General features: G+C 74.5%; 52 protein-coding genes (1 of these 52 cut by a window edge). 26 read left to right on the top strand and 26 right to left on the bottom strand.

From position 1 onward, the window contains the following. Positions 1 to 234: the 5' portion of a TetR/AcrR family transcriptional regulator gene (locus ACZ56L_RS22250; RefSeq protein ID WP_471065797.1), read on the bottom strand. The gene continues 429 nt to the left of window position 1, outside the view; the window shows 234 of its 663 coding nt (coding positions 1–234); its start codon is at positions 232 to 234; its stop codon lies beyond the left edge, outside the window. Between the two features lie 164 nt (positions 235 to 398). Between ACZ56L_RS22250 and ACZ56L_RS22245 the strand changes: the two genes are divergently transcribed. Further along, complete coding sequence (locus ACZ56L_RS22245; RefSeq protein WP_471065795.1) at positions 399 to 1019, top strand: SRPBCC family protein; 621 nt, start codon at positions 399 to 401, stop codon at positions 1017 to 1019. 110 nt (positions 1020 to 1129) lie between these two features. On the opposite strand, the gene ACZ56L_RS22240 is transcribed toward ACZ56L_RS22245, so the two are convergent. From ACZ56L_RS22240 to ACZ56L_RS22230, 3 genes are all read right to left on the bottom strand, one after another. Then, the gene (locus tag ACZ56L_RS22240) at positions 1130 to 1786 is read right to left on the bottom strand and encodes a maltokinase N-terminal cap-like domain-containing protein (protein ID WP_471065793.1); all 657 of its coding nucleotides are present in this window, start codon (positions 1784 to 1786) and stop codon (positions 1130 to 1132) included. A 91-nt stretch (positions 1787 to 1877) separates the two neighbouring features. Then, entirely contained in the window at positions 1878 to 3602 is a 1725-nt protein-coding gene (locus ACZ56L_RS22235) for an acyl-CoA dehydrogenase family protein (RefSeq protein WP_401759881.1), read from the bottom strand. 194 nt (positions 3603 to 3796) lie between these two features. Beyond that, positions 3797 to 4369, bottom strand: a complete 573-nt coding sequence (locus ACZ56L_RS22230) for a dihydrofolate reductase family protein (protein ID WP_471065791.1) — start codon at positions 4367 to 4369, stop codon at positions 3797 to 3799. 152 nt (positions 4370 to 4521) lie between these two features. On the opposite strand from ACZ56L_RS22230, the gene ACZ56L_RS22225 reads away from it, so the two are divergent. The 5 genes from ACZ56L_RS22225 to ACZ56L_RS22205 all read left to right on the top strand — a co-directional run bounded on the left by ACZ56L_RS22225 (position 4522) and on the right by ACZ56L_RS22205 (position 10239). Beyond that, positions 4522 to 5130: a GNAT family N-acetyltransferase gene (locus ACZ56L_RS22225; protein WP_471065789.1), complete on the top strand. Its 609-nt coding sequence runs from the start codon at positions 4522 to 4524 to the stop codon at positions 5128 to 5130. A gap of 148 nt (positions 5131 to 5278) precedes the next feature. Continuing rightward, positions 5279 to 6136: a CYTH domain-containing protein gene (locus ACZ56L_RS22220; RefSeq protein ID WP_345219482.1), complete on the top strand. Its 858-nt coding sequence runs from the start codon at positions 5279 to 5281 to the stop codon at positions 6134 to 6136. 304 nt (positions 6137 to 6440) lie between these two features. After that, positions 6441 to 7784 (top strand): esterase-like activity of phytase family protein, encoded by a 1344-nt coding sequence (locus ACZ56L_RS22215; protein WP_401759875.1) that lies wholly within the window; start codon positions 6441 to 6443, stop codon positions 7782 to 7784. A gap of 214 nt (positions 7785 to 7998) precedes the next feature. Continuing rightward, entirely contained in the window at positions 7999 to 9207 is a 1209-nt protein-coding gene (locus ACZ56L_RS22210; RefSeq protein WP_471065787.1) for an RNA ligase, read from the top strand. Between the two features lie 3 nt (positions 9208 to 9210). Beyond that, on the top strand, positions 9211 to 10239 hold the full coding sequence (locus tag ACZ56L_RS22205; RefSeq protein WP_471065785.1) for a phosphatase domain-containing protein: 1029 nt from the start codon (positions 9211 to 9213) through the stop codon (positions 10237 to 10239). A gap of 58 nt (positions 10240 to 10297) precedes the next feature. On the opposite strand, the gene ACZ56L_RS22200 is transcribed toward ACZ56L_RS22205, so the two are convergent. Continuing rightward, positions 10298 to 10954 (bottom strand): GOLPH3/VPS74 family protein, encoded by a 657-nt coding sequence (locus tag ACZ56L_RS22200; RefSeq protein WP_471065783.1) that lies wholly within the window; start codon positions 10952 to 10954, stop codon positions 10298 to 10300. 171 nt (positions 10955 to 11125) lie between these two features. Then, positions 11126 to 11575, bottom strand: coding sequence for an iron chaperone (locus ACZ56L_RS22195; RefSeq protein WP_401759863.1), 450 nt, complete (start codon positions 11573 to 11575; stop codon positions 11126 to 11128). A gap of 650 nt (positions 11576 to 12225) precedes the next feature. On the opposite strand from ACZ56L_RS22195, the gene ACZ56L_RS22190 reads away from it, so the two are divergent. The 5 genes from ACZ56L_RS22190 to ACZ56L_RS22170 all read left to right on the top strand — a co-directional run bounded on the left by ACZ56L_RS22190 (position 12226) and on the right by ACZ56L_RS22170 (position 17985). Next, positions 12226 to 13722, top strand: coding sequence for a histidine phosphatase family protein (locus tag ACZ56L_RS22190; protein WP_471065782.1), 1497 nt, complete (start codon positions 12226 to 12228; stop codon positions 13720 to 13722). Positions 13723 to 14048: 326 nt separating this feature from the next. Then, positions 14049 to 15527, top strand: coding sequence for an MFS transporter (locus ACZ56L_RS22185; protein WP_471065781.1), 1479 nt, complete (start codon positions 14049 to 14051; stop codon positions 15525 to 15527). A gap of 207 nt (positions 15528 to 15734) precedes the next feature. Further along, positions 15735 to 15992 carry a hypothetical protein gene (locus ACZ56L_RS22180; protein WP_471065779.1) on the top strand — a complete coding sequence of 86 codons (258 nt, stop codon included), beginning with the start codon at positions 15735 to 15737 and terminating at the stop codon, positions 15990 to 15992. A gap of 140 nt (positions 15993 to 16132) precedes the next feature. Next, positions 16133 to 17353, top strand: coding sequence for a sensor histidine kinase (locus tag ACZ56L_RS22175; RefSeq protein WP_471065777.1), 1221 nt, complete (start codon positions 16133 to 16135; stop codon positions 17351 to 17353). Continuing rightward, positions 17338 to 17985: a response regulator transcription factor gene (locus ACZ56L_RS22170; protein ID WP_345219471.1), complete on the top strand. Its 648-nt coding sequence runs from the start codon at positions 17338 to 17340 to the stop codon at positions 17983 to 17985. Before ACZ56L_RS22175 ends, ACZ56L_RS22170 begins: the two co-directional genes overlap by 16 nt. A gap of 65 nt (positions 17986 to 18050) precedes the next feature. Here ACZ56L_RS22170 and ACZ56L_RS22165 read toward each other — a convergent pair whose 3' ends face one another. Together ACZ56L_RS22165 and ACZ56L_RS22160 are read right to left on the bottom strand one after the other, a co-directional pair. Further along, positions 18051 to 18866: a phosphotransferase gene (locus ACZ56L_RS22165; RefSeq protein WP_471065775.1), complete on the bottom strand. Its 816-nt coding sequence runs from the start codon at positions 18864 to 18866 to the stop codon at positions 18051 to 18053. A 43-nt stretch (positions 18867 to 18909) separates the two neighbouring features. Next, positions 18910 to 21153 carry an MMPL family transporter gene (locus ACZ56L_RS22160; protein WP_471065773.1) on the bottom strand — a complete coding sequence of 748 codons (2244 nt, stop codon included), beginning with the start codon at positions 21151 to 21153 and terminating at the stop codon, positions 18910 to 18912. 269 nt (positions 21154 to 21422) lie between these two features. Between ACZ56L_RS22160 and ACZ56L_RS22155 the strand changes: the two genes are divergently transcribed. Then, on the top strand, positions 21423 to 22745 hold the full coding sequence (locus ACZ56L_RS22155; protein WP_471065771.1) for a sensor histidine kinase: 1323 nt from the start codon (positions 21423 to 21425) through the stop codon (positions 22743 to 22745). Further along, a complete protein-coding gene (locus tag ACZ56L_RS22150) occupies positions 22742 to 23428 on the top strand; it encodes a response regulator (RefSeq protein WP_468692433.1) in 687 nt (228 codons plus the stop codon). Before ACZ56L_RS22155 ends, ACZ56L_RS22150 begins: the two co-directional genes overlap by 4 nt. A 73-nt stretch (positions 23429 to 23501) precedes the next feature. On the opposite strand, the gene ACZ56L_RS22145 is transcribed toward ACZ56L_RS22150, so the two are convergent. After that, positions 23502 to 23858, bottom strand: coding sequence for an STAS domain-containing protein (locus ACZ56L_RS22145; RefSeq protein WP_345219466.1), 357 nt, complete (start codon positions 23856 to 23858; stop codon positions 23502 to 23504). Between the two features lie 600 nt (positions 23859 to 24458). Here ACZ56L_RS22145 and ACZ56L_RS22140 point away from each other — a divergent pair. From ACZ56L_RS22140 to ACZ56L_RS22130, 3 genes are all read left to right on the top strand, one after another. Then, positions 24459 to 28487 carry a SpoIIE family protein phosphatase gene (locus ACZ56L_RS22140; RefSeq protein ID WP_471066270.1) on the top strand — a complete coding sequence of 1343 codons (4029 nt, stop codon included), beginning with the start codon at positions 24459 to 24461 and terminating at the stop codon, positions 28485 to 28487. Then, positions 28484 to 28792 (top strand): STAS domain-containing protein, encoded by a 309-nt coding sequence (locus tag ACZ56L_RS22135; protein ID WP_468692429.1) that lies wholly within the window; start codon positions 28484 to 28486, stop codon positions 28790 to 28792. Before ACZ56L_RS22140 ends, ACZ56L_RS22135 begins: the two co-directional genes overlap by 4 nt. 174 nt (positions 28793 to 28966) lie before the next feature. Next, positions 28967 to 29242 carry a hypothetical protein gene (locus tag ACZ56L_RS22130; protein WP_345219464.1) on the top strand — a complete coding sequence of 92 codons (276 nt, stop codon included), beginning with the start codon at positions 28967 to 28969 and terminating at the stop codon, positions 29240 to 29242. Here the strand turns inward: ACZ56L_RS22130 and ACZ56L_RS22125 are convergent. From ACZ56L_RS22125 to ACZ56L_RS22105, 5 genes are all read right to left on the bottom strand, one after another. Beyond that, a complete protein-coding gene (locus ACZ56L_RS22125) occupies positions 29239 to 29967 on the bottom strand; it encodes a GAF domain-containing protein (RefSeq protein WP_468692425.1) in 729 nt (242 codons plus the stop codon). The genes ACZ56L_RS22130 and ACZ56L_RS22125 overlap by 4 nt on opposite strands. A 192-nt stretch (positions 29968 to 30159) precedes the next feature. Continuing rightward, positions 30160 to 31200 (bottom strand): NAD(P)-dependent alcohol dehydrogenase, encoded by a 1041-nt coding sequence (locus ACZ56L_RS22120; RefSeq protein ID WP_471066268.1) that lies wholly within the window; start codon positions 31198 to 31200, stop codon positions 30160 to 30162. Positions 31201 to 31261: 61 nt separating this feature from the next. Continuing rightward, positions 31262 to 32020 (bottom strand): SDR family NAD(P)-dependent oxidoreductase, encoded by a 759-nt coding sequence (locus ACZ56L_RS22115; RefSeq protein WP_468692423.1) that lies wholly within the window; start codon positions 32018 to 32020, stop codon positions 31262 to 31264. 14 nt (positions 32021 to 32034) lie between these two features. Then, complete coding sequence (locus tag ACZ56L_RS22110; protein WP_471065767.1) at positions 32035 to 32658, bottom strand: acyl-CoA-like ligand-binding transcription factor; 624 nt, start codon at positions 32656 to 32658, stop codon at positions 32035 to 32037. Positions 32659 to 32779: 121 nt separating this feature from the next. After that, a complete protein-coding gene (locus tag ACZ56L_RS22105) occupies positions 32780 to 33373 on the bottom strand; it encodes a TIGR03086 family metal-binding protein (RefSeq protein WP_401759829.1) in 594 nt (197 codons plus the stop codon). Positions 33374 to 33636: 263 nt separating this feature from the next. Between ACZ56L_RS22105 and ACZ56L_RS22100 the strand changes: the two genes are divergently transcribed. Beyond that, complete coding sequence (locus tag ACZ56L_RS22100) at positions 33637 to 34575, top strand: helix-turn-helix transcriptional regulator (protein WP_471065765.1); 939 nt, start codon at positions 33637 to 33639, stop codon at positions 34573 to 34575. Positions 34576 to 34763: 188 nt separating this feature from the next. Here ACZ56L_RS22100 and ACZ56L_RS22095 read toward each other — a convergent pair whose 3' ends face one another. Continuing rightward, positions 34764 to 35879 (bottom strand): glutamate--cysteine ligase 2, encoded by a 1116-nt coding sequence (locus ACZ56L_RS22095; protein WP_468692410.1) that lies wholly within the window; start codon positions 35877 to 35879, stop codon positions 34764 to 34766. A gap of 167 nt (positions 35880 to 36046) precedes the next feature. Between ACZ56L_RS22095 and ACZ56L_RS22090 the strand changes: the two genes are divergently transcribed. Further along, positions 36047 to 37159, top strand: coding sequence for an alpha/beta hydrolase fold domain-containing protein (locus ACZ56L_RS22090; RefSeq protein WP_471065762.1), 1113 nt, complete (start codon positions 36047 to 36049; stop codon positions 37157 to 37159). 37 nt (positions 37160 to 37196) lie between these two features. On the opposite strand, the gene ACZ56L_RS22085 is transcribed toward ACZ56L_RS22090, so the two are convergent. After that, positions 37197 to 38816 (bottom strand): DUF6297 family protein, encoded by a 1620-nt coding sequence (locus tag ACZ56L_RS22085; protein ID WP_471065760.1) that lies wholly within the window; start codon positions 38814 to 38816, stop codon positions 37197 to 37199. Then, the gene (locus tag ACZ56L_RS22080) at positions 38816 to 39478 is read right to left on the bottom strand and encodes an ABC transporter ATP-binding protein (RefSeq protein ID WP_471065758.1); all 663 of its coding nucleotides are present in this window, start codon (positions 39476 to 39478) and stop codon (positions 38816 to 38818) included. The genes ACZ56L_RS22085 and ACZ56L_RS22080 overlap by 1 nt, the downstream gene beginning before the upstream one ends. Before the next feature lie 395 nt (positions 39479 to 39873). On the opposite strand from ACZ56L_RS22080, the gene ACZ56L_RS22075 reads away from it, so the two are divergent. Then, on the top strand, positions 39874 to 41013 hold the full coding sequence (locus tag ACZ56L_RS22075; protein ID WP_471065756.1) for a PP2C family protein-serine/threonine phosphatase: 1140 nt from the start codon (positions 39874 to 39876) through the stop codon (positions 41011 to 41013). Positions 41014 to 41019: 6 nt separating this feature from the next. Here the strand turns inward: ACZ56L_RS22075 and ACZ56L_RS22070 are convergent, their stop codons facing one another. From ACZ56L_RS22070 to ACZ56L_RS22050, 5 genes are all read right to left on the bottom strand, one after another. Continuing rightward, entirely contained in the window at positions 41020 to 42495 is a 1476-nt protein-coding gene (locus ACZ56L_RS22070) for an aminotransferase class I/II-fold pyridoxal phosphate-dependent enzyme (RefSeq protein WP_471066266.1), read from the bottom strand. 101 nt (positions 42496 to 42596) lie between these two features. Next, positions 42597 to 43349 (bottom strand): glycosyltransferase family 2 protein, encoded by a 753-nt coding sequence (locus ACZ56L_RS22065; protein WP_471065754.1) that lies wholly within the window; start codon positions 43347 to 43349, stop codon positions 42597 to 42599. 107 nt (positions 43350 to 43456) lie between these two features. Beyond that, on the bottom strand, positions 43457 to 44044 hold the full coding sequence (locus ACZ56L_RS22060) for a class I SAM-dependent methyltransferase (RefSeq protein ID WP_468692492.1): 588 nt from the start codon (positions 44042 to 44044) through the stop codon (positions 43457 to 43459). A 56-nt stretch (positions 44045 to 44100) separates the two neighbouring features. After that, positions 44101 to 44931, bottom strand: coding sequence for a PIG-L deacetylase family protein (locus tag ACZ56L_RS22055; RefSeq protein WP_471065752.1), 831 nt, complete (start codon positions 44929 to 44931; stop codon positions 44101 to 44103). Beyond that, a complete protein-coding gene (locus ACZ56L_RS22050; RefSeq protein ID WP_471065750.1) occupies positions 44928 to 45998 on the bottom strand; it encodes an acyl-CoA dehydrogenase in 1071 nt (356 codons plus the stop codon). Before ACZ56L_RS22050 ends, ACZ56L_RS22055 begins: the two co-directional genes overlap by 4 nt. A 324-nt stretch (positions 45999 to 46322) precedes the next feature. On the opposite strand from ACZ56L_RS22050, the gene ACZ56L_RS22045 reads away from it, so the two are divergent. From ACZ56L_RS22045 to ACZ56L_RS22030, 4 genes are all read left to right on the top strand, one after another. Then, positions 46323 to 47288 (top strand): LLM class F420-dependent oxidoreductase, encoded by a 966-nt coding sequence (locus ACZ56L_RS22045; RefSeq protein WP_345219450.1) that lies wholly within the window; start codon positions 46323 to 46325, stop codon positions 47286 to 47288. A 14-nt stretch (positions 47289 to 47302) separates the two neighbouring features. After that, positions 47303 to 47722 carry a hypothetical protein gene (locus tag ACZ56L_RS22040; RefSeq protein ID WP_471065748.1) on the top strand — a complete coding sequence of 140 codons (420 nt, stop codon included), beginning with the start codon at positions 47303 to 47305 and terminating at the stop codon, positions 47720 to 47722. A gap of 81 nt (positions 47723 to 47803) precedes the next feature. Beyond that, positions 47804 to 48127 carry a plasmid stabilization protein gene (locus ACZ56L_RS22035; protein WP_471065746.1) on the top strand — a complete coding sequence of 108 codons (324 nt, stop codon included), beginning with the start codon at positions 47804 to 47806 and terminating at the stop codon, positions 48125 to 48127. Between the two features lie 25 nt (positions 48128 to 48152). Continuing rightward, a complete protein-coding gene (locus ACZ56L_RS22030; protein WP_345219447.1) occupies positions 48153 to 48827 on the top strand; it encodes an HAD family hydrolase in 675 nt (224 codons plus the stop codon). 67 nt (positions 48828 to 48894) lie between these two features. Here ACZ56L_RS22030 and ACZ56L_RS22025 read toward each other — a convergent pair whose 3' ends face one another. Then, positions 48895 to 49548: a TetR/AcrR family transcriptional regulator gene (locus ACZ56L_RS22025; RefSeq protein ID WP_468692390.1), complete on the bottom strand. Its 654-nt coding sequence runs from the start codon at positions 49546 to 49548 to the stop codon at positions 48895 to 48897. 129 nt (positions 49549 to 49677) lie between these two features. Here ACZ56L_RS22025 and ACZ56L_RS22020 point away from each other — a divergent pair, with 129 nt between their 5' ends. After that, entirely contained in the window at positions 49678 to 51318 is a 1641-nt protein-coding gene (locus ACZ56L_RS22020; protein WP_471065744.1) for an ABC-F family ATP-binding cassette domain-containing protein, read from the top strand. Here ACZ56L_RS22020 and ACZ56L_RS22015 read toward each other — a convergent pair. Together ACZ56L_RS22015 and ACZ56L_RS22010 are read right to left on the bottom strand one after the other, a co-directional pair. After that, positions 51292 to 52104: a hypothetical protein gene (locus ACZ56L_RS22015; RefSeq protein ID WP_471065742.1), complete on the bottom strand. Its 813-nt coding sequence runs from the start codon at positions 52102 to 52104 to the stop codon at positions 51292 to 51294. The two genes, ACZ56L_RS22020 and ACZ56L_RS22015, sit on opposite strands and share 27 nt — an antisense overlap. Further along, positions 52101 to 52676: a TetR/AcrR family transcriptional regulator gene (locus ACZ56L_RS22010; RefSeq protein WP_471065740.1), complete on the bottom strand. Its 576-nt coding sequence runs from the start codon at positions 52674 to 52676 to the stop codon at positions 52101 to 52103. Before ACZ56L_RS22010 ends, ACZ56L_RS22015 begins: the two co-directional genes overlap by 4 nt. 137 nt (positions 52677 to 52813) lie before the next feature. Between ACZ56L_RS22010 and ACZ56L_RS22005 the strand changes: the two genes are divergently transcribed. Then, complete coding sequence (locus ACZ56L_RS22005) at positions 52814 to 53374, top strand: GNAT family N-acetyltransferase (protein WP_471065738.1); 561 nt, start codon at positions 52814 to 52816, stop codon at positions 53372 to 53374. A 107-nt stretch (positions 53375 to 53481) separates the two neighbouring features. Here the strand turns inward: ACZ56L_RS22005 and ACZ56L_RS22000 are convergent, their stop codons facing one another. Continuing rightward, positions 53482 to 54159, bottom strand: coding sequence for a TetR family transcriptional regulator (locus ACZ56L_RS22000; protein WP_471066264.1), 678 nt, complete (start codon positions 54157 to 54159; stop codon positions 53482 to 53484). Between the two features lie 236 nt (positions 54160 to 54395). On the opposite strand from ACZ56L_RS22000, the gene ACZ56L_RS21995 reads away from it, so the two are divergent. Next, positions 54396 to 54865: electron transfer flavoprotein subunit beta/FixA family protein (locus ACZ56L_RS21995; RefSeq protein WP_471065736.1), on the top strand; the 470-nt coding region annotated here is incomplete at its 3' end.

Here is a 54865-nt window from a genome sequence, read left to right as displayed (position 1 = left end):
GCTCCGGTAGGCCTCTTTGACCAGTTCGGTGATCAGGTCGTCGCGGCTCGCGTAGTAGCGGTAGAGGGCGGGGCCGCTCATGCCCATCCGCTTGGCGATGGCGTTGAGGGAGAGCGCTGAGGCCCCGGCCGTGGCGACCTGCTGCCAGGCGTGTTCCTTGATCTCCGCGCGGACCTGGGCGCGGTAGCGCTCGCGCGGGGACTCCGCGGCCGCCCGCTCCTCCTTCTTCACCACGGCTCGCCGCCCTTCCCGCCGGTCACCCAATTTTCGTTAGAGCCTATCACGGAACTATTGACCCCTCACGTTCGAGGCAGTTATACCTTGTAACGAACAAAGCGGCTTGTAGCTCCAGCGCCACGATCCGCCTTTCCCGCCACCGACCTGACGAGGGGACACCCATGTCCGCGATCCGCAGCACCCGCGCCGCCCTGCTCGCCGTCTCGCTGCTCGCCACCGGCGCCCTGGGCGCAGCGGCGGCACCGGTGGCGGCGACGCCCACCGGCTCCGCCACCTCGCTCACCTGCAAGGGCAAGGGCGTCGACCCCGGCGCCCGGGTCCGCCACCGCACCGAGACCGTCGTCCACGCGCCCCTGCACACCGTCTGGAAGCTCCAGACGGACGTGGAGCGCTGGCCCTCCTGGCAGCCCGGCATCACCGACGTGCGGCGCCTGGACCACGGCCCGTTCCGGGCGGGCTCGGCGTTCCGCTGGACGACACCGATTCCGCCCAACCCCTCGACGCCCGCCACCAGTCTGGAGATCACCTCGACCGTCCGGCAGGCCGAGCGCGGCTCCTGCATCCGCTGGACCGGCCCGGCCGTCGGCGAGGGCCTGCGCATCGACGGCGTGCACGTGTGGAGGTTCACCGAGGTCAGGGGCGGGGTCCGGGTCACCACCGAGGAGACGCACACCGGCGCGGTGGTGGACGCCCACGAGGACGCCGCCCGGACGGTCCTGCGCGAGGGCCTGGAGAAGTGGCTGCGCGACCTCAAGGCCGCGGCGGAGTCCGGCGGGCGCTGAAAGCTGCTCCCCCAGCCGGGCCTCCCCCGCCGGACCTCACCGCATCGCCGGACCGCACCGGGCTGCCGGGGACCGCACCGGGCCCCCGGGCCTCCCCGCACCGCCCGGCCTCACCGGAGAGCGGCGAACGTGCCCTCGCGTGTCGTCGTGTCGGGGGCGGTCCAGGGGGCGGTGACGTACGCCCGGGACCCGTCCGCCGCCGGCGCGCCCAGGACGCGCGTCACCGCGAGGGTCAGCGCGCCGGACGCCTCCCCCGTGCCCACGACGAGGGTCGTGGCGTGCGGCTCCTCGTGGACGTCGCGTACGTCGCCGGGGACGAGTCCGGCGGGGAGCGCGGGACCCGTGGTGCGGGCGGTGACGGTGGGGTCCGGGGTGTCGCTCAGGTTCTGGTGCTGCGGCTCGGACCGGTTCTGGAGCAGGGCGAGCAACTGGGCGACGAGGACCGGGTCCCGCGGGCCGTCGTACACCCAGCGCTTCCCCAGCACCCCGTGCTCCATCGTGCCGATGAGGGCCTGCTCGGCGGCCCCTTCGAGCGGTGCGCCGCGATAGGTGACGGGGACGTGGTACGTGACCGGGCTCGCCCCGGACGTGTCCGTCACCACCATGAACTCCAGGCCCACTTCGCCCTCCGGGTCCTCCAGCCGGAAGCCGCCGGCCTTGGCCAGCTCCGGGGCCGAAGTGCCCTGGTACCAGGGGCGGGTGGGCAGCCACGCGGTGAGGAGTTCGAGTTTGGTGGGGGTCACTGTGGTGTGGTGGATGGTCGCCATGCGGGGAAGGTACACGGCTGTCGCCGGCACCTTCCCCGCGGGACGCGCCCAAGGGGCTCGGGAAGTCGTCCGTACGTCCCGCCCCTCCGCCTCAGGGAGCCATCTCGTACGTGCCCGACAGCGCCTCGACCTGCTGCCAGACGCGGGCCGAGCGCTCCTCGTCCACGGCGGGCCGGCGGACGGCCGCGAGCGCCCAGTCCTGCTGCGCCCCGGTGGCCGAGTCCTTGCCGTACAGCTCCACGGCGTGGGCCGAGAAGTCCCGTACCAGGACGGCGAAGAGCTCGTCGAGCACGTCCTCGTCGAGGCCCGTCAGCTTCGCCTGCTCCAGGATGAGCTGGCCGTGCACGACGAGCGCGAAGAGCTGGCCGACGGCGAGAAGGAGGTCCAGGTCGCGGCTCTGCTCCTCGTCCGGGGCGGCGGTCCTCACGAACTCGCACAGCGCGTCGGCCTGTTCGCGCAGCCGGGCCACGTTGGGCAGACTCGCGTACGCGTCGAACGCCGGGCGCCAGTCGTGGAAACGGACCGCGCCGAGGCCCCGGGCGGGTCCCTGACGGAAGAGGAAGTCGTCGTCGGCCGCGTCGCGGCGGGTCGGGACGCCCTCGTAGGGGGCCGGGTCCAGGAGGTGGTTCTTCATGAACTTCAGGATCAGGGCGAGGTTGACGTGGACCGTGCCCTCCAGCTTGGGCAGGCCGCGGATCTCGACCGCCGCCTGGGCGAAGTAGTTGTCCTTCTCGAAGCCCTTGGCGGCGATGACGTCCCACATGAGGTCGATGACCTTCTCGCCCTCGGTGGTCACCTTCATCTTCGTCATGGGGTTGAAGAGCAGGTAGCGGCGGTCGTCGGGGCCGGCCGTGCGGAAGTAGTCGACGGCGCGGTCGCTGAAGAGCTTCATGCCGACCAGCCGGACGTACGCGTCGGTCAGCTCGCGGCGCACGTGCGGGAACGCGGTGACGGGGCGGCCGTACAGGATGCGGTTGCTCGCGTGGGTGACGGCCTCGTACATCGCGTGCTCGCAGATGCCGATGGAGGCGGTGCACAGGTTGAACTTGCCGACGTTGACGGTGTTGAGCGCGGCGTCGAAGGCGGCGCGGCCGGTGTGCAGGACGTCGGCGGCGGTGACCGGGTAGTCCGCCAGGCGGAACTCGCTGACGTACTTCGAGGAGTCGACGACGTTCTTGACCAGGTGGTACGCCTCGTGGCGGCTGTCGGCGGCGAAGAAGACGTAACCGTCGGGGCCCTCGACGTCGGTGCGGCGGCCGAAGACGGAGACCAGGCCCGCCGCGTTGCCGTTGCCGATGTAGTACTTGGAGCCGGTGGCGCGGAAACCGCCGTCGGCGTCCGGGGTGAGCAGCATGTCGGTGTGGTAGATGTCCGCGCCGTGCGACTTCTCGGAGAGGCCGAAGGCGAAGACCTCGCCCTGGTCGAGGAGGGCGGCCGCGCGGGCGCGGGCGTCGGCGTTCTCGCTCTGCCAGACCGGGCCGAGGCCGAGGACGGTGACCTGCCAGGCGTACCAGTAGTCGAGCCCGTAGAAGCCGAAGATCTCGTTGAGGGCGGCGATGCGGGCGGTGTCCCACCGCTTGTCGGGGTTGTCCCCGGCGTCCGCGGCCGGGGTGAGGAAGGTCGCGAACAGCCCCTCCTTCGCCGAGAACGCGAGGAAGTCCGCCAGCCAGGCGCGGCTGCGGTAGTCCTCGATGAGCCGGCGCTTGCCGCGTGCCTCGAACCAGTCGACGGTGGCGCGCAGCAGCCTGCCCGTCTCGGCGTCGAAGCCCTGGGGGTCGTAGGTCTGCGGGTTGAAGAGGAGGGGGGCGGCGGCCATGGGGGGTGCCTTTCGGGGAGGGTACGGGCGGACGCGTCGAGACGCTCTTCCAGCGCGATCTTGCTATGCAACTTGTTGCACAAACAAGGCGGTGGCGCCGGTTGAGACACGGCTCACGGCGGGGGCCCGGCGCGCACCGCGTGCGGGGCCGGGCGGCCGGCCCCGCGTGTGCGGGCCGCCCGCCCGGCTCCGCGTCAGCGGACCACGTCGAAGACGTTCTTCTGGATGCCGTTGGCGTACGCCTCGTGCTCGACCAGCCGCAGCTTGCGGGCGTCCTTGTCGGCGGTGCTGAACAGCCGCTTGCCCGCGCCCAGCAGGAACGGGAAGACCAGGAGGTGGTAGCGGTCGATCAGGTCCGCGTCGGCGAGGGAGCGGGTGAGGGCGGCGCTGCCGTGGACGACGACCGGGCCGCCCTCGGTCCGCTTCAGCGCGGCGACCTCCTCCAGGGAGCGCAGGATGCTCGTCTCGCCCCAGTTCGGGACGAGGGCGTCCTCGGCGAGGGCGGTGGAGACGACGTACTTGGGCAGGGTCCTGTACCGGGCGAAGTCCTCCATGTCCGGCCACACGGCGCTGAACGCCTCGTAGCTGGTGCGGCCGAGCAGCATGGCGGCGGCCTCCCGCTGCTCCCGGTCCTTGATCTCGTAGGCCTCCGGCAGGAACTCGATGTCCTTGAAGGTCCATCCGGAGTTGCGGTAGCCCTCCTCGCCGCCCGGGGCCTCGACGACGCCGTCGAGCGAGACGAAGGCGGTGCTGATCAGAGTGCGCATGTGGTGACTCCCCTGGACGCAGGGGGCGTGAGTGCCCCTGTGTTCGTTGTTCCGGGCACATTGTCACGCGGTGGACCGTCGGTGCGGTCCGCCGGCCGGGGCCCTCCGCACCCCCCGCCTTCGCGCAGGCGGGCGGTGTGCAGAATGAGGCCATGCCGATAACGATCACCCCTCAGACGGCAACCGTCGACGACGCGGCGCAGATCAGCCGGACCCTGGCCCGCGCGTTCGCCGACGACCCGATAATGCTGTCGTTCTTCACCGACGACGCCACCCGCGAGGACTCCCTCGCGCGGTACTTCAGCACCCTGTTCACCCGGCAGTACGTCCTGCACGGGCTGTGCGAGCGCACCGCGTCGGCGGCGGCCTTCTGGGTGCCGGCGCAGGCCCAGGAGAAGGCCGTTCCGGACGCGGCGACCATCGAGGTGCTGACGGGCATCCTCGGGGAGCGGGCCGAGCAGTTCGGCGCCGCCGTGCGGACCGCCGCCCAGCACGCCCCGCAGGAGCCGCACTGGTCGCTGGCGCTCATCGGCGCGGACCCGGAGGCACGTGGCCAGGGGCACGGGTCGGCGCTACTGCGCTCGGGGCTCGCGCAGGCCGACGCGGCGGGTCAGCCGGTGTACCTGGAGTCCTCCAAGCCGTCGAACGTACCCGTCTACGAGCACTTCGGCTTCCGCGTGCGCGAGGAGTTCGAGCTGCCGGGCGGCGGCCCGACGCTGTGGGGCATGTGGCGCGAGCCGCAGGCGGACGCCGCGGAGTAGGCCCTCACAGGCGGCACGAGTCACGGGCGGACGCCGCGAAGCAGGGCTCGCAGGCGGCGGGAAGTGGGCGCGCTCCGGGGGCTGTTGGCCGCCTCCGGTTCATCCGCTCCTTGCCAGGAGGTCATGCGGCCCGGTGATCATCGGCCGCATGAACCTCCTCACCCAGGCCCCCGCCCGGCTCCTGCGCCCCGCCGCCGCCGGTCCCGCGCTCGCGCTCGCGGTCTCGGCCGCGCTGCTGTCCCCCGCCGCCCCGGCGCACGCCGCCGACGGCGCCGTTTCGTACGAGGTGAAGATCAACCTCACCGCCGCCGCACTCGACGGCTCGCACGCGCCGAGTGCCGCGGTGCGCAAGGCCTTCGGCATCACCGGTGCGGCCAAGGCCCGTTCGTACAGCTACTACGACACGGACGACCGCGCGCTCGACGCCAAGGGGTGGAGCGTGCGCCTGCGCCACAAGGACGGCTCGTCCTTCGAGGAGACGTACAAGAAGCGCTTCCCGGTGACGGACGGCGACCTCGACGCGGCCCTGAAGACGGCCCGCGCGGCGGGCTTCGACAGCGGCGACTCCGCGTACAAGACGGAGGTCGACTGGGGGTACGCCAAGCAGACCCTGAGCTTCAGCAACGAGACGAAGCGCAGCGCCAAGAACTACCCCGGCACCTCCCTCCCGTCCGGCGACACCGGCCGCGGCTGGCTGGTCGCCGACGCCCCCGGCAAGCTGAAGGACGCGACGAACGCGCTGGGCTCCTCGCGGGCGCACGGTCCGGTGACGGCGAAGGTGTACGGCGGTGCGTGGGGCGGCTCCGACGACGCGAGCATCGAGGTCCTGCCGGTCGTCGGCGCGGGCGGCACGGGCACGGAGTACGTGGTGGAGCTCTCCTTCAAGACGGACTCCCGGACGGACGCCGCCGAACTGCACCGGAAGTCCGTCGCGGCCGCCGAGGCCAACGGGTGGCTGTACCGGGGCGACATCCTGAAGACACAGCTCATCCTCGACCGCTACTGATACGGACGGCTCACGGCGTTCGCCGGTCGCACGGACGGACCCCGTCCGCGCGGCTGGCGTTCCAGCCGGCCCGGCGGGATCGTCCGCGCCGCCCCGCGGGGCGGTCGGCCCGGTGCCGGGCACGAGCGCGACCGCGGCGCCGCCCGGACCCGGCACCGGGCGCACGCGCGGGTTCACCCAGGAGTCGTCCCGGCGTCACGTCCGCGTCGCTCGTCGTTGAGCGGTGCCGCTGATCATGGCGCTGTCGCCGTGGGCTTCCACCACGGGCGAAGTGCTGTGAAGTTCCGAGGGAGTTGTCCTGCTCATGAATCCGCGTGCCCTGCGTCGCCCCGCCGCCGTCGTGCTGCCGATGTCCACCGTGCTCGCGCTGACCACCGTGGTGGGGACCGCCGACGCGACTGCTCCCACGCATCACCGGCCCGACGGGCCGCGCGTCGTGTCGACGGCGACGCTGCCGGACATACCGCTCGCGAAGTTCAGCAACCGCCTGCTGCCCGGCACCGTGCACGACGACCGCGGCGTGGACCTCGGCGGCATCGGCAGCGACCTGTATCCGGCGGGGCGGCACGGGGAGTTCTGGACCGTGACCGACCGGGGGCCCAACGGGCAGATCGAGGTCGGCAAGGAGAAGCGGCGGACGTTCCCGGTTCCCGGGTTCAATCCGGCGATCGTGAAGATCAGGGCCGTGGGCGGACGCGTCGAGGTGCTGCGGTCCATTCCGCTGACGACGGCGAAGGGCAGGCCCGTCACCGGGCTGCCGAACCAGGCCGGACGCGACGAGGCCCCGTACGACTACAAGGCCGCCAAGCCGCTGACGTACAACCCCGATGGGCTGGACACCGAGGGGATCGTCCAGGACCGGGACGGCAGCTTCTGGCTGGTCGACGAGTACGGGCCCTCGCTGGTGCACGTGTCGGCGCACGGGCGGGTGCTGGAGCGGCACGTGCCGAAGGGGCTGAACCTGAAGGGGGCCGGGTACCGGGTGGTCGAGTCGCTGCCGGCGGTGTTCCTGAAGCGGAAGATCAACCGGGGGTTCGAGGGGCTGGCGCTGCTGCCCGACGGGGATCTGGTGCTCGGGCTGCAGAGCCCGCTGCTGAATCCCGGCAAGGAGTCCGTGGAGGAGTCCCGGACGACGCGGCTGCTGCGCTTCTCGCCGCGCCGGGGGAAGGTCACGGCGGAGTACGTGTACCGGTTCGACCCGGTGGGCGTCGTGGAGCCCGGGCAGAAGAAGACCTCGGAGCTGAAGATCTCCGCGCTGGTCGCGCTCGGCGGGAACCGGCTGCTGGTGCAGGAGCGCACGGACAAGTCCACCCGGCTGCACGAGGTGCGGCTGCGCCCGGGCAACGACATCCTCCGCACCCGCTGGGAGTCCGCCGCGAAGCCCTCGGTGGAGGAGCTGCCCGAGCCGGCCGGGGCCGGGGTTCCCGTGCTGCCCAAGCGGCTCGTGGCCGACCTGAACGGGGTCAAGGGCGTGCCCGGCAAGATCGAGGGCATCGCGGTGGAGGGCGACCGGACGCTCGTCCTGCTGAACGACAACGACTTCGGCATGACGGACGGGCCGCGTGCCTTCGACGCGAAGGGGCGGCTCGTCGACAGCCGGGTCGAGACCACGCTGGTACGGGTGCGGCTGCCGCACCCGGTGCGCTGAGCGCGACGCGTCGCGGGGCCGGGCGCACGCACGACGGCCGCACCGGCGCACGGTGGTCCTCGTGCGCCGCCCGGAGCGGTGGCGGACCGGCGCGGACCGGCCGGTGAGGCGGAGGCGGAAGAGAGGCGGACGGCAGCGGTTCCCGGGTGCTTAATCGTTTCCGTTCCGGTCGGCGGGACGGGAGGATACGGGGGACCTCACCAGGAGAAATCCCATGTCTGCCACCCTTCTTCGTCTCGACCGTCTCATGCAGCCCGGCGACCTCGTCAAGGCCGTCGAGATCGGCCACGTCACGCGCCGGACCCACCCGGAACTGCCGCTGTCGATCTACGCGTACACCCGTTCCTGCCAGTACCAACAGGCCTGGACGGACGTCACCTCGCGCTGCCGCGGTCTGGTCGTCGACGACGCGACGGGCGAGGTGGCCGCGCTGCCGCTGCCGAAGTTCTTCAACGCGGCCGAGCACGCGCTGGGCCGCCCGTACGCCCCGGCGCTCCCCGACGAGCCCTTCGAGGTGTACGACAAGGTCGACGGCAGCCTCGGCATCGTCTTCCACCACTCGGGGCGCTGGCACGTCGCGTCCAAGGGCTCCTTCACGAGTGAGCAGGCCGCCTGGGCGGGCCGCCGGCTCGCGGGCCGGGACACGAGCGGGCTCGTCCCGGGCACGACGTACCTCGCGGAGATCCTCTACCCCGAGAACCGCATCGTCGTGAACTACGGCGACCGGCGCGACCTCGTCCTGCTGGCCGCGTACGGCCCGGACGGCACCGAGGTCCCCCTCGCCGAGGCCGCCGCCGGCTGGGCGCCGATCGGTTCGGTGGTACGGGTGTGGCCCGCGATGCCGCTGGCCGACCTCATGGAGCTCACCGCGTCCAGCACGCTGCCCGGTGGCGGCGCCGCCACCGGCACCGACGCCGAGGGCTTCGTGATCCGTTTCGCCTCCGGCCTGCGCGCCAAGGTCAAGATCGCGGAGTACGTCCGGCTGCACAAGGTGCTCACGGGGGTCACCGAGCGGGACGTCTGGCGGGGTCACGGCATCCAGCGCTTCCGGGACGCCGGCCGGTCGCCGAAGCAGGTCGCCCAGGCGGTCGGCTGCACGGTCGCGGAGGCCGCCACGGGGACCCCGCTGGAGGACCTGCTGGAGCAGGTGCCGGACGAGTTCGACGCCTGGGTGCGCGGGGTGACCGCGGCCCTCGAGGAGGCCCTCGCCGACCGGGAGCGGGCCATCGACGCCGCGTATGCGACGATCGCTCACCTCGGCGACGACCGGGCGGCCTTCGCCCGCGCCGCCCAGGCGCTGCCGGACCGCGCGGTGCGGGCCGCGATGTTCCAGCGGCTGGCGGGCCGACCGACCGACCTCGTGGTGTGGCGTGCGCTGAAGCCGGCGGCCGCCGACCCGTTCACGACCGATGAGGACAGCTGAACCATGCCCGACACCCCCCTTCCCGAGCCCGGGGCCGAGGCCGCGACGGCGGCCGAGGACGTGAGCGAGGACCGGGCCGGCGCCCCCGCGCGCCTGCCCGTCGTCCACGTGATGACCGGCCTTCCCGCCTCCGGCAAGACCACCGCCGCCCGCGCCCTCCAGGCCGAGTCAGACGGCGGCATGCGGCGCGTCAACCTCGACGACCTGCGCGCCATGCTGGACCTGCCGTCGAAGCGGGAGCGCGACGAGTCCCCGGAGGGCCGGGCCCGCTCCTGGGCCCGTGAACAGACCGTGCTCGCCGTCCAGGACGAGGCGGTCCGCGCGGCCGTGCACGGCGGCTTCGACGTGGTCGTCGACAACACGCACCTCACCTCGCACATCCCCAAGCGGCTGAAGGCGGCGGTGGCGGGGCGGGCTACCTTCGTGGTGCACGACTTCACCGGCGTACCGGTGGAGGAGTGCGTACGGCGGGACGCCGCGCGGGCGAACCCGGTCGGCGAGGAGATCATCCGCATTCTCGCCGACAAGCACGCCAAGGCCGCCAGGGGCGGCTGGCGGCTCACCGACGCCTGGTTCAACGACCAGGTGGAGGTGGCCCCCTACGTTCCGGACCCGGCCCTGCCCTCCGCCGTGATGTGCGACATCGACGGCACGCTCGCGCTGACCGGCGACCGTGGCCCGTACGACTTCACGCGCTGCGGGCTCGACGTCCTGAACCCCTCCGTGCGGGACGCGCTGCTGGCCTTCCGGCAGACGTACGGCGACACGCTCGTCCTGCTGTCGGGGCGGAGCGAGGAGTTCCGGGAGCAGACCGAGGAGTGGCTGAAGCGCCACCAGGTGCCGTACGACGAGCTGTGGATGCGGCCCGCCAAGGACCAGAGGCGCGACGACCTGGTCAAGGCCGAGCTGTTCGACGCACATGTGCGGGAGCGGTTCGCGGTGCGGGTGTCGCTGGACGACCGGGACCGGGTGGTCGAGCTGTGGCGGCGGATGGGCCTGCCGACCTGGCAGGTGAACTACGGCGCGTTCTGAGCGGGAACGGCGGCGGCCGGGAGGCCCCGTCCGCCGCCCGGGGCGGGGCGGCCGTCGGTCAGGCGCCCCAGCCGCCGCCCACCGCCCGGCTCGACAGGTACGCGTCGCGCAGCGCCTTGCGCAGGCCCGGGACCATGCTCTCGTCGTAGTACGCGGCCAGGGCCGTCAGGGTGTCGCGGTGTTCGCGGCGGTCCTTGGCGGTGAACACGCTCGGCACCTCGACCTCGGCCGCGAAGACCGCCGTCGTCAGCTCGTCCGCCGGCACGGCGGCCGGACCGGTGTTCCGCAACACCGCGTCACGGACGCCCCGTTGCAGGTCCAGCACCTGCCTCGGATCCTTGACGTGGACGCGGTCGAAGGGGAGCACGCCCAGCTTCTTCTGGCGCTCGACGGTGATCACGCCCGCCGCGGCGAGCTGCTCGCGGACGGGCTTCGCGGCCGTCGCCGCCTTGTGGTGCACGAACGGGAGCCAGCTCTTCGGGCTGTCCGCGGGCAGGTCGTGCCAGACCTCGGCGAGGAAGGCGTCCCCCGTCGGGCCGGTGCCGCGCCGGCGGACCTTCTCGCCCTCGACGCTCAGGTGCTCGGCGAGGGCCAGTTCGTGGAGGGCGGCGGCGCGCAGCAGTTGGCCGCGGCCCTGGACGTTGACGAGCTCGACCGTGCCCTCGTCGACGGTGTGACAGAGCAGACAGAGCCGCTGCGGCAGGGACAGTTGCATCTTCCGGCCTCCGGGAGTGAGGAGTTGCGAAGCGGTGGCCGGCGGCGGCGCTGCCTGCGCCGTGAACCGCTGGCCCGAAGGCCGCCGGCCCGTGGAGTCTTCCTCATACAGCCGTCGCCGAACGACGAACCCGGCCGGGAACACGCCGGTGAGCTCCGGGCGCGGCCGGTCTCAGCCCAGCGCCCGCCTGATCAGGTCGGTGAGACGGGACTCGGTCGCGGGGGTCAGGGCGGTCACCGCGTACGTGGTGGGCCACAGGGTGTCCTCGTCCAGGGCGGCCTGGTCGCTGAAGCCGATCGTGGCGTAGCGGGCCTTGAACTTGGCCGCGCTCTGGAAGAAGCAGACCATCCTGCCGTCCCGGCAGTACGCCGGCATGCCGTACCAGAGCCTGGCCTTCAGTTCCGGGGCGGTCCTCCGCAGGAGCTGGTGGAAGCCCTCGGCCAGGACGCGGTCGGTGCCGTCGAGTTCGGCGATCCTCGCGAGGACGTCCTGCTCCGCCTGCGCCTCCTTGTCCGCCTGCGACTGGCGGCGCGCGGCCGCCTTCAGCTCGCGGGCGTGGTCCTTCATCGCGGCCCGCTCCTCTTCGCTGAACCCGTGGAAAGACGTGGCAGAACTGGTCATGGTCACTCCCTGGTGTCAGTGGCCCGGCGGGCCGTTCGCTGTGGTCACAGCCTCCCTCGGGACGGCCCCCGCGCGCCTCCGTGGTGAGCACGGAACGCACCACGGAATGCGTCTGGGACGGAGCGGGACCCGGCTTCTCGGCATCGTTCCGGCATCCTCGCCGAAAAAAACTTCTTCACCGGTGCCCCGGACCGCACAACCCTCGCCGCGCCCCGCACGTCTCCCGGGTGTGGCGGTACGGGTGGAGCGAGGCGGGGGGCAGGCTCGAATGGTGTGGACGACGGGTGCGCAGGTGGACGTGCCGGCGCGGTACGCGGCGGTCTTCGAACCCGGCGACCCGGCCCGGACGGGCCGGCTGGGGCCGGTCACGGTCAGCCCGGGCCGCATCGCCGCGCAGGCGTACGACGGCGACGCGGCCTTCGACACGGTGGTCACCTTCGCGGAGCTGGACGAGGACGAGTGGGACCGGCTGTGGGAGGGCGTGGCCGAACGCCCCTCCGTGCTGGAGGGCGTGCTCGGCGGCGACCTGCCCCCCGGCCTGCTGGAGGCCGCCGAGGACGCCCGCGTACGGCTACGGGGACCTCGAAGGAGCCTGCGGCTGCGAGGAGTTCGAGGACCCGTGCTCCCACGCGGCGGCGCTCTGCCACCAGGTGTCCTGGCTCCTGGACGAGGACCCGTCGCTGCTCCTGCTGATCCGGGGGCGGGACCTGCGCCGGGCGCGGGAGGAGCTGACGTCCGTCGTGCTGATGCAGGCGATGGCCGGGGCGGTGGACGGCCCCGAGGAGCCCGGGGAGGACGCCGTACGGCAACCGCTTCCGGACGGCACTCCCGCCCGGGAGGCGTACGCCGCGCCCCCGGCGCCCCTCCCGCCGCTCCCCCGCCCCGCCGCCCGCCGGACCGGGCCGCCGCCGGGGGCCGGGGCCGACCCGCTCGCCCCGCTCGTCGCCGACGCGGCCGCCCGGGCGCGCGAACTCCTCGCCCATCTGCACGGGTTCCGTCCCTCGGCGCCGCTCGCGCTGGACGCGGTACGGGACGCGGTACGGATCGCCGCCACGCACCCCGACCCCCGGGCCGCCGCGCGCCTGCGGGAGGCGTCCGGCGCGCCGGAACGGTTCGACCGGGCGGTCCGGGCCTGGCGGTTCGGCGGCCCCGCCGGGCTCGACGTCCTGGAGACCTCCTGGACACCGCCGCGACAGGACCTCGCGCGGGCCCGCACCACCCTCGCCGCGGACTGGGCGCAGGACGAACTGCCCGCACTGGAGGTGACCGACAACCGGGTGACGCTCGGCGGCCGGGGCCTCCAGCTCCGGTACGGGCGCGACGGCCGCTGGTACCCCTACCGGCAGGAGGGCGGGACGTGGTGGCCGAGCGCCGCCCCCACCCGGACCCGGCCGACGCCCTGGCCGCCCTCCTGGAGGACTGAACCCAGCCGACGGACGGGGGCGGCGCGCCCGCACCCCTTTCCCCGAGGAGTACCCGTGCGCACCCTGTACGTCGTCACCCATCCCGAAGCCACCCACCACGTCGAGGGGCTCGTCGGCGGCTGGTACGACTCGCACCTGACTCCCGCGGGGCTCCGCGCCGCCGGGGCCGTCGCCCGTGAGCTGCGGTCCCGGGTCCCGGCGGACGCCGAAGTCGAGCTGTACTCCTCGGACCTGCACCGCACCCGTGAGACGGCGGAGGCGATCGCCGCACTGTTTCACGTGAAACCTCGTCTGGACCCCCGCCTGCGGGAGAAGTCCTACGGGGCGGCGGGCGGCCGGCCGCAGGAGTGGCTGGACCGGCGCTTCGTCCCGCCGCCGCCCGTCGGCGAACGGATGGACCACGACGAGGGCGTGCCGGGTGCCGAGACCAAGCTCGTCTGGGCCCGCCGCCTGTACGCGGCCACGGACGCGGTCCTGGCGAGCCCGTGCGCGCACCAGATCGTCGTGACGCACGGCGGTTCGCTGACCTTCGTGGTCGCGTCCTGGCTCAGGATCCCGCTCGCGTCGGCGGGTTACGCCGTCTTCCGCGCCCCGGCCGGGAGCATCACCACGCTCCACGAGGACGACTACTTCCACAACCGTCAGCTTGCCGCCCTCGGCGACACCGCTCATCCGGCCGGGCCGGACGACGCGGCCGACGGCCCGGGCCGCACCCGGGTGTGATCCCGGCGGGCCCACGGGGGTGTCGTATCCTGGGCACGTTCCTGTGCCGAGGCTTCGGTGGCAGTGACCGGACTTCCTGTTCCTTCGCGTCGATCCCGGGGTGACGTCTTATCCATCAGGCCATGTAGTCGTCCGTGTTCCCCGCGTGCTGTGGTGTCGCACGCGTCCGGGGGCGGACGTCGCGCCGGTCTGAGTCGCGTCACCCACCTCCGCAGTTCTCTTTCCCGGGTGCAGCTCTGCCGGCTGCCCCGGGCTTCGGTGTCCTCCGGCCCGGTGCGGCTGTCGGCGGCGCTCCCCGATTCCTTCGGATCAGGAGTTTTCCCGTCGTGTCCTCCTCCGCGCTCGGCAACGAGCCGCAGCACACCCCTCGGGCCCCCGCCCGCCCGGCGCCTCACCGGCCGAAGACGGCCCTGGCGGCCTGGATCGCGCTCCTGGTGCTGCTGACCGCCGAGCTGATGAACATGCTCGACCAGTCGGTCGTCCTGACCGCCCTGCCCGCCATCCAGGAGTCGACCGGTGCCGGGCCGGTCGCGGTGCAGTGGCTGACCACCGCCTACACCCTGCCCGTCGCCGTCGGGCTGATCACCGGCGGACGGCTCGGTGACATCCACGGCCGCCGCAGGATGCTGCTCATCGGCACCGTCGTGTTCACCGCCGCCTCCCTGCTGTGCGGTCTGGCCACCGGTCCGGGCGTGCTGATCGGCGCCCGGCTGCTCCAGGGCGTCGGAGTGGCCGTGATGATCCCGCAGGTCCTGGCGACCCTGCACGTCACCTTCGAGGGCCATCGCCGCAGCAAGGCGTTCGGCCTGTACGGGGCCGTCCTCGCCATCGCCAACGTCCTGGGCCCGGTCCTGGGCGGCGTGCTCACCGAGGCCGACCTGTTCGGGCTGTCCTGGCGGCCGGTCTTCCTGGTCAACGTGCCCGTCGGGCTGGCCGTACTCCTCCTCGGACGCGCCTTCGTCCCCGAATCGACCCTCCGTGGGGCCGACCGGCTCGACCTGGCCGGCATGCTGCTGTCCGGCCTGGCCGTCGTCCTGATCCTGGTCCCGCTCACCGAGGGCCACGCCCGTCGATGGCCGCTGTGGTGCTTCGCCGTGCTCGCCGCCGGCGTCCTCGTCCTCGGTGTCTTCCTGCGCCACCAGAAGCGCAAGCAGGACGACGCCCCGCTGGTGCCCCTGTCCCTCCTGCGGGTCAGGCAGTTCTCCGGAGGCATGGCCGTGGACCTGCTGCACGGCCTGCTGTGCGGCCTGTTCTTCCTGACCTGGACGCTGTACCTGCAGAACGGACTGGGCCTGAGCCCGCTCGAGGCGGCTGTGGCCTTCGTGCTGCTCTCCGTGGGAGAACTGGGCGGCGCGACGGTCGCGGCGAAGACAGCCGGGCGGTTCGCCCGCCGTCTGCCGCAGACCGGGGCCCTGATCGCGACCGCTGCGACGATCGCGTACGCCCTCCAGATCGGCAGCCACCAAGCCGGCCTGACCCTGTCGGCGATGACCGCTCCGGTGGTGCTGATCGGCTTCGGCCTGGGCATGGTCTCCGGCCCGCTCGCCGATCTGTCGCTGGCCAGGGTCCCGCACGAGGACGCCGGTTCGGCCTCGGGCCTGTTCAACACCGCCATCCACCTGGGCATCGCGCTGGGCACCGCGCTGACCGCCGTGGTGTTCTTCGGCGTCACCGGCGGCTCTCCCGACGGCGCGGTCAACCGCGACGCGTTCGTCACCGTGCTGTGGTGGGCCGGCGGCCTCCTGGCCCTGATGTGGGCGCTGATGTTCTGCCTGCCCCGACAGGCCGACAACCCGGCCGACTGAGCCCCGCCCGGTTCGCGGTCGGCGTCGAGGAGGAAGAACCGCTCCGGGTGCGTGGGCGCCGGCCGTGATCGGTCGCAACGGCACTTTCCGTACCGCGGCCGCTCCCGTCCGGTACCGAACACCCGCGGGAGAAAAGGGTCTTGGGAGACAACCCGAGCGGGAAACGGAACATCTCCTTGCCAGACCGACGCGCTGTCCGGTCCGGGGATGCACAAGACGTCGGCGGGCGCGACGGACGGGGACGACCGGATGCGGTCGGCGTGGTTCGTCGGTCACGCCCAGGACGCGACGACGGCGGTGACCATGTTCCGCACCCGGCCGGAAACGCCGCAGCTCCTGGGAATGCAGGGCGTGGGCGGCTCCGGCTCGAACCGCGGGAACGTCTTTCCGCAGCGCATCTGGACGGAGTTCGCCACCGGCCGGGAGAACCCGGGCGGCCCCGGGCGCGCCGCGGGCACGGGGTGACGCGGGCCCCCGCCGCACCGCAGCAGGTGCCCGCAGGGGGTGGGGTGCGCCGCACGCCACGGGGGGGGGGCCGTCCGGCAGGCGGCGGGGAGTCGCCCCGGCCGCCGCCCCGCCGCCCCCTGCCGGGCTACCGTGCTCCCATGCGACCCACGACGGCCTGGCAGGCCATGGCACAGCGCCCCACGGGTTTCCTGGTGTCGGCGTGGCCCTGGCGGTCCCTGGCCTACCTGGTGGGGGGCGTGCTGTTCGGGGCGGCCGTCACCGCGGTCTTCGCGGTGGTGCTCGCGGCCGGGGCCGTGCTGCTGCTGGTGCTGGTCGGCGTCGTGGTCCTCGCCGGACTCGTCCTGGCCGCCACCTCGGTGGCCTCGGTGGAGCGCCGGCGGCTCCGCCTGGTGGACCTCGACCCCGTGCCCGACCCGCACCGCGGCCCTCGGGCGCCGGGCCCGAGGGCCTGGGTCAGGCACCGGCTCACCGAGCACGTGACCTGGCGGGAGCTGGCGTTCACGCTGGTCTCGGCCACTGCCCTGTGGTGGCTCGACCTGCTGGTGCTGGGGTTCTGCTTCGGCCTGCCCGCCGTGTTCTTCGAGGCGACGGGCCCGCAGACCTGGCCCTGGACGGTCTTCGGCGTCCTCGTCCTGCTGGCCTCCCCGTACACGGTGACCTCGTGGGCGGGTGCGCGCGGGGCCATGACCCGGACGTTCCTGGCCCCCCGCGACCTGGAACTCCAGGAGGAACTGCGGGAGGTCCGCGCCTCGCAGGCACGTTTCCTGGACTCCTTCGACGCCGAGCGGACACGTATCGAACGCGATCTGCACGACGGCGCGCAGCAGCACCTGGTCTCCCTCGGGATGACCCTCGGCATGCTGCGCCTGGACACCCCCGACGGCTCCCCGCAGTCCGAGCTGCTCACCCAGGCCGAGCAGCAACTCGCCACCGCGCACCGCGAGTTGCGGTCGCTCATCCGGGGACTCAACCCGCCCGTCCTCGCCGACCACGGTCTCGTCGCCGCCGTCGAGGACTACGCGGGCCGCTTCCCGATACCCGTCGCCGTCGACCTGACGCTTCCTCAACGGCTCCCGAGGAAGCTGGAGTCGACGCTGTACTACGTGATCAACGAGGCGCTGACCAACATCGCCAGGCACAGCGGCGCCGGGTCCGCCGCCGTCCGGGGCCGTTACCATGCCGACGTGTTGATCCTCGACATCACCGACGACGGCCACGGCGGCGTCGACCCCGGGGCGGGCTCCGGCGTCACCGGGCTCGCCGACCGGGTCGCGGCGCTCCAGGGCCGGATGCGGGTGTCGAGCCCGGTCGGCGGTCCCACCCTGCTGCACGTGGAGGTCCCTTGTCGCTTCGCCTGATCGTGGCGGATGACGCCGTCCTGCTGCGCGAGGGCCTGGTCGGGCTGTTGCGGCGGGTCGGGCACGAGGTGGTGGCGTCGGTCGGCGACGCGGACGCCCTGCAGGCGGCCGTGCGTGCCGAGCGCCCCGACCTGGTGGTCACGGACGTGCGCATGCCGCCGACCCTGACGGACGACGGCCTGCGGGCGGCGGTGCGGCTGCGCGAGGAGCTGCCCGGGCTGCCCGTGCTCGTACTGAGTCAGTACGTGGAACGGTCGTACGCGCTGGGCCTGTTGGACTCCGGAGGGGGCGCGGCCGTCGGCTACCTGCTCAAGGAGCGGGTCGGCGCGGTCGCCGACTTCATGGGCGCCGTCGACCGGATCGCCGCCGGCGGCACGGTCGTGGACCCCGAGGTGATCCAGCAGCTCGTACGCCTGCGGCAGGACCCCCTGGAACGGCTCAGCCCCCGCGAGCGCGAGGTGCTCGGCCTGATCGCGGAGGGCCACTCCAACTCCACCGTCGCCGCCCGGCTGTGCGTCAGCGACGCGGCGGTGAACAAGCACATCGGCAACATCTTCAGCAAGCTGGACCTCCCGACGAACACCGAGGGCCACCGCCGGGTCCTCGCGGTCCTGGCCTTTCTCCGGTCCTGACGCGGCGACCCGCCAGGCGTGCCCCGGCGGCGGCGCCCACGGGCGGGCGCGGCCGTGGGGCCGTCTCACGCCTCGCGGGCGGCCCGGAGCCGTCCGAGCTGTTCCACGCCCAGCCGCCGCCCGTCGGGGAACCGGTCGTGCCGGTCCCAGCGCCAGGCGGTGACCATCGCCGCCACCAGGGTCCGGCACCGCCGCAGCAGCGCGGCGTCGGCGCCCGGGTAGTGCGCGCCGGTCTCCTCGTCGGCGTGGGCGAGGTCGAATTCGACGGGTCCGCGGCAGTACGTCTCCAGGTCGATGAACACCGCCCCGTCCTTCGTGCTCAGCACGTTCCCCGGGTGCGGCTCCCCGTGCAGCAGTTGGCCGGCCCCGCCCAGGCCCCGGCTCGCGCCGCGCAGGGTGCGGGCGAGGAACCTCCGGTCGTCGTCGGTCAGTTCGGGGCTGAGCTCGCGGTCCTCCACGATCCGCAGGGCCTCCGCGGCCCGCTCCGTGACGTGCGGCGCCGGGAGGTCGACGGCCCGCATCCCGGCGTGCAGTCGTACGAGCGCGTCCGCGTACCGGGCCGGGGAGAGCACCCCCACGGGCCGGTAGTACGTCCACAGGGTGACGACGAAGCCGTCCCTCCCGTACGCCCGGGGCGCCGCCCTCGGATCGAGCGCGGCCACCGGGGCCCCGGCCGCCGCGAGCCGCCGGGCGAGGTCGACCTCGTGCTCCGCGACCTGGTCGTCCACGGGGGCCACCCGGGCCAGCACGTCACACGGCAGCAGCCGCAGCGCCAGCTTGTTCGAGTCGTGGAGTACGGTCACGTCCTCGGCGTCCAGCCCCAGCGAGGCGGCGGTCTCCACGGCCGCGCGCACCGCCCGTGCTCCCTGGGCACCCCGCATGGTGTCTCCTTCGCTCCGCCGGTCGGCCCGCACACCGTAACGCTCACCGGGGGGCGGCCGCCCACTCCTTTTGTTCCTCCCGCCCCTGGCTGCCGTCGTCCCCGTCGGCCCTGCCGGCCGTACGCTGCCGGGCCCTTCCGCCCCGCTCCGGCCCCGGGCGCAGCGGCCACCACAGGGCCCGGCCGAGGAGGGCCGCCAGCGCGGGCACCACGACCAGCGCCAGGACGAGCGCCGAGAGCAGGATGCCCAGTGTCATCGCGAACGCGATCTGCGCGCTGCCCGGCGTGGCGGCGAGCGTCGCGAAGGAGCCCGCCAGGACCAGCCCGGCCGTGGCGACGGCCGGCGTGGTGTGCCGCAGCGCCCGGGCGACGGCGGCCCGTGCCCCGCCGGGCCGCCGCATCTCCTCCCGTATCCGGTCGGCGACGAGGATGTTGTAGTCGGTGCCCAGCGCCACGACGAACAGGAACAGCACCAGCGGCAGGGTGAAGTCGACGCCCGTTCCGCCGAGCACGTGCTGGAAGAGCAGGGCGGCCGCGCCCAGCGTGGCGGCGAAGCCGAGGCCGACCGCGAGCATCAGGACCACGGGGGCGAGCAGGCTGCGCAGAAGGAGCAGCAGGATCAGGGTGATCAGGGCCGCGGCGACCGGGAAGACGATGCGCAGGTCGTGGTCGACGGCGGTGGCGATGTCCGCGAAGACCGCCGCCGTGCCGCCGATGTGGGCCCTGGTCCCCTCGGGCGTGTGCCGGGCCACGGTGTCGCGCAGCGGGCCGGAGACCAGGTCGCGGGCCTTCTCGCTCTGCGGATCGGCGGTCGGGTGGAGGTCGATGCGGGCGGTGCCGCGGTCCTGGCTGAGGACGACGGGGGCGGTCTTGCCGATGCCTTCGACCCCGGCGAGCGCGCGGACCAGGCCGTCGAGCCGGGCGGGGGCCAGGGCGCCGCCGTCGTCGGCGGTGACGTACACGCTGGTCGGGTCGGACACCCCGGCGGGCAGGACGCGGGAGATCTCGGCGGCGGTGGCCGCGGCGGCGGTCCGCGAGCCGGACGCGTCCCTTCCGTACTCCATGCGGATGCCGGTCAGTCCGGCGGCGAGTGCGGCGAGCAGCGCCAGGGAGGCGGCCAGCATCAGCAGCGGCCGCCGGGTGACGAGTTCCCCGAAGCGGGCGGCCCGGCCCGCGGCGGGCGTGCGGTCCAGGGTCCTGGACGGCCAGAACATGGCGCGTCCCGCGGCGGCGAGCAGGGCGGGCATCAGGGTGAGGCTGCCGAGCAGCATCACCAGGACCGCGACGGCGATGGCGGGGCCCATGGAGCGGAACTGGCCGAAGGTCGCGAGCCCGAGCGTGGCGAACGCGGCGACGATCGTCAGCGCCGCCGAGGTGATCGCGGTGCCCACCCGGCCGGAGACCTGCGCGGCCGCTTCGCGGACCGGCTGGGCGGGCTTCTCCCGGAGCTGTTCGCGGAACCGGAAGAGCAGGAACAGCAGGTAGTCGATGCCGATGCCGAGCAGCACCACGTTGATCAGCCCGGGGGTGCCCGCGTCGAGTCGGCGTCCGGTGAGCAGCGCGGCACCGGCGACGGCGCCCGCCGCCACCGCGCCGATCAGGGCGACCGCGATCAGCGGCAGCACGGCCGCGAGGACGCTGCGGAAGGCCAGCACGTTGAGCAGGATGATCAGGACCGTGACGAGGACGCCGCCGACGGTCGTGGCGACCTCGTGGTCGTCGGTGGTGTCGACGAGTTCGGGGAGGCCGCCGGTGAAGCCGGTGCGCAGGCCCGCCGCTGCGAAGTGGGCCCGGGCGTCGTCGCGGAAGGCGCGGTAGACGCCCTGCACTCCCGTGTCGGAGGGGCTGCCGGTCAGCCGCACGCTCAGCAGGGCGAAGCTCCGGTCGGGCGCGGTCGCCGCGGGGGTGACGGCGGGCGTCTGGGAGCGGTCGGGCAGGAGGAACCTCGGCATGTCGTCCTCGACGGGCATGACCACCCGCCGCCCGCTCAGGGCCCTGGCCCCCGCCGCGATGTGCTTGCGGTCGGCGGCGGCGAGGGGTCCGCCGTCGGCGCGGGCGACGAGGACCGTCAGGGCGGTGGCGTCGGGGTCGTCCCCGAACTTCTCCTCCGCGAGGTGCTGGGCGGCCGCCGAGTCGTAGCCGCGGGGCAGGAAGTCAGCGGTGCGGTGCTGGGTGACGCGGGACATCAGGGTGGGGATCAGGGCGCTGAGCACGATGCCGAGTACGGCCCACAGGGCGATGACCTTCCAGGGGTTGCGGGTGGCGTACCCGGTCAGGGTGCGGATCACGGGGTCCTCCGGCGGACGGATCGGTGCGGATGGTCGGAAGGGGCCGGCGCTGGGGTCGCCCGGCCTGTCTCCAGACCATCAGCCGCGGCGGGCGGGGGCGTCGTGACGCCGGACGATCCGGTGCCGGGACCGGGGTCCTGCCCCGGCCCCGGACCAGGACCCTGCTCCTACTCCCGGCCCCGCTCCTGGTCAGGGCCCCGGGGCTGGCCCGCGCGGCACTGTGCGACCCTGTGCCGGGGAGCCGCGAGGCCGGACGCAAGGGGGCGGGCATGCCGAGGTACCGACACGGGGGCCCGGCCGTGCCGCCCATTGCGCCGGAGGACGAGGACGCCGATCGGCCCTGGACGCGCAACGACGCCCTGGTGACCGGCGGCGCCTGCGTCATGAACCTGCTCAGTTACGTGTTCTTCGACGGCTCCGGCACCGCCCACAGCGTGCACGCGGCGGGCTTCCTGCTGCTCGCGCTCGGGGCGCTGCCGCTGCTGGTGCGGCGGCGGCAGCCGGTCGCGGCCTTCGCCGCCGTGCTCGGCCTCGACGCGGTGGCGACCGTGACCGTGCCGCTGCCGCAGCACGTCGGGGCGGTCCTGGTGGTCGCCCTCTACACGGTCGGCCGGGCCCGTCCCGGGTGGGTGACCGGGTGCGCGGCGGCCGCGACCGCGGCGGTGACGCTGGGGAGCCAGAGCGGCGGGCGGCTTCCGCCGTGGCAGGACGCCGTGTACCCGCTCCTGACCACGCTGCTCGTCGTCGGCACGGCGCTCGTGGTGAACCGCCGGCAGCGGGAGGTCGCGGCCCATCGCAGGCTCCTCGCCGACCGCGCCGTGGCCGAGGAACGCCGCCGCATCGCACGGGAGTTGCACGACATCGTCGCCCACCACCTCACCACCATGCAGCTCATGGCGGGCGGGGCCCGCGCCAACCTCGCCCGGCCCGAGGTGGCCCGTGACGCCCTGGTCACACTGGAGTCCTCGGGGCGGCTCGCGCTGCGCGAGATGCGTCAACTCCTGGACGTCCTGCGGGCGGACGACGAACCGGACGGCGAACCGGGCGGCGGGCCGGGCGGCGGGCCGGGCGGCGCGCCTGCGGTGCCGCAGCCGGGCGTCGACGACATCGGGCACCTGGTCGACGAGGCCCGCGCGGCCGGACTGCCGACGGACCTCACCGTCGAAGGGCTGCCTCTCGCGCTGTCGCCGACGGCCGGGCTGACGCTGTTCCGGATCGTGCAGGAGGCGCTCACCAACACCCGCAAGCACGCCGGGACCGCACGCGCCGACGTGCGGCTGACGTATCGGCGGGACGCGGTCGTCGTGGAGGTGCGGGACGACGGCGCGGGCACGGCCGTGCGGAGCGGGAGCCCCGGTTACGGGCTCGTCGGGATGCGGGAGCGCGTCGCGCTGCACGGCGGCAGCCTGACGGCCGGCCCGCGCGGCGGCGGGGGGTTCGGCGTGCGCGCCGAACTGCCGGTGGCCGAGGCCGCCCTGGAAGCGCCGCGGGCGGCAGACCCGGACCCGGCAGACCCGGACCCGGCAGGTCCGGTCCCCACAGGCACGGACCCGGTGGCCCCGGTCCCGGCGGGCAGGGAGTCGCGCGGATGACCGGCACGGCCCGACCCATCACCGTCCTCATCGCCGACGACCAGCCGCTGGTCCGGCGCGGGCTGTCGCTGATCCTCGCCCCCGACCCCGGCTTCGAGGTGGTCGGCGAGGCCGAGGACGGCGCACGGGCCGTCGCGCTCGCCGGGCGCCTGCGCCCGGACGTGGTGGTGATGGACATCCGGATGCCCGTACTGGACGGCGTCGCCGCCACGCGACGGCTCGCGGCCGAGCAGCCCGGCTGCCGGGTGCTGGCCCTCAGCACCTTCGACATGGACGAGTACGTGGTGGGCGCGCTGCGCGCCGGGGCCTACGGGTTCCTGCCCAAGGACAGCTCCCCGGAAGACCTGGCCGCGGCGATCCGCACCGTGCACACGGGCGAGGCGGTGGTCGCCCCGCGCCTGCTCACCCGGCTGATCTCGACGTACGTCCGCGGACCGGGCGGCACGCCGCCGTCGGCCCCGGGGGCGGGGCACGACACGCTCACGCCCCGCGAGGTGGAGGTGTGGCGGCTGATGGCCACCGGCCTGGACAACACGGACATCTCCCGGGCCCTCGGCCTCAGCCCCTCCACGGTCAAGAACCACATCACCAGCATCTTCGACAAGCTGGCCGTACGGGACCGGGCCCAGGCGGTCGTCGCGGCCTACGAATCGGGGCTGGTCGCCCCCGGCGGAGGCGGATGACCCGGCATCCGGGGGCGGGAGCGGGCCCCCCGGGCGCGGCGGTCGTCCCGTGCGGCCGACCGCCGCGGCCGTCTCACGAGGCCAGCACCTCCAGCGCCTCGTCCACCGTCGGCCGGAACGTGAACACCTGGTCCAGGCCGACGATGCCGAAGACGTGCGCCAGGTCGGCCCGCAGACCGGTGAGCAGCAGACGCGACCCCGTCGCCTCGGCCTGGTGGTGGGCGGTGATGAGCACCGTGATGCCCGTGGAGTCGCAGTAGTCGAGCTGCGCGAGGTCGATCACCACGGGTGCTCCGGGCCCGAACGGCGTGTGCCTCAGTGTGTCGGTGAACTCGCTCGCGGTGTGGTGGTCCAGCTCTCCGGCCACGGTGAGCACGGTGGCACCGGAGGCGTGGGGGGTTCGGGTGACGGTCAGGACGGGGATCTTCACCTGTTCTCCTGGTCGGGCACGTAGGTGGCGGCGGGGCGGGCAGGGCGCTCGGCGCGGTCGTCGTTCACTCCCGTACCCGGATCGGCGCACAACGTGCAGGCGTGGCTGCGCACTCTCGGCCGACGAGTCCGGGAACAGCACTGTCCGGCCTGGTCACCGCCACCTCCCCGCCACTCTCCGGCCCTTGTCCGCAGTATCCTCACATCTTCCGGCAGCGGGTGCGGATTTCTCCTACTGTGGAGAGATCGAACTCCGTGGGGCGGCCGATTCCGCCGCGCATTTCGGAGCAATCGCCCCTTTGTCGGACGTAACACGTACGAGCGAAGCACGCCTGTGGTACCGCGCGCCCCGGGGCCCACGGACGGGAAAGAGGAGTGTCCGGTGACGTATGCCGAAGGTCACGATGCCGAAGGCAGCGACGCCGGGGGCCCCGGTGCCGGGAGCCGAGGCGTACCGGAGCCCGACGTGTTCGCGGCCGACGACGAGGTCGGGCGCGACCTCGCCGCCGTGGACTGGGCGGCGACGGCCGTCGGTCCGCCCGGCACCTGGCCGCAGAGCCTGCGCACGGCCGTCAGCATCCTGCTGTCGTCGCGGTTCTCGATGTGGATGGCCTGGGGCCCCGAGCTGACGTTCTTCTGCAACGCCGCCTACCGCCGGGACACCCTGGGCGGCAAGTACCCCTGGGCGCTCGGCCGTCCCGCCGGCGAGGTGTGGGCGGAGATCTGGGACGACATCGGGCCCCGGATCGACACCGTGACGGCCACCGGGCAGGCCACCTGGGACGAGGCGCTGCTGCTGTTCCTGGAGCGCTCGGGCTATCCGGAGGAGACGTACCACACGTTCTCCTACAGCCCGCTGCGCGATGACGAGGGCGATGTCGTCGGCATGCTGTGCGTGGTCAGCGAGGAGACCGAACGGGTCATCGGCGAACGGCAGATGGCCACCCTGCGCGACCTCGGCTCCGACCCGAGCGTGGCCCGCACCGAGCAGGAGATGCTGGCCTTCGTCGGCGGGCAGCTCGGCCGGAATCTGCTCGACCTGCCGTTCACGCTGACGTACCTGTTCGCGGAGGACGGCTCGGCGCGCCTGGCCGGGACGACCGGCATCGCGGCCGGTCATCCGGCCGCCCCACCCGTCCTGGCGGCCGACGACCCGCACCCGGTGTGGCCGGTGCGGGCGCTCGCCCGGGGGGAGTCGACGCCGGTGGCGCTGGACGGCGGGCCGTTCGCGGACCTGCCGGGCGGGGGCTGGCCGCAGCCGCCCCAACAAGCGCTGGTGGCACCCCTGTTGCAGCAGGGAGGCACACCGTACGGATTCCTGGTGGCGGCGCTGAACCGGTTCCGGCCGCTGGACGCGGGCTACCGGGCGTTCGTCGAACTGGTCGCCGGGCACGTCGCGGCGGGCGTCGCGGGAGCGCGCAGCTACCAGGCGCAGCAGCGGCGGGCCGAGGAACTGGCCGAGCTGGACCGGGCCAAGACCACCTTCTTCTCCAACATCAGCCACGAGTTCCGCACCCCGCTCACCCTGATCATGGGGCCGGTGGAGGAACTGCGCGGCCGGCTCGCGCAGGCCGGGCCGCAGGTGCGCGAGGAACTGGAGGCCGTGCACCGCAACGGACTGCGCCTGAGCAAGCTCGTCAACACCCTCCTGGACTTCTCCCGCATAGAGGCCGGACGCATGCAGGCCCGCTACGCGCCGGCCGACCTGGCGTCCGTGACGGCGGAACTGGCGAGCCTGTTCCGCTCGGCGGTGGAACGGGCGGGGCTCCGCTTCGAGGTCGACTGCCCGCCGCTGCGGGAGCCGGTGCACCTCGACCGGGACCTGTGGGAGAAGGTGGTCCTCAACCTGCTGAGCAACGCGCTGAAGTTCACCTTCGAGGGGTCCATCGCGGTGCGCGTGCGCGCGGAGTCCGGCCACGCGGTGGTCACGGTCACCGACACGGGCATCGGCGTCCCGGCCGCCGAGATGCCGAAGCTGTTCGAGCGCTTCCACCGCATCGAGAACGCCCGGGCCCGGTCCAACGAGGGCAGCGGCATCGGGCTCGCCCTGGTCAGGGAGCTGGTGGCACTGCACGGCGGCACGATCACCGCCGAGAGCACCGAGGGCGAGGGCACCTGTTTCACGCTGCGGGTGCCGTTCGGCAGCGCCCACCTGCCGGCCGAGGCCCTCGCGGCGCCTGCCGGGGCCCTCGGGCCCGCGGCGGACGCGGTCTCCGGGGAGCCGTCCGCCGCGGCCGACCCGTACCTCCAGGAGGCGCAGCGCTGGCTGCCGGCGGACGACGACGTGCAGGACCCGTCGGCCTCCCCGGCCGCCCGCACCGCGGCGTCCCCCTCCGCGGCCCCGGCCGCCTCCGCCGGCGGCCCCGCGCCGGCCCGGGTGCTGGTCGCCGACGACAACGCCGACATGCGCGACTACCTGACGCGCCTGCTGCGCGGGGCCGGTTACCGGGTGAGCGCCGTGGGCGACGGGGCGCAGGCCCTGCGGTCCGTCACCGAGACCCCGCCCGACCTGGTGGTCAGCGATGTGATGATGCCCCGCCTGGACGGGCTCTCCCTGGTCAAGGCGCTGCGCGGCGATCCTCGTACGGCCGCGGTGCCCGTGCTCCTGCTGTCCGCGCGGGCGGGCCAGGAGGCGTCCATCGAGGGCCTGGAGGCGGGGGCCGACGACTACCTCGTCAAGCCGTTCGCGGCGGCCGAACTCCTCGCGCGGGTACGGGCGAACGTGGAGCTGGCCCGGATGCGCACCCACCACGCCCGCTGGCGCACGGCGCTCGTGGACTCGCTCCAGGAGGCGTTCTTCGTCTGTGACGCGGACGGCGCCGTCATCGAGATCAACACGGCCTTCACCGACATCCTCGGCTTCGGCCCGCAGGGCCTGCCGTACGAGTCCGCCCACCCGTGGTGGCCGGACCCCGAGACGGAGCCCGACGCGCACCGCGCGGTCGCCGAGGCGTTCGCCGCCCTGCCCGGGCAGCAGCACAAGGGCGGCCGCACCCTCCCCGTCCGCCACCGGGACGGGCACCGGCTGTGGGTCAACGCGACCCTCAACCGGGCGCGGGACCCCGAGTCCGGCAGGAGCGTCACGGTCGGCACGTTCCGCGACGTCACCGCCGAGCACTACGCCGTCCAGCGCGAGAGCGCCCTCGGCGCCCTGAGCACGAGCCTGTCGCAGGCCGCTAACCTGCCGGACGCTCTCGCGGGCGCGCTGGAGGAACTGCGCGGGCTGTGGCGGGCCGAGGCCGTGCTGGCCGCGCTCTTCACGGGCGGCGACGAACCCGCCCTGACCGCCGCCGGGCAGGCCACCGCCTGGGAGCGGCTGCCGGCCGAACAGCGCCGGGCCCTCACCGGCCTGCGGGACCACCCCCTGCTGTCGCCCGTCGCCGACCGCGCCGGGGCCGGCATCCTGCTGGAGCACCCGCAGGGCCCGCTGGCCCTGTGGATCGACCTGGGCGGTCGGCGCCTGTTCACCGGCGAGGACCGGCTGCTGCTCTCCCTGCTCGCCGGACGCCTGGCCCAGGGCCTGACCCGCGCCCACCAGATCGACCAGCAGCGCGAGACGGCCATCGAGCTGCAACGGGCCATCCTCGGCCCCTCGCAGCTCCCGGACGGTTTCGCCGTGCGGTACGAACCGGCCACCCAGCCCCTGGAGGTCGGCGGCGACTGGTACGACACGGTCGCGCTGCCCGACGGGCGCATCGGCATCGTGGTCGGCGACTGCGTGGGACGCGGCCTCCAGGCGGCCGCCGTGATGGGCCAGCTCCGCAGTGCCTGCCGGGCGTTGCTGCTCCAGGACGCCCAGCCCTCCCGTGCGCTCATGGCCCTGGACCACTTCGCCGCCACCGTCCCGGGCGCCCTGTGCACGACGGTCTTCTGCGGTGTGCTCGACCCGGGCACCGGCCGGCTCACCTACTCCAGCGCCGGGCACCCGCCGGGCATCCTGGCCCGCCCGGACGGCGGCACCCAGCTCCTCGACGCGGGCCGCTCCACGCCGCTCGCGGTGCGCCCGGGGCATCCGCGCCCCGAGGCGGACTGCACGATGCCCGCCCGGGCCACCCTGCTGCTCTACACCGACGGGCTGGTCGAGCGCCGCCGCCGCCCGCTGATGGACGGCATCCACCGGGCGGGCGCGGCCGTCCAGGAGGGCCGGGACACCTCCCTCGACGACCTCGCCTCGCTGGTCATGTCACGTCTCGCCCCGGCCGGGGGGTATGACGACGACGTGGCCGTGCTGCTCTACCGCCACCCCGCCCCGCTGGACGTGGCCTTCCCCGCCGAGTCCGGCCAACTGGCCCCGGTGCGCAAGGCGTTGCGCAGTTGGCTGAGCGCCTGCGAGGTGCCTCCGCGGATGCTCCAGGGCGTCCTGGTCGCCGCCGGGGAGGCCTGCGCGAACGCCGTCGAGCACGGGCACCGGCACGCCCCCGGCGACATGGTCAGGCTCCGCGCCGAGGCGCGGGCCGACACGCTGCACCTGAGCGTCGCGGACTCGGGCCGCTGGCGGACGCCCCGCCCGGAGACGAACGCCCACCGGGGGCGCGGGGTGACGCTGATGCGCGCCATGATGCAGCAGGTCACCATCACGCCCGGCCCGTCCGGCACCACCGTCGACATGCACGCGAGGATTCCCCGATGACGACACCGCTCACGCTCACCCCCGGCCGACGCCCGGACGGCACCGCCCTCCTGACGGCCGTGGGCGAGGTGGACATGAGCAACAGCGCCGTCCTCGCCGCCGCCCTGGAGGACTCGGCGCGGCGGCCCCTCGTCCTGGACCTGACGGCCGTCGAGTACCTGGACAGCGCGGGGCTGAGCGTGCTGTTCGCGCACGCCGACCACGTCACGCTGGTCGCGGCGCCGCTGCTGACGCCGGTGCTGACCATCTCGGGACTCACCGAGCTGACGACCGTCCACGACGCACCGCCGACCCGCCACGCCTGACGGCCGCGCGCCCGGCGGAGAGCGGCGAAGCGCGGACGGGGCACGCGCCCGCCGACGGGCCCGGTGCCCGCGCTCCCCGGGTTCCCGAGACGGGCCGGACCCCGTCGTCCTCCTTCGAGTGATCCCCGGCGGGCCCGCCCCGCCCCGCGCGCCCCGGGTGCTTGGCTGCACCCCATGCCGCACTCCCCCCGCACCGCCCTGTCCCCGGCCGCCCGCATCGCCGCCGGACTGCCCCTCCTCGCCGCCTCGCTGCTGCTCACGGCGACCGCCGCGCACGCCGCACCGCTGCCTCCCGCGCGGTCCGCCGCCGACGCCGGCCCCTGCTTCGCCGTGGAGACCCCGCCGGGTCACGTCTGTGTCCCCGCGCCCAAGCAGTGCTTCGCCGCCCCGTGCCCCCAGTACGCGTTCGTACCGGCGACCGAGCCGTATCCGGTGCCGCCGATGCGCTAGCAGCTGTCCGCGCCGTCCGACGGCGAGTCGCCGCCGCAGCCCGACGCCATCACGTCGGCCGCCAGCTCGGGCAGCGGCCTGCCGCTCGCGAAGGCCCTGGCCCGCAGCCTGGCCAGGGCCTCCGCCGCGTCCACGTCCCACCGTTCCATCAGCACGCCCACGGCCCGGCGGGTGGTGCCCCAGTGGGCGTCCAGCATCTCCTCGGGCTGCCACCGGGGCAGCCGGTCCTCCGTGCTGTGCGTACGGCTTGCCTCCAGCAGCACCTCCAGCACCGCGGCGGACGCCCGCAGGGCCCGCCCGACGGCCCGCGCGGTCAGCCGCCGGGGCCGGAAGGAGAACAGGTCGACCGACCCCACGGCGGGCGACGACCCCAGCGGGAACCCGCTCAGGGACCCGATCTGCGGAAGCTCCTCCCGCAGCCGCCCGCCGAAGACGGGCCACCGCCCCGGCTCCTGCCGCACGTCCGGCCACAGCATCGGTACGCCCTCCGCGCACGCGGACACGCACGGCCCTTCCGCGCACTCGAACTGAAGCTCCTCCAGGCGCACCGCGACCGGCCCCGTCGCCGCCAGCAGTTGCCGCTCCGGTGTGTCCGTGGCCAGGGACAACGTCACCCCGTCCACCTCCAGCACCGCGCACAGCGCGGCGGCCAGCCGCTGCGGCAACAGGGTGAAGTCCCCCTCGGCCGCAGCCCGCACCCTGCGTGCCTCCCGCGATTCGGGCATGCCGCTCACCTCGACGCTCACCCCCGCACCTGACGCGCGGGGTCACCGCTTCGGGTACCCCTGATCAGGCCGGGCACCCGCGCCGCTCCCGGGCGGGGGCCGGACCGGCCCGCCTCCGAGTTCCCCCGTGGTGTCATGCGTCCGCCCCCGACGCGTAAGCGGAACGGGGGCGGACGGACGTACGGAACGGGCTCAGCCGTGGGGAAGGAGCACCGCGCGGCCGTTGACGCGGCCCGCGTGCAGGCGCTCGTACACCTCGGGCGCCCGGTCCAGCGGGTAGGTCTCCACGTGGACGTCGAGCACGCCCGCGCGCGCCAGGTCCAGGACCTCGATCAGCTCGGAGCGCGAACCCCAGTACGGGGCGCGGAAGGCCGCGTCGTACGGGACGGCCCCGAAGCCCACCGGGGCCGCGCCGCCGCCGATGCCGACGACGGTCACGTCGGCCTCCACTCCGGCGCAGGCCGACGCGGTGGCGACGGTGGGCGGGGCGCCGACGAAGTCGAACACGGCCTGCGCGCCCAGGCCGCCGGTGAGTTCGCGGACCCTGCCGGCAGCGTCGGCGTCGGAGAGCACCGTCTCGTGCGCGCCGACCTCACGGGCCAGGTCCAGCTTCTCCTCGGTGACGTCCAGGGCGATCACCCGGGCCGGGGTCAGGGCGCGCAGCAGTTGGATGGCGACGTGGCCGAGACCGCCGGTGCCGATGACGACGGCGGTGCTGCCGGGGGTCAGCTTCGGCAGCGAGGTCTTGATCGCGTGGTACGGGGTCAGGCCCGCGTCGGTGAGCGGCACGGCGGTGACCGGGTCGAGGTCGCCGAGCGGGACCAGGTGCCGGGGGTCGTCCACGACCATGTACTCGGCGAGCGCGCCCGGGGCGCCGAGTCCGGGCGGGCGGATGCCGAGTTCGGCGGCGCGCAGGCAGTAGTTCTCCTTGCCCTGCGCGCACATCAGGCAGCTTCCGCACCCCCACGGCCCGTACACCGCGACCGGGTCGCCGATCTCGAAGCCGGTGACGCCCTCGCCGAGCGCGGCGACCGTGCCCGCGCCCTCGTGGCCGAGGGTGAGCGGCAGCGGGAAGGGCAGGGACTCGGCGGGCCAGCTCATCACGGCGATGTCGGAGTGGCAGACGCCTGCGGCGGTCACCTTCAGCAGCACCTGCCCGGGGCCGGGCTCGGGCCGGTCGACGGTGACGACCTCGGGGGCCTCGCCGACGGTGCGGTACTGGACTGCCTTCATCTGGGGGGACATGGGGAGCTTCTTTCTCGCAGCCTGGGTGGGGGGACGGCCGTACGAAGGGTCAGCGGGCCGCGTAGCCGCCGTCGACCAGGTGGTAGCTGCCGTTGACGAACGAGGCGCGGTCGGAGAGCAGGAAGAGGGTGAGCTCGGCGACCTCCTCGGCGGTGCCGAGGCGGCCCTGCGGGTGCAGGGAGATCAGGTGGTCGCGCTGGGCGTCGTCGCCGCCCCGCAGGAGCGGGGTGTCGATGAAGCCGGGAGCGACGGCGTTGACGCGGACGCCCCGGGAGGCGTACTCGACGGCGGCGGTCTTGGTGAGGCCGACGACCGCGTGCTTGGCGGCGGAGTAGGCGGGGGAACCGGCGAAGCCGTTGGTGCCGAGGATGGAGGACATGTTGACCACCGCGCCGCCGCCGGAGGCGAGGATCAGGGGGAGTTCGTAGCGCAGGGAGTAGAAGACGCCGTTGAGGTTGGTGTCGATGACGCGCTGCCAGTCCTCGATGCCGTACTCGCCGGTGGGAGCGGTCGCTCCGGCGATCCCGGCGTTGTTGACGGCGAGGTGGAGGCCGCCGAACTTCTCGACGGTGGAGTCGACGGCGGCGCGCACCGACGCGGGGTCGGTGACGTCCACGCCGACGGCGGCGGCCCGGCCGCCGGCCGCGACGAGGGCGTCGGCGGTCTCCCGCGCGCCCTGTTCGTTGTGGTCGGCGACGACGACGGCCGCTCCGGCCTCGGCGAGGCGGCGGGCGACCTCGCGGCCGATGCCGGAGGCGGCGCCGGTGACGAGCGCGGTCCTGCCGTCGAATTCAAGCGTGCTGTTCATGGTGGTACCTGGTTTCACTTGCCGGGGGTGGTGCTGGGTGCGGGTTCGTCGGCCAGGGCCGCGAACGCCGTGTCGATCAGCTCGGGGAGGGGGGTGGTCGCGCCGGGGGCGGTCCAGAACCGCACGGCCGTGCCGAAGGCCCCGACGGCGAGCGCGACGGCGAGCGCGGGACGCAGGTCGCGCTCCGGGTCCTGCCCGAGGCGCTCGGCCACGATCCGTACGGACTCGCTCTGTGCCTCTTCCCGTACGTGTCCGTAGGCGGCCCGCAGCGCCGGCTCCTGGTGGAGCAGGTGCAGCAGCTCGGCGGCGCGGGACCGGCGGGGCCAGGCGGGCGGTTCGCCGTCGAGCCAGGCGTGCAGGGCGCGGTGGTAGGCGGTGAGGGGGGCCTCGTCGGCGGGGCGGGCGGCGAGGGCCGCGTTGATCCGGGCGAAGTCGGCGCGCAGGGCGTCGGCGACGGCGTCCTCCTTGCCGGAGAAGTACCGGGTGAAGGTGCGCCGGGAGACGTCGACGCGGTCGCTGATCGCTTCGACGGTGACGCCGTCGAGGCCCCTTTCGAGCACCAGGTCCACGGCGGCGGCCGCCATGGCCTCGCGGCTCTCCTGGACTTTGCGGACCCGGCGGCCCTCGGGGGTGCTCATGTCTTCGACTGTACTCCTCGAAATGTCCCACCGGGACAGTTGGCCCGGTGGGACAGGAGAGGTGTGTCACATTATGCGGTCATATCAGCCCGAGGACCTGAGGGAGAGCGCGACTCGCGGCTCACGGGGTGCGGCCCGCCCAGGCGACCAGCTTCTCGACGGCCGGGGCGTCGGCGGGGACCTCCACCACCGGGCCGAAAGGCACCGCGCCACCGCGGCGATCGGCGGGGATGGCACGCCGGGCGGTGGCGGTGCAGAGAGCCACGACCTCCGGGTCCCAGGCGGGGCGCAGGCCGGTCGCGGTGGCCAGGTCCCAAGTGTGGACGGTGAACTCCGTGGTGAAGGCCAGGGCCGCCGCCGCGCCGGGAAGGGTGCCGAACGGGAGGGTCAGCGGGCGGGCCAGCACCGCCGGGTCGGCCCAGGCGTCCCGGGCCTCGCGGACGGCCTCCTCCCAGGCCTTCGGGAGCGCGTCGTCGGTGACGTCCTCGGCGACGGTGGGCGCGCTCAGGGTGTCTCCGCCGTTGGCCGCGAGGGCGATGCGGCGGAGAACGGCGACGAGGTGGCGGGCGAGGCGGCCGACGGTGAAGTCGGGGCACGGGGTGGGGGATGCGAGCTGGTCGGGGCGGACGGCGACGAGGGTGTCGCCGGCGAGGGCGACGGCCGCCCAGAGGGCGGGGCGGGGGTCGGTGGTCGAGATGGCCTCGGGCTGATTCATGGCTTCATCCTGGGAGGTGAAGTGGCCATCTCCTGGCCGCTTTTCCGGAGGTGTCGCGGGGGAATTCGCGAGGGCCTCCAGGGGCCCGCCTCGCGCACCGGTGGCCTGTGCTCCGGGCGTCTCGGGCGTCTCGGGTTTCCCGGGTGCACCGGGCGTCCCGGGTGACCCCGTAGCCCCGCACCCCCACGCCCCCACGCCCCCACGCCCCCACGCCCCCACGTCAGAATGGCCCCCATGACTCGCCCCGCGCCCCGGTCCCGCCGATGAGAGCCGATCGGCTCGTTGCCGCGCTGCTCTTCCTCCAGACCCGCACCAGGGTCACCGTCGCCGAAGTCGCCGCCGAGTTGGAGGTGTCGGAGCGGACCGCCCGCCGGGACCTGGAGGCGCTGGCCTCCGCCGGGATTCCCGTGTACGCGCAGCGTGGGCGCGGCGGCGGGTGGTCGCTGGTCGGCGGGGCCAGGACCGACCTCACCGGGCTCACGTCGGAGGAGGTCCGGGCCTTGTTCCTGCTGGCCGGGCCCGCGGCGGCCTCGCCCGAACTCCGTACCGTGGTAAGGAAGTTGATACGGGCGCTCCCGGCGCCGCTGCGGTCCGCCGCCGAGGCCGCCGCCCAGGCGAACGTGCACGACGGCACCGACTGGGCCCATACCGCCGTCACCGCCGACCGGTCCCGGCTGGTCGTCCTCCAGAGGGCCGTGGTGGACGGCGTCCAGGTCCGGCTCGGGTACGCGGGCCCCGGAAAGCCGGAGTCGCTGCGCACCGTGCACCCGCTCGGCCTCGCCTCCAAGGCCGGCGCCGACTACCTGCTGGCCGACACGGAACGGGGCCTGCGGACCTTCCGGCTCAGCCGGGTGACCTCCGTGGAGCCGACCGGGGAGCCGGTGGTGCGGCCGACGGGGTTCGACCTCGCCACCGCATGGCGTTCGCTCACGGCACGGCTGGAGGAGCGGATGCACGCGGCGACTGTGCGCGCCCTGGCCGAACCCGCGTCGCGGGCGATCCTGGAGCGGGTCCTCGGCGGGCTGCTGCGCATCACCGGCACGCATGCCGACGGCCGGCTGGAGATCGAGGTCGACGGTCCCAGCGTGGAAGTCGTCGCTGAGCGCCTCGCCGGGCTCGGGCGGCGCGTCGAGGTCGTCGGCCCGCCCGAGGCCCGGACACGACTGGCCGCGCTGGCGGAGGAGCTGGCGGCCCTGTACTGACGCACCTGACACTTCGCCACCTGCGCGCAGCACCCGCACCGAGCAACGCCCCGACCGGGCCGGGCCTCCCGCGCGGGGCACTGGTTCCGCTCAGCCCGCGAGCCCCGCCAGGGCGTGGGCCCCGTGGTCACGGTGAGCACGGGGCCCGCCTGCTCCCCTCCCGGGACCTGCGGCGGGAGGCCGGGGCCTCACGCCGCGCTGCGGCGCACGCACTCCGACACCGTGCGGCGCAGGCTGCCCGTCTCCTTGAGGAGGGCCCGCTGCACCTCCGCGCCCGTTCCGCCCTTCAGGAGTTCGGCGGTGGCGCGGCGGACGTCGTCGGTGTCGCCGGCGTCCTCCAGGGCCGGGCCGACATGGGTGAGCAGGGCCTGGACCACGTCGGCCGCCGGTTCCGGGTGCAGGGTCTCGGGGTGCACCAGGCGGTCGGTGAGGCCCGAGCGGGCGGCGCGCCACTGGGCGAGGCGCAGCGGCCCGACGCCGTGCGGAACGGGCGGCTCACCGGCGCGGTGGGCGCGGGCGGCGGTCTCGACGAGGCCGCGGGCCAGGGTGGCGAGGAGGACGGTCGTGGAGGCCTCCAGGCAGACGTCCGCCACCCGGATCTCCACGGTGGGGTAGTTGTGGGAGAGCCGGGCGTCGAAGTAGACCATGCCCTTGTCCTTCAGGACGCCGGTCTCCAGGAGGTCGGCGACCTGCCGGTGGTAGTTCTCGGCGGAACCGAAGATCTCCACCGGGCCGGCGGACGGCCAGCGGCCCCAGACGCGGTTGCGGTAGCTGTTGTAGCCGGTGTCGGAGCCCTGCCAGAAGGGCGAGTTGGCGCTCATGGCGGTGAGGACGGGCAGCCAGGGCCGGATGCGGTCGAGGACCTGCACGCCCTCCTCGTCGGACTCCACGGAGACGTGGACGTGGCAGCCGCAGGTGAGCTGCTCCTGCACCGGCATGCCGAACTGCTTCTCGATCCAGCGGTGCCGGTCCCCGGTGTTGACGGTCGGACTGACGGTGAGCGGCGAGGTGGCCAGCGCCACGGCCGCCGCCCCCACCTCCTGCGCACGCCGTCCCGCCTCCGCGCGCCAGCGCCGGATCTCCGCGCCCAGGTCGCCCATCGAGAACTGCGGCCGGGTCGCGAACTCCAGCTGCTCTCCGTGGAGCTCCTTCTCGAAGACGTCCTCCGCGTCGGCGTCCTGCGCGGGCACCGCCAGCACGGCCGAGGACACCGCCCGCGACTCCCCGGACTCCGGGTCGACGAGGAGAAGCTCCTCCTCCACTCCCACACTGCGCACGATGCGGTCCTCCATCTCGCTGTACATCTCGCCGCACCGCACCGACCAGGGGCGGAGGCGTTCGAACCCTGCGGACCGGTCGTCCGCGGTACGGGCACGCAGACACCGGTTCCCGGACCTCCGCCCGGCATGCCTGCGGATTTCCGCACACCACACGGACGGGTGCGGCGGCCGGGTGTGGTTGGCTTCGCGCCATGGACGCGCAGAGCGCCGGCGGGGACCAGGACCGTACGCCGCCGCCACCGGACGGCAGCACGTCGCGGCGCGGAGACGCGACGGGGGGCGGCGGCACGCTGCGAGGCGGCGGCGCGCCGCCCGTGCCCGCTCTCGATCCCGAACTCGCCGCCGTACGAGCGGGCTCGGCGTCCGCCGAGCCGCTCACCGCGCACAACCTCGCGTCCCGGCAGGCGCGGGACGCCGCGTCCCGGCCCCGGCCGACGGCGGCGGATCTGCGTGCGGACGGCCGCTTCGAGGTGAGCGAGCTGCGGGTGCCGGGGCCGCCGGGCGGTCCGCGGGTCACGCTGGTGAGCGCGCGTCCGGCCGGGCTCGCCGGGCCCCGCCCCCTCCTCCTGTACCTGCACGGCGGCGCGCTGGTCATGGGCAACGCGTGGTCCGTCCTGCCGACGGTGCTGCGCGAGTGGGCCGAACCGCTCGGCCTGGCCGTCCTCTCGGTGGAGTACCGGCTCGCCCCCGGCACGCGGTACCCCGGGGCGCTGGAGGACTGCTGGGCCGCCCTGACCTGGGCGGTCGCCAACGCCGACGCGCTCGGCGTCGACCCGTCACGTCTCGTGCTGGGCGGCAAGAGCGCGGGCGGCGGGCTGGCGGCGGCCCTGGCCCTGCTGAACCGGGACCGGGGCGGGCCGTCCCCACTGGGCCAACTGCTCCTCTCCCCCATGCTGGACGACCGCAACGACACCTTCTCCGCGCATCAGCTCTCGGGCCACGACGTCTGGGACCGCGCCTCCAACTGCACCGCCTGGCAGGCGGCGTTGGGCGACCTGCACGGCTCGACGGAGCTGCCGCCGTACGCCGCCCCGGCCCGCGCGACGGACCTGTCCGGGCTGCCCCCGGCCTACGTCGAGGTCGGGTCGGCGGAACTCTTCCGGGACGAGGGCGTGGCGTACGCGAACGCGATCTGGCGGGCGGGCGGGGACGCCGAGCTCCATGTGTGGCCGGGGGCCTGCCACGGCTTCGACGGCCTGGCCCCGCGGGCGGCCCTCACCCGGGACGCTCGCGACACCCGCACCCGCTGGCTGCGCCGCCGTCTCGCGGGCCGGCCCGCGGGCCCGGACGCCCGGCCGGAGTGACGCCGGACCCGGGCGCGCCGACGGGGGGCGTACGGGGTCAGCCGAGCAGGGTCAGGAAGCGGGCCCGTGCCGTCGCGAGCACGCGGCGGCGCGGCTCGCCGTGCAGCCGCCCCGCCACCGCCCCGCCCCACCCGAGCATGACCGCCCCGGCCAGCGGAAACAGGGCCAAGTAAGTTGAATCCAGGGCGCCTTGACGTATCGCCAGGAGCAGCAGGGGCGCGGTCGAGGCCACCGCGCAGACCGCCCCCCGCCCGTACCACAGCACCGCCTGCACCGGCCCCGAATTGCCCAGCGGCGTCTCCCCGCCGAGCAGCACCTCCACCGGCACCGCTCCCCGGTACGCGCTGACCAGTGCCCCGCCCACCAGCGGCGGCACCGCCCCCAGCAGGGCGGCGTGGCCCGGCGTCCACAGCACCAGCGCGGCCCCGCCCGTCAGCACGCCCAGCAGCGCTCCCGGCAGCACCGCGTGCCACAGCGCCAGCGCGCGGAAGGAGTACGGCAGCCCCGCCGCCCGCCGGAAGTCGTCGCTCTCCAGGCGTGCGGGCTCCACGAACTGGGCCGCGGCCAGATATCCGGCGGCGAGCGCCAGCACGCCCAGCGCCACCTGCCGGCGCCCGCCCTGCGCGGCCTGCCCGCACAGCCACACCGCGGCCCCCGCCCACAGCGCGCCCCACACCAGCCGTCCCGGCTCGCGCAGCAGCCCCGTCGCGTCCCGCCACGGCACGAGCAGCCACCGGCGGCGCGGCATCGGCAGCCGCGCCCACGGCCGCGCCCGGCCGCGCCGGGGCCCGCGCACCGTGGACCGGGTCTGCCGCAGGTCCAGCGCGAAGAGCGAGGCGGTGACCTGCGAGGCGAGCGTCGCGCGGGCGCGCAGGGCCGCCGCCGGGATCAGCGGCGCCGCCCGCCACGCCACGGCTGTCGCGCCCGCCGCGCACACCGCCGCGAGCCCCGCCCCCACCGGCCAAGGGCCGCCGTGTCCCGCCGCCGCGACCAGTGGCTGCGCCGCCCACCCCCACGGCCCGGACCACAGCGGCAGGAACCCCGCGCCGCAGGCCACCGCCGCGCAGCCCGCCCCGAAGGTCCGGCCGCGGTACCCCCACCGTTCGACCAGCACCCCGGCCCCAACGCCCGTCAGCGCCGTGACCAGCCCGGCCCACGCGCCCGCCGCCGTCAGCGGTACGGGGCCGCCCGCCCCGGCGACGTGGACCACGTAACCCAGCACGGCGCCCACGGCCGTCCCGGCCGGCGCCGACCGGAGCACGGCCGCCCGCAGCCGGGGAAGCAGGAGCGGTCCGCGCGCGATCGGCAGCGGGAGGAGCCAGTGGACCGTGGGGAGGTCGACGCGCACGGGCCCCCGCCAGGCCGCGTTGCGCGCCATGAGCAGCAGGGTGAGGGCGAGCAGCGCCGGCACGATCGACGGCAGCGCGGCCGTGATCAGGCGGGCGGTCTCCCCGTGCCAGTCGCCCCGGCCGCCCGCGCGGGCGGCGGCCGCGAGGAGGGGGCCGGCCCAGAACACCGCGAACAGGGCGACGAGGTAGACCACGTACGCGCTCTTCCTGCGGCGCTCCTGCCGGGACGGCGCACGCGCCTCGCGCAGGAAGCCGAGGGCCCGTGCCGCGGGGGACGGCTCCCCGGGGGCCGGTGCCGCGGCGGGCATCAGCGGTCCGCTCCCACCGGTGTGCCGTCCTCCAGCGTCAGCACCCGGTCGGCCACCGCGTCGGCCAGTGCCTCGTGGTGCGTGGCGAGCAGGATCGCCGTGCCGCGCTCCTTGTGCGCGGCCAGGCGGCGGCCCAGTTCCTTGCGGGCGCGGCCGTCCAGGCGCTGTTCGGGTTCGTCGAGGATCAGCAGGTCGTGCGGCCGTACGAACGCCGAGGCGAGCAGCATCGCCTGGGTCTGTCCGGAGGAGAGGGCCGACGGCAGAACGCCGTCGTGCCCGGCGAGGCGGTGGTCGGCGAGGGCGCGGTCGACGGCGGCCTCGGCGCCCGTGCCGAGGCCGTGTGCCAGCGCGACCAGCATGAGGTGCTCGCGCACGGTCAGGTCGGGGTAGTGCGCGCCGGGGTCCATCACGGTGGCGACCCGGGCCCGGGTGGCGGGGGTGTCCTCGCCGACGGGGCCGCCGGCGAGGGAGATCCGCCCCTCGGTCGGTTCCTCGCGGCCCGCGGCGAGGCGCAGCAGTGTCGACTTCCCGGCCCCGTTGCCGCCCACCAGGGCCACGCACTCGGCGGGGGCGAGAGCGAGGGTGACCCCTCGGACGACCCACCTCTCGCCGTAGCGGCGGCCGACGTCGATCAGTTGCAGGAGCGGGGGCGTGTGGGTCACGTGGAGTGCTTCCGTTCGTACGGGCAGAAACGCTTGCCACGCACAAGTATCCGGACCGCACCAGCGCGCCCGGCCGAGGGGGGCCGCAGCCCTCCGGCCGAACGCGGCCTGCTCGCCCGCTTCCCGGCGCCGCTGACGGGCCGCCCGAAGAGGTGGTCGCTCGACCGCCCCAACTCCCCGTAGTGGACGACGCGTTGTGCGAACGAGCAGCTCGGGGCCGTCCTGCGCGCCCTGGCCGCGTACGCCGGCGGCGCGCTCCTCCCCGCGGCGGCGGGGCGCGGCTGTCCCGGGACCAAGTGCTCTTCCCTTGGTGACCAAGGGCCCGCATGACTGCGGCGGCGGGCGCGCAGGATGGGCAGGTTAGTCCGCGTTCCGTCACTCGGGTCAGGTACCGCATGCCCTCCTCCACTCCTCCGTTGCAGAGCGCCGTCGCCCGTGAACGCTGGCGTGCCCGGGCACAGGCATGGCTGCCCTGGGTGGTCTGGGCGGTCGCCGTGATCGCCGAGGTCCTGACAGGCAGTGACACCCAGCTCGGGCCGGTCCTGGCCGCGGTGCCGCCGCTGGTGGCGGTCGCGCACGGCTGGCGGGCCGTGCTGGTGTCGGGGCTGGCCGCGGCGCTGACCCAGCAGGCGTTCCTCTACGTGGTGGAGGCGGTGGAGACGGGGACCTGGACCACCGCGATGACCGCCATGTCGGGGGTGACGCTGGCCAGCGCCCTGTCGGCGGCCGCCCGGGTGCGCCGGGAGCGGCAGGTGCAGGAGCTGCACGACGTCGTCGGCGGGATGCAGCGCGCGCTGTTGCATCCGCTGCCGCCGGAGCTGGGCGGCTACCGGATCGCCGGATTCTACCAGGCCGCGCACTCCGACGCCCGGGTCGGCGGCGACTTCTACGAGGCGCTGGAGACCCCGTACGGGCTGCGCGTGGTGCTCGGGGACGTCTCCGGCAAGGGGCTTCCGGCGGTCGACGCGACGGTGACGCTGCTCGGGGCGTTCCGCGAGGCGGCGTACGAGGAGGCGGATCTCGGCCGGGTGGCACTGGTGATGGACCGGGCGCTGCGGCGCAGGCAGCGCATCTCGGAGGACCACCGGTTCGCGACGGCGCTGATCGTCGAGGCGGGAGCGGACGGGCGGCTGCGCATGGTCAACTGCGGGCACGTCCGCCCCCACCTCGTCGACGCGCGCGGGGCCCGCGAGGTCGCGCTGCCCACGTACGGACTGCTGGGCCTGTTCCACCTCGTGCCGAAGGGGCTGCCGGAGTCGGTCGCGCACACGCTCGCGCCCGGCGAGTCGCTCCTCGTGGTCACCGACGGCGTGACCGAGGCCCGGGGCGAGCGGCGTGACTTCTTCGACCTGGCGGCCTTCCTCACCGGCCCCGCCCCGAGGCAGAGCCCGGTCGCACTGAAGGAGGCGCTGCTCGACGCCCTCGCCCGGCACACCCGCGGCCACCTCTCCGACGACGCGGCGGCGCTGGTGCTGACGCCCGGGGAGGGCGGGGTGACGCGCGCCGGAGGTACGGACGCGCGCCAGGAGGGGTGACGACGGTCAGGCGTCCTCGTGCATCACCCTGACGGTGTCCAGTCCCGAATCCGTGGCGTCCGGCACGTTCATGCCCGCCTCGACGCCCGTGCGCAGGTACGTCAGGACCGGCTCGGTGAGGCGTTCGCCGGGCAGGACGACGGGGATGCCGGGCGGGTACGGGGTCATCATCTCGGCGGCGATCCGGCCCCGCGCTTCGGCGAGCGGCACGTCGTCGGTGCGGGCGAAGAAGGCGTCGCGGGGCAGCACCGCCTGCTCCATCCGCAGGTCGGCGGGCGCGGGCACCTGGACCCGTTTGCCGCCGGCCGGCTCCTCGCGGTGGTCGGCGAGCGAGCGCAGGGCGTCCAGGAGGCGGGCGACGGTGGTGGCGTCGTCGGCGTGCGTGATCTGGGCGCTGATCCTGCGGTGGTCGAAGAGGTGCAGGTCGATGTGGTGGTGCTCGCGCAGCCAGTCGGCGGCGCGGTAGCCGGAGATCCCGAGTCCGCTCAGGTCGATGACCACGGGCAGCGGGTCGAAGCCGGCGGCCGCGCCGGGGCCGCAGAAGTCGGCGGAGTCGTTGACGTGCATGCCGTCGATGGCCTCGATGGACTCCCGTGCGGTCGCCGCGACTTCGAGGGCGTGGTCCATCAGCCGTTCGCCGTGCAGGGCCATCTGACGCCGCCAGCCGTCGATGCCCGCGTAGAGGAGGACGGAAGGGCTGGTCGTGCCGAGGAGGTCGGCGCGCAGGGCGAGCGCGTCCGGGTCGACGAGGTCGCCCTGGAGGTGGAAGACCGAGCCCTGTTCCAGGCCGCTGCCCATCTTGTGGATGCTGGTGACGCAGATGTCGGCGCCCGCGTCCATCGCCCAGGACGGCAGCCCGGGGTGGAAGGGCAGGTGCGCGCCCCACGCCTCGTCGACGATCAGCGGCCGGGAGCGGCGGTGGCACACCTCCGCGAGCGCGCTCAGGTCGGCGGCGGCACCGTAGGGGGTGGGGCTCGTGACGAGGGCGCCCCGGGCGTCGGGGTGTGCGGCGAAGGCCTTGTCGTACGCCTCGGGCGACGGCGGGTGCGCGAGGTGGCGGACGGGGTCCCACTGCGGGTCGATCCACACGGGCTCGATGCCGCAGAGGATGAGGCCGGCCACCACGGACTTGTGGGCGTCCCGGCTGACCAGCAGCTTCTCGTGCGGGGCGGCGACGGTCAGCATGGCCGCCTTGACGGACAAGGAACTGCCGCAGGTGGAGAAGAAGGTGTGGTCGGCGTGGACGGCGTCGGCCATCAGCTCCTCGGCGCGCTCCAGGATCCGGTTGCGGGTCCGCCGGTCGTCCAGGCCGCCGCTGGCCAGGACGTCGCCGCAGAAGACGGCGTCGCCCAGGACCTTGCGCACCTCCGGGTCGGCCCCGCGGGCCTGCTTGTGGCCGGGAGGGGTGAACCCCAGTTCGTCGCGCTCGTGGTAGGCGGCGAGGGCTTCCAGGACGGGGGCCTCGCTGTGGTCGAGGGGCACGGTGCTCACTTCCCTTTCCGGGGTGGTACGGACGTTGCTCGAGGTCTGGTGCGGGTGTTCCTTCCGGGGGCCGTACGGACCGGACCCGGGTCGTCTACCCCTCAGCCCGCCGCTTCCTCGCCCGCGCCCGCCGCCGCCCGGGTGTCGCGGTCCAGCCCGGCGAGGTGGTCGCCGAAGCCGCCCCTGGCCCGGGGCCGGGTGCGGCCCGAGGTGGTCACGGGGCAGTCGGCGGTGCGCAGGAGGCGTGCGCCGGTGCGCTCCAGGGCGTCGACCAGGCCGTGGTCCTCGCTGAGCGCCAGGGGCGGGAAGCCTCCGGCGGCGGCGTAGGCGCGGGCGTCGACGCCGAGGTTCGCGCCGTGCACGTGCGGGTGCTGCCAGGGCTGCCCGGCGGGCGGGCGGGACACCTCGTACAGACGGCGGTGGCGGGCGGCCAGCCGGGGCCGGTGCGCGGGCCACCGGTCGACGGTGACCGTGCCGACGACGGCGTCCCAGCCCTCGGCGGCGCGGGCCAGTTGGAAGGCGAGCCAGTCGGGCGGGACGGTGCTGTCGGCGTCGGTACACGCGAGCCAGACGGAACGGGGCCCGCACGGGACGCCGCCCTCCGGGGTGCCGCCGCCCAGCGCCCTCAGGGCCGCGCTCACCCCCGCCGCCCGCGCCCGCCCCACGTTGCGGAAGCCCACCGGGACGACCAGTGCTCCCGCCGCCCGGGCGCGGGCGGGGGTGTCGTCGGTGCAGCGGTCGGCGACGACCACGGTGAGCACCCGCACCCCGTCCAGCGCCGGGTGCTCGGAGGCCACCCGCACGGCGTCCAACGCGGCCGGAAGCAGGGCCTGTTCGTCGCAGGCGGGAATCACGACGGCGACGGCCCGCCGAGGGGCGGCCCGAGGGGCCGTGCCGGGGGCCGGGCGAACGGCCGCTTCAAGGGTCGTGCGAGCGGCCGTGCCGGGGACCTCACGAGCGGTCATACGAGACCTTCGCGTGCGGCGGGCGAGGGCGCGGGGGAGCCGTCCGGCCCGGTCCTGGCGTACACCTGGAGGACGAAGTCGGCCTCCCGGTGGTCGGCCACGGGCGTCAGCCCCGGCACGGAGGCGACCGTCCCGGCGAGCGTGCTGCCGGTGCCCCGGTGGTCGGGGACGGGGTGGTTCCAGTGCACGGTGACGAGGGTGCCGCCGGGTTCCAGGGCGGCGGCGGTGCGGGTCAGGACCTCGTGGAGGCCCGGTGCGTCGAAGTAGTAGAGCAGCTCGGACAGGACGACCAGGTCGAAGGAACCGTCCGGCCACTCCTCGGGGAGGGTGAGGCGGCGCACGTCGACGTGCGGGAGGTGCGCGGTGCGTTCGCGGGCGGTGGCGACGGCGGACTCCACCCGGTCGCAGGCCACCAGCTCCTCGCAGCGCTCGGCCAGCCGGACGGTCAACTCGCCCACCGAGCAGGCGGGTTCGAAGGCGCGACGGTAGCGGGGCAGCGGGAGGCTCGCGACCGTGAGGTCGTACTTGCGCCGCTCGTAGAAGCGCTCGGCGAGGTGCCAGGGGTCGGGGGTGTCGCGGTACATCTCGTCGAAGTACGAGGCGGGGGTGGGCCCTTGGGCCCGGTCGCCGGTCGCGCGGCTCACCGGAAGACCACCTCCGTCTCCCGCAGGTGGTGGGCGAGTTCCTCCGGCGGGAGGATCGCCGCGTCGCCGGGGCCGGGGCCCAGCGGCTCGGTCTGGCTGACGAAGCGCGCGGCCGCCGCGCGCTTGCGGGTCCGGACGTCCGGCGGGAGCGCGATGCGCGCGGCCCGCTCCCACGGGACGCGCGAGTCGCCCGGAGTCGCCCAGTGCCACATCCACACCGGGTAGAGCCAGCAGGGGACGCCGGTCGCCGCCGCCGCGCGCAGGGCGGCCCGGCCGGCCGCCTCGTGGTCGCCGTGCACGTCCCCGGTCCAGGGGGCGACGAGCAGGTCCGCGCCCTCGGCGAGCTCCGCGAGGCGGGCGGCGACCCGGTCCTCGTGGGCGCCGACCCGGGTGTCGGGCACGTGCAGGGGGACGACGGCCGCCTGGGCCGCGCCCAGTTCGGCGAGGGCGTCGCGGGTCTCGGCGGCCCGGACGCGTACGAGGTCGTCGGCGGTCAGCACCGTGCTGTCGGGGTGGGAGCCCTCGCCGTCGGTGACCATCGCCACGGTGATCCGGGTGCCGGCGGCGGCGAGCAGCGCGATCGTGCCGCCGAAGCCGAGCACCTCGTCGTCGGGATGGGCGGCGACGACGACCACTCGGGTGAACGGGCCGACCGGGATTTCGGGCAGGTCCGCCCAGCCCGGCCAGGCCCGCCAGACGGCCTCGGGGGTGCCGGGCGCCTGGATGGGGTCGGACGCGGTGCCGCGGGTCCGGGCGGAGGCGGCGGGAGCGGTGGGGGCCTGGGCGGGGGCCGCCGCCACGGGGCGCACGGGTGCGGTGTCGGTCATCGGGTGTCCTCCGGTCGGGCGAGGAGAGCGCCGAGTGCGGCGAGGTCGCGTTCCGCGTGGTGCTGGCGGAGGTACACGGCCAGGTCGGCGGCGGTACGGGCGTGCCGGGCGTCGTGGCACAGCGGTCCGGCGCCGGTGGCCCGGCCGACGTGGTCGAGGACGGCGGCGCAGGCCGATGCCACGAAGGCGCGCACGCGCATGGCCCGCAGCCGGGCGGCGTCCGGGTCGAGGGGGTCCGCGTCGATCTCGGCGGCGGCCCGCTCCAGGAGGGCCCCGGCGGCCTGGAGCCGGCTGTCGACCGCGCCGAGGTGGGCGTCGGTGTGGGGCTCGGCACGACGTTCCGCCGCTTCCCTGAGCACCCTCGACGCGGCCACCGCTCCCCCGTACCAGCAGGCGGCGACGCCGATGCCGCCGTGCCAGAAGCCGGGCCGGCGCAGATACGCCTCGGGGCCGCCGACCGCACGGGCGGGCACGTCGGTGAAGCGGACGTCGGGGGTGTCGCTGCCCGCCATGCCCACGGCCTGCCAGGTGCCGCCGACGGGGCGGCAGTCGTCGCCGTCGACGCGTACGGCGAAGAGCCTGCGCTCGTCACCGGCGCGGGCGGTGACCAGGGCGTGGGTGCAGGAGTGGGCTCCGGAGCAGTACTGCTTCAGCCCGCTGATCACCCAGCCGGAGCCGTCGTCGGCCCGCCCTCCGGCGCCCCCGGGGCCGTCGCCCGCGTCCTTGCGCAGGGCGGTCAGCCCCTCGCCCGGCGGTTCGGCCGCCCAGACGCCCCACCGCTCGCCGGGCCCCGGCGGCGGCGCGCCCAGCTCGGCGAGGATGGCGGCCGCGTCGACGTGCCCCTCCACCAGACGGGCCGTGCACAGGTCGGCCCCGGCGACGGCCCGCAGGGCGGCGAACCGGTCACGGGTGCGCCCGGAGCCGGGCAGGGGGAACTCCAGCTCACCGGCGTCGACGCGCGCCAGGACCGAGCGGAAGCCCTCGGCGGCCCGCCGCCGCGCCGCGAGCGGTCCTGCGTCGGCGTCCAGGGCCTCGGGGGCCGTGGAAGGGGGCAGGTCATCACGCATGGAACAAACTCCCGGGGGCCGATACGGGGGGAAGGAGGCGGAACTCCCGGGGGCGGAGCCGCCTCGGGGCACGCCCCCTCAGGACGAGACCGCCGCATGGCGGAGCCGTCCCGGGGCGAGCCCCTTCCCACACTCTGAGGTGCCGCCGCACGGCCCGCATGCCGCGGATCTTGACGGGGGCGAATTCTCCACTGCCCCTCATCGCCGGGAGGAAACATGGGCCGCACACACATCGCCCGAGGCGGCCGGGGTACAGCGGGGCAGGCGGTTCCGCTCGGCGCCGAGCGAGGTTTGACGGCGGACAAGAGCGGCTACACGCACCCAATGGTGCAAATTGGCTACACGATGATGACCGAGCAGGCAGGCCCGCGCGCCCTCGTCGATGACGTGGTGGCCGCCGAGCGGGCCGGGTTCGACTTCTCCGTCACGTCCGACCACTACTTCCCGTGGCTGGACTCCCAGGGCCACGCCCCCTACGCGTGGAGCGTGCTGGGCGCGGCGGCGCAGGCCACCGAGCGGATTCCGCTGATGACCTACGTGACCTGCCCGACGGTCCGCTACCACCCGGCGGTGATCGCGCAGAAGGCGGCGACCCTCCAGCAGCTCTCCGAGGGGCGGTTCCGGCTGGGCCTCGGCTCGGGCGAGAACCTCAACGAGCACGTGGTGGGCGCGGGCTGGCCGTCGGCCGGGGTGCGGCTGGAGATGCTCGAAGAGGCGGTGGAGATCATCCGCGCGCTCTTCGCGGGCGGCAACGTCAACCACCGCGGCGAGCACTTCGACGTCGCGAACGCGCAGCTCTGGGACCTGCCGGACGAGCTGCCGCCGATCGGCGTGGCGGTCTCCGGCGAGCGGTCCTGTTCGCTCGCCGGGCGGCTGGCCGACCTGGTCATCGCGACCGAGCCGAAGGCCGAGCTGATCGAGTCCTTCGAGCGGCACGGCGGTACGGGCAAGCCGCGGGTGGGGCAGCTGCCCGTCTGTTTCGACCCCGACCGGGACGCGGCGATCAGCCGGGCGCACGACCAGTTCCGCTGGTTCGCGGGCGGCTGGTCGGTGAACGCGGAGCTGCCCGGACCTGCGAGCTTCGCCGGGGCGACGCAGTTCGTCACCGAGCAGGACGTGGCCGAGGCGATCCCCTGCGGCTCGAAGGTGGAGGACTTCGTCGAGGCGGTACGGCCGTACGCCGAGGCGGGGTTCACCGAGATCGCCCTCGTCCAGGTGGGCGGCGAGCACCAGAAGCCCTTCATCTCCTGGGCGGAGAAGGAGCTGCTGCCCGCCCTGCGCGAACTCTGAAGAGCACCCCACGCATGTGCACGAGCGAAAACACGAGCGGAAAGAAGGACTTCCCCATGAACGACTCCTCGCAGGCCGGCTCCCCCGACCTGGTGCAGGTGGTGCTGAGCGACTGCGCCGCCGACGACGCGAAGGCCGTCCTGTCCGCACTGGGCTCGGCGTTCTCCTCCGGCCGCCCCTCCGACACCTCCGGCGGGAGCCCGGACTCCGGTTCCGACACCTGGACGGAGTCCTTCGTGGCCGCCGACGCCCCGGGCTCCCTGTCCGGTACGGAGCTGAAGGGCGGCGTCACCGCCGAACTCCAGGGCGCCCCGGTGGCCGTGGACCGGCTGCGCAAGGCGCTCGCTTCGGCGTTCGCCGTCGAGGAGCGGGGTTCGGCCTCCGGCGACCAGGAGATCGAGGTCCAGCTCCGGCTGTCGGCGTCCGACGCCTGACGCACCGGGCCCCGCACCCCGCACGCGGACCTCCGTACGGACAGGAAACGCAGACCCTCCGCACAGACAGGACGTCGCACCATGCCCCGAGGATCGAACGCCAAGCGCGAGCGGCAGTACGAACACATCAAGGACAGCGCCCGGCAGCGCGGTGAGAGCAAGAAGCGCGCCGAGGAGATCGCGGCGCGCACGGTGAACAAGGAGCGGGCCAGGAGCGGGGAGGCCAAGGAGGCGAGCAGGACCTCCACCCAGGACGTCTCGTCCTCCCGCCGGGGCGGCCTGAACTCGCACAAGGGCTCACAGGGCCCCACCCGGGACCAGCTCTACGAGGAGGCCAGGTCCCGCAACGTCAAGGGCCGTTCCTCGATGACCAAGGACGAGCTCGCCAAGACCCTGGGCCGCTGAAACCGCACCGGAAGGAACGAATTCGATGACCCGCGCGGCGCTCTTCGACGTCGACGGCACCCTCGCCGACACCAACCACCTGCACGTGGTCACCTGGTGGGAGGCCTTCCGCCAGGCCGGCCACCAGGTGCGGACGCACGACATCCACCGGGCCATCGGCCTGGGCTCGGAGGACCTCATCGCCCACCTGCTGGGCGACGACCGCGACACGGACGAGGACGACGCCCTGAGCGCCGCGCACTCCACGCTGTACGGCACGTACTTCGACCGGCTGGCCGCCCTGCCGAAGGCGGGCGACCTGCTGCGCTCCCTGCACTCCCGGGGCTGGCGCATCGTCCTGGCCACCTCGGCGGGCGGGGCCGAACTGGAGGCGCTGCGCCGGGCGATCGACGCGGACGACGTGATCGCGGGGGTCGCGAGCGCGGACGACGTGGAGCAGGGCAAGCCCGCTCCCGACCCGGTGCACCAGGCTCTGGAGATCGCCGGATGCGAGCCGCAGGACGCGGTGTTCGTCGGCGACACGGTGTGGGACATGCAGGCGGGCGCCAAGGCGGGGGTGCGCACGGTCGCCGTGCTGGCGGGCGGCATCCCGCGCGCGGACCTGGTGGAGGCCGGGGCGGCGGAGGTCTACGCGGACCCGGCGGAGCTGCTGGCCGGGCTGGACGGAAGCGTGGTGGGGAGGATGGAACGCGGGGAGTGACCCGGCGGCACCACCCTTCCAGCGCCCAGCGCCCCGCCCTCAGCCCTCAGCCCTCAGCCCTCAGCCCTCAGCGGCTGAACGCGCCCGCCTCCGCCGCGAGTACGGCCGTCCGCGCCGCCCGGTCGGGCAGTCCGGGGTCCGGGGCGGAACGCAGCAGCACCAGGTGGTGGTAGAGCGGGGCGGTGGCGGCGACGAGCAGGGCGCGGGCATCGGTTTCCGCCGGAAGTTCGCCCCGTACGACCGCCCTCTCCACGACCGTCTCGCACTGCGCGTACCGCTCCTCCCAGAAGCCGCGCAGGGCGTCGGCGGCCGGGGCGGAGCGGAAGGAGACCGCGATCAGGGCGGCGGCGATGGAGGGCTGCTCGGTGAGGGAGGCGTGCACCTCGTGGTTGAGGGCGGCCAGGTCGCCGAGCAGGGTGCCGGTGTCGGCGGGCCGCCAGTCGTCCTCCGCGCCGAGGGTCAGGAGGTCCGCGAGGAGACCGCCGACGTCCTGCCAGCGGCGGTAGACGGTGGTGCGGTGGACACCGGCGCGGTCGGCCACCGCGTCGACGGTGAGTCCGTCGTAGCCGTGCTCGACCAACTGGGCGCGGACGGCGTCGAGCACGAGCGCCCGCGTGCGGGCGGTGCGCCCCCCGGGCCGGCGCGCGGGGGCCGCCCGCTCCGGTTCCCGCGGAGGGGCGGTGACGGACGGGGCACCTGTTGCCGTCCTCGGAGTCCTCATGTCATGATTCTAACGCAACTGTTGTCGCACTAATGGGGCCCTCCATGCTCAAGCGAAGCGTTCTCCCGACCTCGCGGTCCGTACGTCCCGTACCGACCGCTCCGTCCCCGAATGCTTCGGAGCCCCCGCATGCCCACCCAGATCGCCGCTCTCTCCGTCACTAAGTCCTTCAACGGCCGCACCGTCCTCGACGCGGTCACCTGCTCCCTCTCCCCCGGCGAGCGCACCGGAATCGTCGGTGAGAACGGTTCCGGCAAGACCACCCTGCTGCGCCTGTTCGCGGGTGCCGCACAGCCCGACGAGGGCGAGATCGTCGTCCACGCGGACGGCGGCGTCGGCTTCCTCGCCCAGGACGAGGAGCTGCCTCCCCTGGCCACCGTGCAGGACATCGTCGACCGCGCGTTGGGCGAACTCCGCACGATGGAAGCCGAGTTGCGTCGTCTGGAGGCCGCGATGGCCAACGGCGGCGACGGCGACGACCCCGCCGGGTCCGTGCTGTCCGCGTACGGGGCCCTGCTGACCGCCTTCGAACTGCGTGGCGGGTACGAGGCGGACGCCCGCCTCGAACGCGCGCTGCACGGGCTGGGCCTCGGCCTGCTCGCCCGCGACCGCACGGCCGGCACCCTCTCCGGCGGTGAACAGGTCCGCCTGCGCCTGGCCGCGCTGCTCGCGGCCTCCCCGGAGGTCCTCCTGCTCGACGAGCCCACCAACCACCTCGACGCGGACGCCCTGCACTGGCTGGAGAACCACCTGCGCGACCGGCGCGGCACGACGGTCGCCGTCTCGCACGACCGCGTCTTCCTGGAGCGCGTCTCCACCACGCTCCTGGAGGTCGACGCCGACCGCCGCACGGTCGTCCGCTACGGCAACGGCTACGCCGGTTACCTGACCGAGAAGGCGGCGGCCCGGCAGCGCTGGGTCCGGTCCCACGCCCAGTGGGTGAGCGATGTCGAGGACGCCCGTACGTCACTGGCGACGACCGCGCACCAGGTGGTGCCGGGCCGCGCCATGAAGGACCGCAACAAGATGGCGTACGGCATGGCCGGCAACCGGGTGCAGGCGTCGGAGGCCGGCCGGGTGCGCCGGGCGGAGGAGCGCCTGCGCCGCCTGCTCGCCCGTCCGGTGCCCGCCCCACCGGAGCCGCTGCGCTTCGCCCCGGTGCTGCGTACGGGGCAGCAGCACGGCACGGTCGTCGAGGCGTCCGGCATCCGGGTCGACGGCCGCCTCGCCCCCACGGACCTGAAGCTGGCCTCCGGTGAACGGCTGCTGGTGACGGGTCCCAACGGAGCGGGCAAGACGACGCTCCTGCGCGTCCTCGCCGGTGAACTCGCCCCCGCCGGCGGCGACATGACCCGGCGCGGTCGCATCGGCTACCTGCCGCAGGAACCCCGCTTCAGGGTGCCCCACCTGCCCCTGCTCACCGCCTTCGGCGACGGCCGCCCCGGCGGACCGGAGGAGCACGCCCAACGGCTGCTGGCGCTGGGCCTCTTCGGCGAGGAGATGTTCGACGTGCCGGTGGGCCGGCTGTCGACGGGCCAGCAGCAACGCCTGGCCCTGGCCCGCCTGGTCACCGCCCCGCTGGACGTGCTCCTCCTGGACGAGCCGACCAACCACCTCTCGCCGGTGCTGGTGGAGGAACTGGAGGCGGCGCTCGGCGCCTTCCCGGGGGCGCTGGTGGTCGTCAGCCACGACCGGCTGCTCCGCCGCCGCTGGAAGGGCGGCCGGCTCGCGCTGGAGCCCGCGTCACGGGGTGCGGCCGCCCGCGTCTGAACCCGTGTCCGCCTCGGGCAGCAGGTGCGCGAGGAGCAGCTTGACCAGCAGGAGGGGGGCGAACCACGCCACCGCGTCCGGCACGTCCGCCGGGCCCGTGACGAGGACCAGCACGAGCGCGGTGAGCGCGAAGGCGACCGGCCGGCGCAGCGGTGCGGGGGCGGCGGTCACCAGGACGGCGGCGGCCGCCACCGAGACGTACACGAGGAGGGCCGTCGTCCAGCCGTACCCGGGGACCGCCCAGGCCAGCAGGAAGGGCTGCCCGTGCGCCGCGACGAACAGCAGGTGGTGGCGGACCGTACGCCCCGGACGGTGATACCAGCGCTTGGCCGAGCGGGTGGAGTTGACCACCGCTCCGCCGAAGAGGTCGAAGGCGACGAGGGCGAGGACCACGCAGGCAGGCCAGGGGAGCGGGGCCCGCAGCGCGAGGACCGACGCGAGTGCCGCGCCGACCGCTGCGGCCCCGAGGCTGATCGTGATCTCGCCACGCGTCGCACCGGGCGCGACGAGCCGGTCGGTGAGCCGCGTCCAGGCGGTGCCACGGGAAGCGGAGGGCCCGACTGCGGGCGGTCCGGAGGCGCCAGTGCGCCGGTCGGAGGTCCCGGCGGCAGAAGGTTCGGGGATGCCCGGGGGCCGGTCGGGGGCCCCGGCGGCAGAAGGTTCGGGGATGCCCGGGGGCCGGTCGGAGGCCCCGACGGCAGAAGGTTCGGGGATGCCCGGGGGCCGGTCGGAGGCCCCGGCGGCAGAAGGTTCGGGGATGCCCGGGGGCCGGTCGGGGGCGGTCATGCGCGCAGACCTTCCACGCACACCTCGACGATCGGCCCGGCCAGCTCCGCGAGCGGCGTCCGGGGGTCCGCCAGCCACTGCACCAGGCAGCCTTCGACGGCCCCCACGACGACCGCCGCGTGCGCCGCGCCGACGCCCGGCCGCAGCGTGCCCTCGGCACGCGCATCCGCCAGCAGCCGGGCGACCGCCTCGCGGTGGGCCCGGTGGACGGCCGCCAGGTCCAGCGGGGCCCGGCAGGCCCACACGTCCGCCAGGACACGGGCGTGCTCGGGGTGCGCGGCCAGGAACGCGACCGTGCCGCGCACAAGTGCCGCCAGGCGGTCCAGGGCGGGGCCCCGCACCGCCGAGGCGGCGGCGAGCGCCTGCTCCGACCGCGCGGCGTAGCGCTGGAACACGGCTTCCAGAAGGGCGTCCCTGCTGTCGAAGGACAGGTAGACGCTCCCCTTGGCGATTCCGGCCTCGGCCGCCACGTCGTCGATGCGTGAGGCGGCGAAGCCCTTGCGCGCGAACACCCGCAGCGCCGCGTCGAGCAACTCCTCGCGGCGGGCGGACCGGTCCACCTTCTTCGGCATACCGTAAAGATGACTGACCGGTCAGTCACCGTCAAGGCCCGCGCAGCACCAACTGCCGGGCCGCTCACCGGCGTACGACGCCGGGACACCACGGAAATTCACTGGCGGCCGGCACCGACGGCGCAGAGGCTCAGGGCATGCAACCCTTCCTGGAGACCGACCGGCTCGTTCTGCGGGCCTTCACCGAGACCGACGCCGACCACCTGTGCGCGCTCGACGGCGACCCCGACGTCATGCGCTTCATCACCGGCGGGAAGCCGACCAGCCCGGAGACGATCCGCACGCGCACGCTGCCGCGCCTGCTGCACACCTACCCGCACTTCGGCACCCGCGGCTACTGGGCCGCGGAGGAGAAGGCCACGGGCACCTTCCTGGGCTGGTTCGAGTTCTGCCCCCTGGAGGACAGCCGCCCCTTCGTGGTCGAGCTGGGCTACCGGCTGAACCGGGCCGCCTGGGGCCGGGGTTACGCCACCGAGGGCTCGCGGGCCCTGGTCGACAAGGGCTTCGCGGAGCTCGGGGTCGAGCGGGTGACCGCGAACACGATGGCGGTCAACGCGCGGTCCCGGAGCGTGATGGAGAAGGCGGGCCTGACCTTCCTGCGGCACTTCACGGGCGACTGGCCGGAGGCGATCGAGGGCTCCGAACACGGCGAGGTGGAGTACGACCTCACGCGGGCCGTGTGGGAGAAGCGGAACTGAGCCCCGAGTCGCCCCGCGTCATCCGCGGGACCGCCCACGGCACTGAGTACCTGCCCGTACCCATCAGGCGTGGTACTCAGTGCTGAGGCCGGCTCCGTCCGTGCCCCTCACTCCTCCGTCAGCGCCGCCTCGACCTGCTGGACCACCCGCCACAACGGGGCGCCCCTGCGGGCCACCATCACGATGACCTCGTCCCCTTCCGGCTCCCGCACCGCCTCCCCCACCGGCTCACGGCCGCCCGCCCACACCTGGCGCACCGTGGCCAGCGCGTGCTCGACGGCCGCGTCCGCGTCGCCCTCGCCGCCCGTGCGCAGCCAGGTCCGCAGGGCGTTGTTGTGGGCGGCGACCACCGCGGCGGCCACCACTTCGGCGCGCAGCGCGCCGTCCGCGGCGCCCTCCCACCGGGTGCGGAGATAGGCGGCGAGGGTGCGTTCGTAACGGCGCACGACGGAGAGTTCGTACGTGCGCAGACCGGGCACCTCGCGCGTCAGCCGGTAGCGCTGCACGGAGAATTCGGGCTTCGCCGCGTACATGCACATGACCAGGTGGGCCGCGTCGCACACCGCGCCGACGGGTTCGGCCGCGCCCGCCGCCTCCAGAAAGGCCGTCATGTCGGCGAGGCAGCGGTCGTGGTCGGGGAAGACCGCGTCCTCCTTGGACGGGAAGTACCGGAAGAAGGAACGGCGGCCCACCCCGGCCCGCGCCACGATGTCGTCCACCGTGGTCCGCTCGAAACCGCGCTCCAGGAACAGCGCGAACGCGGATTCCGCCAGGACCTCCCGCATGGGCGTCTTCGTCACGTCCCCCGCTGAGGCCGCACTTTCGGGGGCCTCTCCCGTCGGCTTGCGCCGCCTCCGCACCTCGGTCATGCGGGGAACGTAACACCGGAACCCACAAATGTGGCACCCAATGCATTTACAGAGGGTACTCAGTACCCTATGTTCGAGGTATTCATCGTGCGCGTTCCGCATCCGCTTCGTGCGCGCAGCCCGTGTGTGCCCCGTCTGTAAGGAGACTCGGCGTGAGCTTGAGGATCGTTGTCTGTGTGAAGTACGTGCCCGATGCCACTGGCGACCGGCACTTCGCCGATGACCTGACGGTCGACCGGGACGATGTGGACGGTCTGCTGTCGGAGCTGGACGAGTACGCGGTCGAGCAGGCGCTGCAGATCGCGGAGGCGGCCGACGATGCGGAGGTCACCGTGCTGACGGTGGGTCCGGAGGATGCGAAGGACGCGTTGCGCAAGGCGCTGTCGATGGGTGCGGACAAGGCCGTGCACGTGGAGGACGACGGCCTGCACGGTTCGGACGTGATGGCGACGTCGTTGGTGTTGGCCAGGGCGGTGGAGAAGACCGGCTACGACCTGGTCCTCGCGGGCATGGCGTCCACGGATGCCGCGATGGGTGTGCTCCCGGCGGTCCTGGCGGAGCGGCTGGGTGTCCCGCAGGTGACGCTGTTGTCGGAGGTGTCGGTGGAGGGCGGTGTGGTCAG

Source organism: Streptomyces sp. NPDC039736 (assembly GCF_055596485.1).
Note: the sequence above shows the minus strand (reverse complement) of the source record. Positions and strands in the feature narration are given on the sequence as shown.

Coding starts and splice junctions, on each gene's coding strand:
- ACZ56L_RS22245 (WP_471065795.1), top strand. CDS start 399: ATGTCCGCGATCCGCAGCACCCGCGCCGCCCTGCTCGCCGTCTCGCTG.
- ACZ56L_RS22240 (WP_471065793.1), bottom strand. CDS start 1,786: ATGGCGACCATCCACCACACCACAGTGACCCCCACCAAACTCGAACTC.
- ACZ56L_RS22235 (WP_401759881.1), bottom strand. CDS start 3,602: ATGGCCGCCGCCCCCCTCCTCTTCAACCCGCAGACCTACGACCCCCAG.
- ACZ56L_RS22230 (WP_471065791.1), bottom strand. CDS start 4,369: ATGCGCACTCTGATCAGCACCGCCTTCGTCTCGCTCGACGGCGTCGTC.
- ACZ56L_RS22225 (WP_471065789.1), top strand. CDS start 4,522: ATGCCGATAACGATCACCCCTCAGACGGCAACCGTCGACGACGCGGCG.
- ACZ56L_RS22220 (WP_345219482.1), top strand. CDS start 5,279: ATGAACCTCCTCACCCAGGCCCCCGCCCGGCTCCTGCGCCCCGCCGCC.
- ACZ56L_RS22215 (WP_401759875.1), top strand. CDS start 6,441: ATGAATCCGCGTGCCCTGCGTCGCCCCGCCGCCGTCGTGCTGCCGATG.
- ACZ56L_RS22210 (WP_471065787.1), top strand. CDS start 7,999: ATGTCTGCCACCCTTCTTCGTCTCGACCGTCTCATGCAGCCCGGCGAC.
- ACZ56L_RS22205 (WP_471065785.1), top strand. CDS start 9,211: ATGCCCGACACCCCCCTTCCCGAGCCCGGGGCCGAGGCCGCGACGGCG.
- ACZ56L_RS22200 (WP_471065783.1), bottom strand. CDS start 10,954: ATGCAACTGTCCCTGCCGCAGCGGCTCTGTCTGCTCTGTCACACCGTC.
- ACZ56L_RS22195 (WP_401759863.1), bottom strand. CDS start 11,575: ATGACCAGTTCTGCCACGTCTTTCCACGGGTTCAGCGAAGAGGAGCGG.
- ACZ56L_RS22180 (WP_471065779.1), top strand. CDS start 15,735: ATGCACAAGACGTCGGCGGGCGCGACGGACGGGGACGACCGGATGCGG.
- ACZ56L_RS22175 (WP_471065777.1), top strand. CDS start 16,133: ATGCGACCCACGACGGCCTGGCAGGCCATGGCACAGCGCCCCACGGGT.
- ACZ56L_RS22165 (WP_471065775.1), bottom strand. CDS start 18,866: ATGCGGGGTGCCCAGGGAGCACGGGCGGTGCGCGCGGCCGTGGAGACC.
- ACZ56L_RS22155 (WP_471065771.1), top strand. CDS start 21,423: ATGCCGAGGTACCGACACGGGGGCCCGGCCGTGCCGCCCATTGCGCCG.
- ACZ56L_RS22150 (WP_468692433.1), top strand. CDS start 22,742: ATGACCGGCACGGCCCGACCCATCACCGTCCTCATCGCCGACGACCAG.
- ACZ56L_RS22140 (WP_471066270.1), top strand. CDS start 24,459: ATGTGGATGGCCTGGGGCCCCGAGCTGACGTTCTTCTGCAACGCCGCC.
- ACZ56L_RS22135 (WP_468692429.1), top strand. CDS start 28,484: ATGACGACACCGCTCACGCTCACCCCCGGCCGACGCCCGGACGGCACC.
- ACZ56L_RS22130 (WP_345219464.1), top strand. CDS start 28,967: ATGCCGCACTCCCCCCGCACCGCCCTGTCCCCGGCCGCCCGCATCGCC.
- ACZ56L_RS22125 (WP_468692425.1), bottom strand. CDS start 29,967: ATGCCCGAATCGCGGGAGGCACGCAGGGTGCGGGCTGCGGCCGAGGGG.
- ACZ56L_RS22120 (WP_471066268.1), bottom strand. CDS start 31,200: ATGAAGGCAGTCCAGTACCGCACCGTCGGCGAGGCCCCCGAGGTCGTC.
- ACZ56L_RS22115 (WP_468692423.1), bottom strand. CDS start 32,020: ATGAACAGCACGCTTGAATTCGACGGCAGGACCGCGCTCGTCACCGGC.
- ACZ56L_RS22110 (WP_471065767.1), bottom strand. CDS start 32,658: ATGAGCACCCCCGAGGGCCGCCGGGTCCGCAAAGTCCAGGAGAGCCGC.
- ACZ56L_RS22105 (WP_401759829.1), bottom strand. CDS start 33,373: ATGAATCAGCCCGAGGCCATCTCGACCACCGACCCCCGCCCCGCCCTC.
- ACZ56L_RS22100 (WP_471065765.1), top strand. CDS start 33,637: ATGAGAGCCGATCGGCTCGTTGCCGCGCTGCTCTTCCTCCAGACCCGC.
- ACZ56L_RS22095 (WP_468692410.1), bottom strand. CDS start 35,879: ATGTACAGCGAGATGGAGGACCGCATCGTGCGCAGTGTGGGAGTGGAG.
- ACZ56L_RS22090 (WP_471065762.1), top strand. CDS start 36,047: ATGGACGCGCAGAGCGCCGGCGGGGACCAGGACCGTACGCCGCCGCCA.
- ACZ56L_RS22085 (WP_471065760.1), bottom strand. CDS start 38,816: ATGCCCGCCGCGGCACCGGCCCCCGGGGAGCCGTCCCCCGCGGCACGG.
- ACZ56L_RS22075 (WP_471065756.1), top strand. CDS start 39,874: ATGCCCTCCTCCACTCCTCCGTTGCAGAGCGCCGTCGCCCGTGAACGC.
- ACZ56L_RS22060 (WP_468692492.1), bottom strand. CDS start 44,044: ATGTACCGCGACACCCCCGACCCCTGGCACCTCGCCGAGCGCTTCTAC.
- ACZ56L_RS22055 (WP_471065752.1), bottom strand. CDS start 44,931: ATGACCGACACCGCACCCGTGCGCCCCGTGGCGGCGGCCCCCGCCCAG.
- ACZ56L_RS22050 (WP_471065750.1), bottom strand. CDS start 45,998: ATGCGTGATGACCTGCCCCCTTCCACGGCCCCCGAGGCCCTGGACGCC.
- ACZ56L_RS22045 (WP_345219450.1), top strand. CDS start 46,323: ATGGTGCAAATTGGCTACACGATGATGACCGAGCAGGCAGGCCCGCGC.
- ACZ56L_RS22040 (WP_471065748.1), top strand. CDS start 47,303: ATGTGCACGAGCGAAAACACGAGCGGAAAGAAGGACTTCCCCATGAAC.
- ACZ56L_RS22035 (WP_471065746.1), top strand. CDS start 47,804: ATGCCCCGAGGATCGAACGCCAAGCGCGAGCGGCAGTACGAACACATC.
- ACZ56L_RS22030 (WP_345219447.1), top strand. CDS start 48,153: ATGACCCGCGCGGCGCTCTTCGACGTCGACGGCACCCTCGCCGACACC.
- ACZ56L_RS22025 (WP_468692390.1), bottom strand. CDS start 49,548: ATGAGGACTCCGAGGACGGCAACAGGTGCCCCGTCCGTCACCGCCCCT.
- ACZ56L_RS22020 (WP_471065744.1), top strand. CDS start 49,678: ATGCCCACCCAGATCGCCGCTCTCTCCGTCACTAAGTCCTTCAACGGC.
- ACZ56L_RS22015 (WP_471065742.1), bottom strand. CDS start 52,104: ATGACCGCCCCCGACCGGCCCCCGGGCATCCCCGAACCTTCTGCCGCC.
- ACZ56L_RS22010 (WP_471065740.1), bottom strand. CDS start 52,676: ATGCCGAAGAAGGTGGACCGGTCCGCCCGCCGCGAGGAGTTGCTCGAC.
- ACZ56L_RS22005 (WP_471065738.1), top strand. CDS start 52,814: ATGCAACCCTTCCTGGAGACCGACCGGCTCGTTCTGCGGGCCTTCACC.
- ACZ56L_RS22000 (WP_471066264.1), bottom strand. CDS start 54,159: ATGCGGGAGGTCCTGGCGGAATCCGCGTTCGCGCTGTTCCTGGAGCGC.